This is a genomic window from Paenibacillus sp. FSL P4-0127, assembly GCF_038007325.1.
Taxonomy (GTDB): domain Bacteria; phylum Bacillota; class Bacilli; order Paenibacillales; family Paenibacillaceae; genus Fontibacillus; species Fontibacillus macerans.
Genome location: NZ_JBBOWY010000001.1, coordinates 576,716 through 634,386 on the forward strand (window position 1 = coordinate 576,716; position 57,671 = coordinate 634,386).

Annotated in this window: 47 protein-coding genes, 3 tRNA genes, 5 rRNA genes, 1 other RNA gene and 2 riboswitches (2 of these 58 running past the window's edge); of the genes, 14 read left to right on the forward strand and 42 right to left on the reverse strand. The window is 53.4% G+C overall.

Translation table 11 applies throughout. From position 1 onward, the window contains the following. The 11 genes from NYE74_RS02440 to ffs form a co-directional block, all read right to left on the reverse strand. Nucleotides 1–444: ribosomal RNA gene (locus tag NYE74_RS02440) — 23S ribosomal RNA — on the reverse strand; it reaches 2,615 nt to the left of the window's first position. 208 nt (nucleotides 445–652) lie between these two features. Then, nucleotides 653–728 (reverse strand) — tRNA-Ala (locus tag NYE74_RS02445). A 102-nt stretch (nucleotides 729–830) separates the two neighbouring features. Then, a tRNA-Ile gene (locus NYE74_RS02450) sits at nucleotides 831–907 on the reverse strand. Nucleotides 908–944: 37 nt separating this feature from the next. Then, a 5S ribosomal RNA gene (rrf, locus tag NYE74_RS02455) occupies nucleotides 945–1,061 on the reverse strand. A 105-nt stretch (nucleotides 1,062–1,166) separates the two neighbouring features. Then, a 16S ribosomal RNA gene (locus NYE74_RS02460) occupies nucleotides 1,167–2,720 on the reverse strand. The 16S, 23S and 5S rRNA genes sit together here with 2 tRNA genes alongside, the layout of an rRNA operon. A gap of 335 nt (nucleotides 2,721–3,055) precedes the next feature. Further along, nucleotides 3,056–3,319, reverse strand: a complete 264-nt coding sequence (locus NYE74_RS02465; RefSeq protein WP_036617990.1) for a pro-sigmaK processing inhibitor BofA family protein — start codon at nucleotides 3,317–3,319, stop codon at nucleotides 3,056–3,058. Nucleotides 3,320–3,355: 36 nt separating this feature from the next. After that, the gene (locus NYE74_RS02470; RefSeq protein ID WP_051985801.1) at nucleotides 3,356–3,589 is read right to left on the reverse strand and encodes a DUF2508 family protein; all 234 of its coding nucleotides are present in this window, start codon (nucleotides 3,587–3,589) and stop codon (nucleotides 3,356–3,358) included. A gap of 257 nt (nucleotides 3,590–3,846) precedes the next feature. Continuing rightward, nucleotides 3,847–4,446, reverse strand: coding sequence for a recombination mediator RecR (recR, locus tag NYE74_RS02475; RefSeq protein WP_036617992.1), 600 nt, complete (start codon nucleotides 4,444–4,446; stop codon nucleotides 3,847–3,849). Nucleotides 4,447–4,473: 27 nt separating this feature from the next. Then, nucleotides 4,474–4,785 (reverse strand): YbaB/EbfC family nucleoid-associated protein, encoded by a 312-nt coding sequence (locus NYE74_RS02480; protein ID WP_036617993.1) that lies wholly within the window; start codon nucleotides 4,783–4,785, stop codon nucleotides 4,474–4,476. An 88-nt stretch (nucleotides 4,786–4,873) separates the two neighbouring features. Beyond that, nucleotides 4,874–6,631, reverse strand: a complete 1,758-nt coding sequence (gene dnaX / locus NYE74_RS02485) for a DNA polymerase III subunit gamma/tau (protein WP_036617994.1) — start codon at nucleotides 6,629–6,631, stop codon at nucleotides 4,874–4,876. A gap of 170 nt (nucleotides 6,632–6,801) precedes the next feature. Next, nucleotides 6,802–7,069, reverse strand: an RNA gene (gene ffs / locus NYE74_RS02490) — signal recognition particle sRNA large type. 183 nt (nucleotides 7,070–7,252) lie between these two features. Between ffs and NYE74_RS02495 the strand changes: the two genes are divergently transcribed. Beyond that, nucleotides 7,253–8,509, forward strand: a complete 1,257-nt coding sequence (locus tag NYE74_RS02495) for a stalk domain-containing protein (RefSeq protein ID WP_036617996.1) — start codon at nucleotides 7,253–7,255, stop codon at nucleotides 8,507–8,509. Between the two features lie 687 nt (nucleotides 8,510–9,196). Here NYE74_RS02495 and NYE74_RS02500 read toward each other — a convergent pair. From NYE74_RS02500 to rpoE, 9 genes are all read right to left on the reverse strand, one after another. Beyond that, the gene (locus NYE74_RS02500) at nucleotides 9,197–9,763 is read right to left on the reverse strand and encodes a hypothetical protein (RefSeq protein ID WP_227872978.1); all 567 of its coding nucleotides are present in this window, start codon (nucleotides 9,761–9,763) and stop codon (nucleotides 9,197–9,199) included. Between the two features lie 354 nt (nucleotides 9,764–10,117). Continuing rightward, nucleotides 10,118–10,315, reverse strand: a complete 198-nt coding sequence (gene rpmE, locus NYE74_RS02505; protein ID WP_036617998.1) for a 50S ribosomal protein L31 — start codon at nucleotides 10,313–10,315, stop codon at nucleotides 10,118–10,120. Between the two features lie 103 nt (nucleotides 10,316–10,418). After that, on the reverse strand, nucleotides 10,419–11,693 hold the full coding sequence (locus NYE74_RS02510) for a radical SAM protein (protein ID WP_036617999.1): 1,275 nt from the start codon (nucleotides 11,691–11,693) through the stop codon (nucleotides 10,419–10,421). A 69-nt stretch (nucleotides 11,694–11,762) separates the two neighbouring features. Next, nucleotides 11,763–13,097, reverse strand: coding sequence for a transcription termination factor Rho (rho, locus tag NYE74_RS02515; protein ID WP_036618001.1), 1,335 nt, complete (start codon nucleotides 13,095–13,097; stop codon nucleotides 11,763–11,765). A 113-nt stretch (nucleotides 13,098–13,210) separates the two neighbouring features. Beyond that, on the reverse strand, nucleotides 13,211–14,464 hold the full coding sequence (locus tag NYE74_RS02520; protein WP_036618003.1) for a UDP-N-acetylglucosamine 1-carboxyvinyltransferase: 1,254 nt from the start codon (nucleotides 14,462–14,464) through the stop codon (nucleotides 13,211–13,213). Between the two features lie 200 nt (nucleotides 14,465–14,664). Beyond that, nucleotides 14,665–15,519 (reverse strand): class II fructose-bisphosphate aldolase, encoded by an 855-nt coding sequence (locus tag NYE74_RS02525; protein ID WP_036618005.1) that lies wholly within the window; start codon nucleotides 15,517–15,519, stop codon nucleotides 14,665–14,667. Nucleotides 15,520–16,075: 556 nt separating this feature from the next. Beyond that, nucleotides 16,076–16,453, reverse strand: coding sequence for a response regulator (locus NYE74_RS02530; RefSeq protein WP_036618007.1), 378 nt, complete (start codon nucleotides 16,451–16,453; stop codon nucleotides 16,076–16,078). 217 nt (nucleotides 16,454–16,670) lie between these two features. Continuing rightward, nucleotides 16,671–18,272, reverse strand: coding sequence for a CTP synthase (locus tag NYE74_RS02535; RefSeq protein WP_036618008.1), 1,602 nt, complete (start codon nucleotides 18,270–18,272; stop codon nucleotides 16,671–16,673). 321 nt (nucleotides 18,273–18,593) lie between these two features. Next, on the reverse strand, nucleotides 18,594–19,169 hold the full coding sequence (gene rpoE / locus NYE74_RS02540) for a DNA-directed RNA polymerase subunit delta (protein ID WP_036618010.1): 576 nt from the start codon (nucleotides 19,167–19,169) through the stop codon (nucleotides 18,594–18,596). A 465-nt stretch (nucleotides 19,170–19,634) separates the two neighbouring features. On the opposite strand from rpoE, the gene NYE74_RS02545 reads away from it, so the two are divergent. Continuing rightward, nucleotides 19,635–20,780, forward strand: coding sequence for a S8 family peptidase (locus tag NYE74_RS02545; RefSeq protein WP_124333526.1), 1,146 nt, complete (start codon nucleotides 19,635–19,637; stop codon nucleotides 20,778–20,780). A gap of 151 nt (nucleotides 20,781–20,931) precedes the next feature. Here the strand turns inward: NYE74_RS02545 and argS are convergent, their stop codons facing one another. The 4 genes from argS to speE form a co-directional block, all read right to left on the reverse strand. After that, a complete protein-coding gene (gene argS / locus NYE74_RS02550) occupies nucleotides 20,932–22,611 on the reverse strand; it encodes an arginine--tRNA ligase (protein ID WP_036618014.1) in 1,680 nt (559 codons plus the stop codon). A 1-nt stretch (nucleotide 22,612) separates the two neighbouring features. Next, on the reverse strand, nucleotides 22,613–23,032 hold the full coding sequence (locus NYE74_RS02555; protein ID WP_036618016.1) for a DUF1934 domain-containing protein: 420 nt from the start codon (nucleotides 23,030–23,032) through the stop codon (nucleotides 22,613–22,615). A 161-nt stretch (nucleotides 23,033–23,193) separates the two neighbouring features. Then, nucleotides 23,194–24,165 carry a hypothetical protein gene (locus NYE74_RS02560; protein WP_051985141.1) on the reverse strand — a complete coding sequence of 324 codons (972 nt, stop codon included), beginning with the start codon at nucleotides 24,163–24,165 and terminating at the stop codon, nucleotides 23,194–23,196. A 247-nt stretch (nucleotides 24,166–24,412) separates the two neighbouring features. Then, a complete protein-coding gene (gene speE / locus NYE74_RS02565) occupies nucleotides 24,413–25,240 on the reverse strand; it encodes a polyamine aminopropyltransferase (protein WP_036618018.1) in 828 nt (275 codons plus the stop codon). Between the two features lie 284 nt (nucleotides 25,241–25,524). On the opposite strand from speE, the gene NYE74_RS02570 reads away from it, so the two are divergent. The 3 genes from NYE74_RS02570 (at nucleotide 25,525) to NYE74_RS02580 (ending at nucleotide 30,166) form a co-directional block, all read left to right on the forward strand. After that, a complete protein-coding gene (locus NYE74_RS02570) occupies nucleotides 25,525–27,597 on the forward strand; it encodes a transglycosylase domain-containing protein (protein WP_124333515.1) in 2,073 nt (690 codons plus the stop codon). A gap of 133 nt (nucleotides 27,598–27,730) precedes the next feature. Further along, on the forward strand, nucleotides 27,731–28,396 hold the full coding sequence (locus NYE74_RS02575; protein ID WP_036618022.1) for a DNA-3-methyladenine glycosylase: 666 nt from the start codon (nucleotides 27,731–27,733) through the stop codon (nucleotides 28,394–28,396). An 867-nt stretch (nucleotides 28,397–29,263) separates the two neighbouring features. After that, the gene (locus NYE74_RS02580; protein WP_155621387.1) at nucleotides 29,264–30,166 is read left to right on the forward strand and encodes a transposase; all 903 of its coding nucleotides are present in this window, start codon (nucleotides 29,264–29,266) and stop codon (nucleotides 30,164–30,166) included. A gap of 537 nt (nucleotides 30,167–30,703) precedes the next feature. Here NYE74_RS02580 and NYE74_RS02585 read toward each other — a convergent pair. Then, a complete protein-coding gene (locus tag NYE74_RS02585; protein ID WP_036618025.1) occupies nucleotides 30,704–31,216 on the reverse strand; it encodes a YwhD family protein in 513 nt (170 codons plus the stop codon). A gap of 119 nt (nucleotides 31,217–31,335) precedes the next feature. Between NYE74_RS02585 and NYE74_RS02590 the strand changes: the two genes are divergently transcribed. The 6 genes from NYE74_RS02590 to NYE74_RS02615 all read left to right on the forward strand — a co-directional run bounded on the left by NYE74_RS02590 (nucleotide 31,336) and on the right by NYE74_RS02615 (nucleotide 37,230). Continuing rightward, a complete protein-coding gene (locus tag NYE74_RS02590) occupies nucleotides 31,336–33,336 on the forward strand; it encodes a M1 family metallopeptidase (protein ID WP_270620227.1) in 2,001 nt (666 codons plus the stop codon). A 93-nt stretch (nucleotides 33,337–33,429) separates the two neighbouring features. After that, nucleotides 33,430–34,260, forward strand: coding sequence for a hypothetical protein (locus NYE74_RS02595; RefSeq protein WP_036618029.1), 831 nt, complete (start codon nucleotides 33,430–33,432; stop codon nucleotides 34,258–34,260). Between the two features lie 221 nt (nucleotides 34,261–34,481). Further along, a riboswitch (cyclic di-AMP (ydaO/yuaA leader) is annotated at nucleotides 34,482–34,618 on the forward strand. Nucleotides 34,619–34,621: 3 nt separating this feature from the next. Continuing rightward, nucleotides 34,622–35,092, forward strand: a complete 471-nt coding sequence (locus tag NYE74_RS02600) for a C40 family peptidase (RefSeq protein ID WP_036618032.1) — start codon at nucleotides 34,622–34,624, stop codon at nucleotides 35,090–35,092. 246 nt (nucleotides 35,093–35,338) lie between these two features. Beyond that, nucleotides 35,339–35,480: riboswitch (cyclic di-AMP (ydaO/yuaA leader) on the forward strand. Nucleotides 35,481–35,484: 4 nt separating this feature from the next. Then, nucleotides 35,485–35,967: a C40 family peptidase gene (locus NYE74_RS02605; protein WP_036618034.1), complete on the forward strand. Its 483-nt coding sequence runs from the start codon at nucleotides 35,485–35,487 to the stop codon at nucleotides 35,965–35,967. A 240-nt stretch (nucleotides 35,968–36,207) separates the two neighbouring features. Further along, nucleotides 36,208–36,711, forward strand: a complete 504-nt coding sequence (locus NYE74_RS02610) for a GNAT family N-acetyltransferase (protein WP_036618036.1) — start codon at nucleotides 36,208–36,210, stop codon at nucleotides 36,709–36,711. A gap of 159 nt (nucleotides 36,712–36,870) precedes the next feature. Beyond that, nucleotides 36,871–37,230: a c-type cytochrome gene (locus NYE74_RS02615; RefSeq protein ID WP_036618037.1), complete on the forward strand. Its 360-nt coding sequence runs from the start codon at nucleotides 36,871–36,873 to the stop codon at nucleotides 37,228–37,230. Between the two features lie 75 nt (nucleotides 37,231–37,305). On the opposite strand, the gene NYE74_RS02620 is transcribed toward NYE74_RS02615, so the two are convergent. Both NYE74_RS02620 and NYE74_RS02625 read right to left on the reverse strand, forming a co-directional pair. After that, entirely contained in the window at nucleotides 37,306–37,605 is a 300-nt protein-coding gene (locus NYE74_RS02620) for a 4a-hydroxytetrahydrobiopterin dehydratase (protein WP_036618039.1), read from the reverse strand. A 176-nt stretch (nucleotides 37,606–37,781) separates the two neighbouring features. After that, a complete protein-coding gene (locus tag NYE74_RS02625; protein WP_036618040.1) occupies nucleotides 37,782–38,075 on the reverse strand; it encodes a hypothetical protein in 294 nt (97 codons plus the stop codon). 189 nt (nucleotides 38,076–38,264) lie between these two features. Here NYE74_RS02625 and motA point away from each other — a divergent pair, with 189 nt between their 5' ends. Both motA and motB read left to right on the forward strand, forming a co-directional pair. Beyond that, nucleotides 38,265–39,068, forward strand: coding sequence for a flagellar motor stator protein MotA (gene motA, locus NYE74_RS02630; RefSeq protein ID WP_036618041.1), 804 nt, complete (start codon nucleotides 38,265–38,267; stop codon nucleotides 39,066–39,068). After that, complete coding sequence (motB, locus tag NYE74_RS02635) at nucleotides 39,046–39,849, forward strand: flagellar motor protein MotB (protein WP_155621386.1); 804 nt, start codon at nucleotides 39,046–39,048, stop codon at nucleotides 39,847–39,849. Before motA ends, motB begins: the two co-directional genes overlap by 23 nt. Before the next feature lie 77 nt (nucleotides 39,850–39,926). Here motB and rluF read toward each other — a convergent pair whose 3' ends face one another. Then, nucleotides 39,927–40,631 (reverse strand): 23S rRNA pseudouridine(2604) synthase RluF, encoded by a 705-nt coding sequence (gene rluF / locus NYE74_RS02640; protein ID WP_124333513.1) that lies wholly within the window; start codon nucleotides 40,629–40,631, stop codon nucleotides 39,927–39,929. Nucleotides 40,632–40,682: 51 nt separating this feature from the next. Next, complete coding sequence (locus tag NYE74_RS02645) at nucleotides 40,683–42,587, reverse strand: ATP-binding protein (protein ID WP_036618044.1); 1,905 nt, start codon at nucleotides 42,585–42,587, stop codon at nucleotides 40,683–40,685. Between the two features lie 370 nt (nucleotides 42,588–42,957). Here NYE74_RS02645 and tadA point away from each other — a divergent pair, with 370 nt between their 5' ends. Beyond that, nucleotides 42,958–43,419, forward strand: coding sequence for a tRNA adenosine(34) deaminase TadA (tadA, locus tag NYE74_RS02650; protein ID WP_124333512.1), 462 nt, complete (start codon nucleotides 42,958–42,960; stop codon nucleotides 43,417–43,419). Between the two features lie 84 nt (nucleotides 43,420–43,503). Here tadA and NYE74_RS02655 read toward each other — a convergent pair whose 3' ends face one another. From NYE74_RS02655 to NYE74_RS02715, 13 genes are all read right to left on the reverse strand, one after another. After that, complete coding sequence (locus NYE74_RS02655; protein WP_124333511.1) at nucleotides 43,504–44,466, reverse strand: hypothetical protein; 963 nt, start codon at nucleotides 44,464–44,466, stop codon at nucleotides 43,504–43,506. Between the two features lie 82 nt (nucleotides 44,467–44,548). Then, complete coding sequence (locus NYE74_RS02660) at nucleotides 44,549–45,364, reverse strand: YitT family protein (protein WP_227872979.1); 816 nt, start codon at nucleotides 45,362–45,364, stop codon at nucleotides 44,549–44,551. Nucleotides 45,365–45,978: 614 nt separating this feature from the next. Next, nucleotides 45,979–46,131, reverse strand: a complete 153-nt coding sequence (locus NYE74_RS02665; RefSeq protein WP_082207596.1) for a small acid-soluble spore protein P — start codon at nucleotides 46,129–46,131, stop codon at nucleotides 45,979–45,981. A 108-nt stretch (nucleotides 46,132–46,239) separates the two neighbouring features. Continuing rightward, nucleotides 46,240–46,328, reverse strand: a tRNA-Ser gene (locus NYE74_RS02670). 66 nt (nucleotides 46,329–46,394) lie between these two features. After that, nucleotides 46,395–47,678 (reverse strand): serine--tRNA ligase, encoded by a 1,284-nt coding sequence (gene serS / locus NYE74_RS02675; RefSeq protein WP_036618047.1) that lies wholly within the window; start codon nucleotides 47,676–47,678, stop codon nucleotides 46,395–46,397. A gap of 158 nt (nucleotides 47,679–47,836) precedes the next feature. After that, a complete protein-coding gene (pdxT, locus tag NYE74_RS02680; RefSeq protein ID WP_036618048.1) occupies nucleotides 47,837–48,415 on the reverse strand; it encodes a pyridoxal 5'-phosphate synthase glutaminase subunit PdxT in 579 nt (192 codons plus the stop codon). 105 nt (nucleotides 48,416–48,520) lie between these two features. Further along, entirely contained in the window at nucleotides 48,521–49,402 is an 882-nt protein-coding gene (gene pdxS, locus NYE74_RS02685; protein ID WP_036618050.1) for a pyridoxal 5'-phosphate synthase lyase subunit PdxS, read from the reverse strand. Between the two features lie 83 nt (nucleotides 49,403–49,485). Further along, nucleotides 49,486–50,913: a D-alanyl-D-alanine carboxypeptidase family protein gene (locus tag NYE74_RS02690; RefSeq protein ID WP_036627191.1), complete on the reverse strand. Its 1,428-nt coding sequence runs from the start codon at nucleotides 50,911–50,913 to the stop codon at nucleotides 49,486–49,488. 119 nt (nucleotides 50,914–51,032) lie between these two features. Then, the gene (gene guaB, locus NYE74_RS02695; protein ID WP_036618052.1) at nucleotides 51,033–52,490 is read right to left on the reverse strand and encodes an IMP dehydrogenase; all 1,458 of its coding nucleotides are present in this window, start codon (nucleotides 52,488–52,490) and stop codon (nucleotides 51,033–51,035) included. Nucleotides 52,491–52,938: 448 nt separating this feature from the next. Beyond that, complete coding sequence (clpP, locus tag NYE74_RS02700) at nucleotides 52,939–53,535, reverse strand: ATP-dependent Clp endopeptidase proteolytic subunit ClpP (RefSeq protein ID WP_036618054.1); 597 nt, start codon at nucleotides 53,533–53,535, stop codon at nucleotides 52,939–52,941. Nucleotides 53,536–53,555: 20 nt separating this feature from the next. After that, nucleotides 53,556–54,383: an RNA polymerase sigma factor gene (locus NYE74_RS02705; protein ID WP_170180062.1), complete on the reverse strand. Its 828-nt coding sequence runs from the start codon at nucleotides 54,381–54,383 to the stop codon at nucleotides 53,556–53,558. A gap of 400 nt (nucleotides 54,384–54,783) precedes the next feature. Further along, a 5S ribosomal RNA gene (rrf, locus tag NYE74_RS02710) occupies nucleotides 54,784–54,900 on the reverse strand. A gap of 119 nt (nucleotides 54,901–55,019) precedes the next feature. Then, a 23S ribosomal RNA gene (locus tag NYE74_RS02715) occupies nucleotides 55,020–57,671 on the reverse strand (it continues 407 nt past the right edge of the window).

Sequence of the window (57,671 nt, forward strand, 5' to 3'; positions counted from 1 at the left end):
CGGGGTTTCACGTGCCCCGCACTACTCGGGATCCGTCTCGGAGGGCGGAGACTTTCGATTACAGGGCTTTTACCTTCTCTGGCCGGCCTTTCCAGACCTGTTCGTCTAACCTCCGCCTTTGTAACTCCATGTGAGACGTCCCACAACCCCGAAGAGCAAGCTCTTCGGTTTAGGCTAATCCGCGTTCGCTCGCCGCTACTGACGGAATCACTATTGTTTTCTCTTCCTCAGGGTACTTAGATGTTTCAGTTCCCCTGGTATGCCTCTTCACCACCTATGGATTCAGTGATGAGTGACTAGGTATTACCCCAGCCGGGTTTCCCCATTCGGACATCCCCGGATCGATGCTTGCTTACAGCTCCCCGAGGCAGTTTCGTTGTTCGCCACGTCCTTCTTCGGCTCCTAGCGCCTAGGCATCCTCCGTGTGCTCTTAGTAGCTTAACCATGATTTTTCCCGAAGGAAAATATCAAACCACTAATATCTTCACTTGTTTTGACACAAGTTCAGCTAAAAGGATTGTTCTAAAACGCAAATTTCGTTTCGTTATCCAGTTTTCAAGGATCAAGTTTCTTCGCCGTTTTACCGGCGGAAGAATATCTTATCATCTCCTGCCTTACCGTTCAACCGGTAAGTGTTGGAAATAATAAATTATGGTGGAGCCAAGGAGGATCGAACTCCTGACCTCCTGCTTGCAAGGCAGGCGCTCTCCCAGCTGAGCTATGGCCCCATATATTTATCCCAAAAATTAACACCTGCTGTGAAGGCGATTCCGAATGAATCATCGGTGACTTCCACCAAAAAAAACACGCAGCACATGTTATGGGATTTATGGTGGGCCCTAGTGGACTCGAACCACCGACCTCACCCTTATCAGGGGTGCGCTCTAACCAACTGAGCTAAGGGCCCATAACAATATTTATTTATGCACCCAAAAATGGGCTGCGCTTGGCGACGTCCTACTCTCCCAGGACCCTTCGGTCCAAGTACCATCGGCGCTGGAGGGCTTAACGGTCGTGTTCGGGATGGGTACGCGTGGAACCCCTCCGCCATCATCACCAAACGCATGAGAGTTTGAACTCTCAAAACTGACCAACGAGTGAGTAACAGGCCTAAGACCTGATTTTGTATTTGTACCGTTCCGTAACAGGAACGAGGTACTCCATAGAAAGGAGGTGATCCAGCCGCACCTTCCGATACGGCTACCTTGTTACGACTTCACCCCAATCATCTACCCCACCTTCGGCGGCTGGCCCCTTGCGGTTACCTCACCGACTTCGGGTGTTGTAAACTCTCGTGGTGTGACGGGCGGTGTGTACAAGACCCGGGAACGTATTCACCGCGGCATGCTGATCCGCGATTACTAGCAATTCCGACTTCATGCAGGCGAGTTGCAGCCTGCAATCCGAACTGAGACCGGCTTTTCTAGGATTCGCTCCATCTCACGACTTCGCTTCCCGTTGTACCGGCCATTGTAGTACGTGTGTAGCCCAGGTCATAAGGGGCATGATGATTTGACGTCATCCCCACCTTCCTCCGGTTTGTCACCGGCAGTCACTCTAGAGTGCCCAACTTCACTTGCTGGCAACTAAAGTCAAGGGTTGCGCTCGTTGCGGGACTTAACCCAACATCTCACGACACGAGCTGACGACAACCATGCACCACCTGTCTCCTCTGTCCCGAAGGAAAGCCATATCTCTACAGCGGTCAGAGGGATGTCAAGACCTGGTAAGGTTCTTCGCGTTGCTTCGAATTAAACCACATACTCCACTGCTTGTGCGGGTCCCCGTCAATTCCTTTGAGTTTCAGCCTTGCGGCCGTACTCCCCAGGCGGAGTGCTTAATGTGTTTACTTCGGCACCAAGGGTATCGAAACCCCTAACACCTAGCACTCATCGTTTACGGCGTGGACTACCAGGGTATCTAATCCTGTTTGCTCCCCACGCTTTCGCGCCTCAGCGTCAGTTACAGCCCAGAGAGTCGCCTTCGCCACTGGTGTTCCTCCACATCTCTACGCATTTCACCGCTACACGTGGAATTCCACTCTCCTCTTCTGCACTCAAGCCGTCCAGTTTCCAGTGCGACCCGGAGTTGAGCCCCAGGATTATACACCAGACTTAAACAGCCGCCTGCGCGCGCTTTACGCCCAATAATTCCGGACAACGCTTGCCCCCTACGTATTACCGCGGCTGCTGGCACGTAGTTAGCCGGGGCTTTCTTCTCAGGTACCGTCACTCCTGTAGCAGTTACTCTACAGGACGTTCTTCCCTGGCAACAGAGCTTTACGATCCGAAAACCTTCATCACTCACGCGGCGTTGCTCCGTCAGACTTTCGTCCATTGCGGAAGATTCCCTACTGCTGCCTCCCGTAGGAGTCTGGGCCGTGTCTCAGTCCCAGTGTGGCCGTTCACCCTCTCAGGTCGGCTACGCATCGTCGCCTTGGTGAGCCGTTACCCCACCAACTAGCTAATGCGCCGCAGGCCCATCCGTAAGTGACAGATTGCTCCGCCTTTCCCAAGCTTCTCATGCGAGAGGCTTGATTATCCGGTATTAGCTACCGTTTCCGGTAGTTATCCCGGTCTTACGGGCAGGTTGCCTACGTGTTACTCACCCGTCCGCCGCTAACCATCAGGAGTGCAAGCACTCCATCAGGTCCGCTCGACTTGCATGTATTAGGCACGCCGCCAGCGTTCGTCCTGAGCCAGGATCAAACTCTCCAATAAAGGTTGGATGAACGAATCATCCAAGTTTATTCGAAAGAGCGATTAGCTCAATCAGTTACTGACGAGAATTTTAATTCTCATTTAATACTCACTCGTTGTTCAGTTTTCAAAGATCAAACCATTCACGATGATATTCAATTCGGCATAACGCCATGCTCAATATCATCTTATTTTGTCGCTAATTTCATTTCAGCAGCGACCTTTTTAATATATCATACTCTTCATTCTTTAGTCAACACTTTTTTTAAAAGTTATTTGCTCAACAACCTTGTCCAGCCTGACCTCGTGAAGAAGCGATTAATAATGTACCATACAAAACAAAGCGGAGTCAACTGTTAGATCATGGTTAATTTCAATCCCACCAGCAATGCGACGCCCGGCAAACCTAGGACAAGTACAGTGCTTATGGTTACAGGGTTTAAGGGAATGTATACTTCCGTCAGCAAACCCGAAAAATTTATGACGTAAATGCCCAACGCCGCAAGAACCATGTGTAGCCCTAAACGCGTCAACCAGACAAAACCCGGTTTTCGCGAAAGCAAAACGTACAAAAGCAGCCCAGCCGAAGCTACAAGAACGCAGGTCAATACAAGCCTCATAACTCATCCCCCATTAGAATAAGAACCGATTATAGACTAATTCGTCCAAAACGATCCGTTCCGGAATACGTTCCAATCCACGTTTGCCTGTTTTGCCGTTCTTAGCTGAATTTGATATCTCCTCTCCGCCGCCTCAAGCGTGTAGATCGCCACGTCCACCTCATCCGTGCCGATCGCCTCCTGGAACGCGGTATAAGCCCGCTCCCATTCCTTATGCGCCTTGACCACTTCCATATAGATCTGCTGCTTGTTCTTCATCATCTCGTCCATCCGCAAAACAGCTTCGCGATCCGCATTCCAGATCCCCCACAGCTTCAAGTCCGATCGCCTCCTCAATCCGGTTTATTTCATGTCTATAGGCAAGCGGACAAACTTAGAACCTCGAACCGGCATAAAAAATGTCTGCCGGCACACTCTCCATGCAGCAGGAACGCGATTAGCGTTAGAGGAAATTCCGAAATAAAAAAAGAACTTTGCCCCCGAACGTAAATTCAGGGTACAAAGTCCTTTTGTTCATGATGCCGGCATCAATTTAATTCGCGTCTGCCTTCCAGCGCCTTGGACAACGTTACCTCATCCGCATATTCCAGGTCCCCGCCGACCGGCAAGCCGTGAGCGATTCGGGTTACACGGATATCAAACGGCTTAACGAGCCGCGAGATGTACATGGCGGTAGCCTCGCCCTCGATATTCGGGTTCGTCGCCAAAATCAGCTCTTTGACGCGCTCATCGCTTAAGCGGTTTAACAGCTCTTTTAGCCGGATATCGTCCGGACCCAGGCCTTCCATTGGCGAAATCGCTCCCTGCAGCACGTGGTAATAGCCATCGAACTCCTTTGTGCGTTCCATCGCCACCAGATCCTTCGATTCCTGCACCACGCAAATGACGGACGGATCGCGAGTCTTATCCTGGCAGATTCGGCAAGGATCGGTGTCCGTGATGTTGCAGCAAACAGAACAATAGTGAAGATTTCGCTTCACGCTCACCAAAGCTTTGGCGAAATCGATCACATCGTCTTCCTTCATGTGCAGAACATGGAAAGCAAGCCTTGCGGCCGTTTTGGGGCCGATTCCGGGCAAATGGGTAAAAGCGTCGATCAGCTTCGCGATCGGTTCGGGATAATACAATTTGGGCTTTCTCCTTCAGTTGAAAAATTAGAACAGGCCGGGAATCTTCATGCCGCCCGTAAACTTGCCCATATCCTGATTGGCAAGCTCCTCCGCTTTGTTCAGGGCATCGTTAACTGCGGTGAGCACGAGGTCTTGCAGCATTTCAACGTCATCCGGATCGACCGCTTCCGGTTTAATGGTCAGGGACAGCACTTTTTTATGTCCGTTCGCTTGGACCGTAACGACACCGCCGCCCGCGCTGCCTTCCACCGTTTTGCTGCCGAGTTCCTCTTGCGCCTTCAGCATTTGCTCCTGCATTTTTTTCACTTGTTTCATCATTTGATTCATATTGTTCACGCGATTCACATCTCCTTTAATTGGTCAGAATTTCGGGATTGCAACACTGTAAACATACCATAAAATACGATGCGCTTCTCCGGCAAAATCATTCCTTGATCACGACCAGATCATCGCCAAACAAATTCAGCGCTTCGTCTACCCACGGCTCCTTGCTGTTGCTGCTTCCGCCATCCTCGGGCGGGGGCTCCAGCTCGAACGCTTCCTTGGGCGGCTCCGCCGCTCCCTGAATCGCATCGTTCCAGTCCTTCAGCATCATCGTCACCAGGCGGCAAGAGCTGCCAAGCTGGCGCGCCATCACGTTTTCGATGAGCTGCTTATTAGCGGGTTTCTCCGTCGTTTCGCGGTGAATATCGTTCTTGAAAGCGACCAAAACAGAGTCTTCCAGCACGGAAACCGGTTCGCCGTTCATAAACCAGGCATGGATGGTGACTTTCTCCTCTTTAACGGCCTGCAGGATCTGATTCCATTTATTCTGAACCTCCATAAAAGCCGGACTATGCCGCTCGGCGATATACCGGTCCAAATTGGACGGGATCTTGGCTTTAGACGCGACCCGCGGAGCGGAACTTCGGGCAGCCGGACGGTTGCCCGCCGCCGCCCCGGATGCGCCGCCTCCTCCGGCTCCCGCCGGCAATCCTCCCTGCAGCGCTCGTTCCAGCTTGGCTTCAAGCTCGGAAAGCTGGCGTCTCAGCTGGCCGACCTCCGAAGCGTCCGCCGCGGAGCCGCGCGCGCCCGCCGAAGTCCCGCCGGCATCCTCCTTAGGAATCGTGCAGATTTTCAGGAGCGCCACCTCGAACAACGTTTGCGGTTGAACCGCATATTTCATTTCCGTTTGATAGTGATTTAACGTATCGATGATCTTAAACAGCTGCGATTTCGAAAAAGATTCCGCGATTTCCGCAAAATCCCGGGGATCCAGCACGCGCTCCGTCAACTTGTCCGCCTGCGGCACCATCTTCACCATCAGCAAATCGCGGAAATAGTAAAGGAGATTCTCCATGCATTTATCGGCGCTTTTGCCCTCCTGCATAAATCCGTCGATCATTTGCAGCATGCCGCCGACATCGCCGGCCAACAGCGTTTGAGCGAGTTCGGCAAACTGCCGGGAGGCGATTCCCCCGGTCATTTCCAGAACCTGCCGGTAGGAAACCTGTCCGCCGGAGAAGGACGCAATCTGGTCCAAAATGCTGAGCGCGTCGCGCATCCCCCCGTCGGACAATCGGGCGATATACTGGATAGCCTCATCTTCGGCGTTGATGCCTTCTTTTTCGCAGATCAGTTTCAAACGCTCGCTTTGCTCCTCTAAGGAAACCCTGCGAAAATCAAAGCGCTGGCAGCGGGAAATAACCGTAGCCGGCAGCCGATGGGGTTCGGTCGTCGCCAAAATGAACATGACGTGCGGCGGCGGCTCCTCCAACGTTTTGAGGAGCGCATTGAACGCTTCCGTGGTCAGCATGTGAACTTCATCGATAATATAAACCTTCTGCCGCACTTCCGTCGGGGCATATTTCACTTTCTCGCGCAGATCGCGAATTTCTTCGACCCCCCGGTTGGAAGCGGCGTCAATTTCAAGCACATCCATGACCGCTCCGGCGGTAATTCGCCGGCATGCATCGCATTCGTTGCACGGTTCTGCGGTCGGCCCTTTTTCGCAGTTCACGGCCTTGGCCAAAATTTTGGCGGCACTGGTTTTACCCGTCCCCCGCGGACCGCTGAACAGATAGGCGTGAGACAACCGCTGTTCGCGAATCGCATTTTGCAGCGTCCGGATAATATGCTGTTGCCCCACCATGTCTTGAAACGACTGCGGCCGCCAAGCGCGGTACAGCGCAACATGCTCCATATGCGGCACCTCTTTCCTTCCAGTAAGCGACGTTTGTCGTTTCCTTATTATACTATACTCCCGGGACGAGCAAAACTTCTAATCCGCAATCAACCGGGATCAACCATTTTTTACATAAAAAAACACCCCAACCCGCAGGCAAAAGGTGTCTTCGTTATGCGCTATGTAAACCGTGCACCTGTTATTGATCATTGCGATCCGAGCGGCACCTTTACGGCATAACTCGGGACAGGCAACCCTCCGGCACAAGAGTGGCGCTGCTTATGGCTGCTTCCTTCCGGACCTGACCAGGTTCACAGGTACTCTTTGCGGAGGACCCGTCCGTCAACGTCTGTCGTAAAGACCGGACCTCACATCGGCAAGACCTCTAACAGGACTTCAACCTCGCTACAGCGGATTGCGAGTTACAGGGCACCGCTACCTCCCCATCTAGCACGGTGAGAATAAGTATATCTCATGCCTGTATAAAATGCAACCAAGGGGAAGAACTTGGCGGCGCTGCCAAACCGCCCGCACGGACCGATACCGCCATCCGCCCATGCAACTTCTCTCCTATTCTGGTATAATTCTGATATATTAGTAGAATGGAAGAAAAGTTTTAGAAAACGAGAGGAGAAACGAATGAAACCGATCGGAAAACTTTTCCTTGCAGCTGCCATTTTGGCCGGAGGCATAACCGGGGCTGGACTTCCTCAGGCAAACGCAGCCGCAAAGGTGCAAATTATGCTGGACGGATACCCGCTGGCTTTTTCCGGCGAACCTATCATCGTTGATGGCACGACCATGGTTCCTTTTCGTTCAATATCCGAATCTCTAGGAATTCAAGTCACATGGAATCAGGCCGCCAAAACGATTACCGCCGTCAAAGGCACGGGTCCGGAAGGAATCCGCGTACAGCTGACGTTGGATAATAAAACAGCCAAGGTTAACGGTTCCTCCGTGACGCTGGCGGTAGCCCCCCGCTCCGTCGATGGCAATACGCTGATTCCGCTCAGCTTCTTTAGCCAGCAGTTTGGAGCGAATGTCGACTGGGATCAATCTACGCGAACGGTATCTATTACCTCGCCGCAGGAAAGGATGTACACGCTGGGTTTCTATGCGATATCGTCCTTTTCGGACGTTGCGGCGATTCCAAGCCTGGATGCCGTTGCGTTCGGCTGGAGCCGGATCGACGAGACCGGTAATTTCACCCTCTCCGGCAAGGACTTCAGAATGCCGGAAGCTGCCGGCGACACCACGCCGGACAGTTTGATCGCCGACGCTGCCGCCTCCCGCACTATACCGTACCTGATGGTTTACGCAGGCGATACCAAAGGGGAACTGACCAAAGTAGTCGAGGATCCGGAGATGCGCCGGCAGGCGATAACCGATATGGTCAGCACTGCGCAGGATAAAGCTTTTCAAGGCATCATACTCGACTTTGAGGGATTGGGGCTGACAACCGACAAAGCGGCCACCCGCAAAGCTTTTACCGCCTTCGTCAAACAGCTGTCAACGGAAACGAAGTCGGCCGGTTTAAAGCTCTCGCTGGCGCTTCATCCATTGAACTCGTCTTACCAAGGTTATGATTATAAAGAGCTAGGAAAAATCGCCGACGAACTCATTATTATGGCTTATGATTATCGCGCAGGGCAAACTACCGGCAACCCGGAACCGGCGGATAAAGTGGATGAAGCGATTCGGCTGGCACTGAAGGAAACGAGCAAGAGCAAGCTTCTCCTCGGGCTGAACCTCAACAGCGAAAATAAAAACTCCGTCAAAACCTTGACCGGTTTGGCCAAGCGCTATGACTTAAAAGGCATCGCCCTATGGCGGCTGGGGCTGATCAGCAGCGAGGAATGGACAAGCCTCAAACAAAGCGTTGAATTTAAGAAGTAAGCGGTGCAGCGTGTCTAACAAAACAAACGTCTTAAGTACAGGCTGTAGTGAAGGGGGGCCTCCCCCTGCTCTCCAGCCTGTTTTTGGTTTAGGACTGCGCTGCATGTCCGCAGCGGCAAGGCTATCGGCTGCAGTCGGCTGGGACCATGCCGTGCCAGGTTGAACACGTCGCGCTAAGTCGACCATGTTGTTCTGAGTTGTTAATATTGTCTAGAATTGTGTCAATGTTGTTTAGAGTTGCCAATGTTGTTTAGAGTTGCCCATCTTGTTCCGATGCCTACATGTTCCAATGTCCACACTGTTCCGGTGCACAACACCTTGTTCCGATATCCACACTGTTCCGAGCTATACACGCCGTGCCAAAATTCCGCTGTTACCATACATTATCTCCTTATTTCAAAATTGCGAGATGCAAAAGTGCAGGCCATTTCCGTCATTTTGATCAAATTTGTCTCCAGACCCCATTTCCAAATGCACTTTTGCACTTCATAGCTAAAAATAACTCGAATTCGGCCATTTCAACTGCACTTTTGCACTTGAGCCTGCAACCGAGGCCGAAGCTGGAGCTGGAGCAAATAAACCATCCCTTCGAATTATCCAGCCGCGTCACCGCTCATCACTCACTCATTCATTTATACTACTCTTCCCTCTACCACCTGCCTCGAACTAACGCCTACCATCTACCATCTACCACTCAAATGCATCCCAGTCTCTCCGTATGACCTCATACATCAATACCCGCCCTGACGACCCGCTTAGTTGCGGGATCAGCCAGCCCATTTGGCACAACTGCTGCAAATAGCGGACTGCCGTCCGATGACTAACACCCAGATGCTCCGCCACATCCTTTGGCCGTACCGACTTGCCTAACTGCGCGGCAAACAGCAGCGTAGATTTTAAGGCTATCTTTCCCAAACCAGCCAAACGAGTCGCCTCGTATCGGCTGAGCAGCATACGCAGCAGCGTGATGCACAATTCGGGATGCCGTTCTACGTCATCGTAAGCGAATGAGATCACTCGAAACCCTAACGCCTGCAGGAAAAGCTCCCGATTTAGTTCACGGCAATAACCGCCTCGGTCCATATCGCGAACATGCGGGCCGTAGCCTTTAATTTCGATGACCCACTTTACCGCTTCGGTCAGCCATGCAAAATCGGCAAAATAAGATCTGCCCCTCCAATCCATAATTTCATATTCCGGATGCAAGCCGTCCAGGTTCCTCCGCAGCGGCCACCACACATTACGCCAAAACATTCCTCACCATGCCCGTGCCCCCGTTCCAAGCGTGCTTTGCGTTCGCCGGAACGGAGTTTCATATGCGCTTTAAGCCACTCCTTATGTACAGCTTCAAACTCCACCACACAGCACCTCCACCTTATTAAGAATTATCAGCACCTCCTGGCGCATGTTGTAATCTTCCCGCCCTTCCCGCCGCCATAAACTAGCAAACCTCCGAAGTAATGCCGCACTAAGCTGCAGGTTTTCTTACTCCTCAAAAGCGGAAACTCCAACAAAAATACTTCACTAAATATAAAAAAACGCCCCCCGCCATCAGATGATGGAGAGAGACGTTCCTCGTCATAGTTTCTAAATTCCAGTTGTATGAACTTAGATGCCGTATTTCTTTTTGAATTTATCCACACGTCCGCCGGCATCCACGAATTTCTGCTTCCCTGTGAAGAATGGATGACAGTTGGAGCAAATTTCAACGCGCAGTTCTTGTTTAACGGAACCCGTTTCAAAGGTGTTGCCGCAAGCGCAAGTAACCGTAGTCACGTGATATTTGGGTTGAATAGCTTCTTTCATCACTTTCACCTCTTTCCGCCCTGAGCCTCAGATCGTGCCCAGAGTTATAATGACACATAAAAGCATTATAGCACGGCTAATACCGCCAGCGCAATTACCTGTTTTATCCATGCACCTTGGCTTTGACACGGGCCAGCTCGGCCGGAGGCACATGAGTATACGAGCCGATCACCACGTCAGGCAATTCTTCCTGAAAAATTTCAATCGCTTGTTTCATTCCAAGGATCTCGCTCTGCGCTTTCGGGATCAGCTCCAGATAGCTTTCCGGGTCGATGTTCAAGTTGCGGAGCTGAATCAGCTTCAGCTTGGTGCGGCGGGCGAATTCGATCATCGCCTCAACCTCTTCCTCCCGGTCGGTGACGCCGGGAAAAATCAAATAGTTGATCGAGGTGTATACTCCCTGCTCCGCCGCGTACTTTAGCGACTTCTCCACGTTGGCAAGCGTGTAGCCGCGCGGTTTGTAGTACGCGTTGTAATGGCCGTCCAGCGCGCTGATCGTGCTGACCCGCATCAAATCGAGCCCGGCGTCAACGATGCCGCGGATATGATCGGAGAGCCCCGCGTTCGTATTGATGTTGATGTAGCCCATATCGGTTTGCCGCCGCACCTCGCGGATCGCATCGATGATCAGCTTCGCTTGCGTGGAAGGCTCGCCTTCGCAGCCTTGGCCGAAACTGATAATCGATTCCGGCGTTTTCAAATGCTCCAGCATCACTTCGACCAGCTCTTCCACGCGCGGGCGAAAATTCATCCGCGTCTGCGGCGCCACAAATCCGCTGTCGTCCGGCTGCTCGGAAATACAGCCAAAACAGCCCGCATTGCAAGAGTAAGATACCGGAACGGCCCCTTCCCACCGGTTCAAAAACGTATTGGAAGCCGTCAGGCACTCATAGCCGAGCGCACAGTTCGACAAATGCTCGTACAGCCGATTCTCCGGATAACGCGTTTTAAAAGCCTTCACCTGATTTTTTAACTCAAGCGGATCGCAATTGAGCGGATTCCATTTCTCAGGATCGTCCGACTGCCGGGCCGTCACATAAAATTGCCCGTCCTTCCAGACCACCGCCGAGTAACCGAACAAGGGCAGCTTGTATTCTTTATCGGTTTTGATATAACCGGGAAGACATAGCCGCGTGTATCCTTGCGGCAGCAAAGCCCCCACGGCCTGCACATCGCCGGGGAGCGGTTTCATCTCGCCCGTGTCCGGATCCATCCCGATCGGCCGTGTGGAAGGCAGGCCCACCAGCGTAGCGCCCTCCGGCAGCGGGATCAACTCATCCTCCAAAATTTCCACGACCATATCCCCGCTCCGGGCAAGCCCGTACAGCGCCGGATGATCATAAACCTGTCCCTCAGCGTCGGCATAAACTAAATGCATGATGTTCTCCTCTTCACTAGGCAATATTAAACATTATACGCCCCAACCGTGCGCCGAACCGGCTTTCGCCTACGACGAACCCATCCGCGGCGAAGATGAAGCGGAACCGGTCCGTACCGGACGGCGTGCTCCCCCGTTTCCGCTTGCGGATGGCGAGCCGCCCGCCGTATCGAAGGAAGCCAGAAATTCCGCGTTTGTCTTCGAATCCCGCAGCTTCTTGAGGAATCCTTCCACAAAGTCGTAGGAATCGTTCATGTTTTTGCGGATCGACCAGATCGTATCGAGCTCTTCCTTGGTCAACAGTACTTCCTCGCGGCGCGTTCCCGAACGGCGGATGTCGATGGCCGGAAAAATACGGCGCTCCGCCAGCTTGCGGTCCAAATGCAGCTCCATGTTGCCGGTGCCTTTAAATTCCTCGTAAATGATATCGTCCATACGCGACCCCGTATCGACCAGCGCGGTCGCCAAAATCGTCAGACTGCCGCCCTCCTCCACATTCCGGGCCGAGCCGAAAAACCGCTTCGGACGATGGAAAGCCGCAGGATCAATCCCCCCGCTAAGCGTGCGGCCGGACGGCGGAACGACCAGATTGTACGCCCGGGCGAGCCGCGTGATGCTGTCCAGCAGAATCACGACGTCCTTCTTGTGCTCCACCAGCCGCAATGCGCGCTGCAGTACCAGCTCCGCCACCTTGATATGATTCTCCGGAAGCTCGTCGAACGTCGAAGCGATGACTTCGCCTTTTACCGAACGCTGCATATCCGTCACTTCTTCCGGACGTTCGTCGATCAGCAATACGAATAACTCGATATCGGGATTGTTGGTGGAAATGCTGTTGGCGATTTCTTTGAGCAGCAGCGTCTTCCCTGCTTTTGGCGGCGCCACGATCAAACCGCGTTGTCCGAGTCCGACCGGGGCAAGTAAATCCATGATGCGGGTGGATAAGTGGGTTGGGGAAGTTTCCAGCACGAGCTTCTTCTGCGGATAAAGCGGAGTAAGCGCCGGGAAATGCAGCCGTTCGGAGGCAGCGGCGGGATCCTCTCCGTTGACGGCGTTGACTTGAAGGAGTCCGAAATACCGTTCATTTTCTTTCGGAGCCCGGCACTTCCCGGAGACGAGGTCCCCCGTACGCAGATCGAACTTGCGGATTTGGGAAGCGGAAATATAAATGTCTTCCGTGCTGGGCAAATAATTGATCGGCCTTAGGAAACCGTACCCTTCCGGCAAAATCTCGAGCACGCCTTCCATAAACATCAGCCCGCTCTGTTCTGCCTGCGCCCTTAAAATTGCGAAAATCAATTCTTTCTTTTTCAACTGGCCGTAATAAGGAATCTGATACTGCTTCGCAAGCTTGTACAGCTCGGTCAGTTTCATCCCTTCCAAATCGGCGATTTGCAGATCCATAATAAAATAACCACCTATTCAATTTTTTTGGAATCTATGAAGTAAAAATAAAATAATAGACTTCTGACCCTATTATTCCCGTTCTTTGGGAACTTATGCAAGGGGCGAAAAAGTTATTCCGCCTCTCGCCAAACGTCCGCCCCCAAAGCCCGCAAATTAGGAACGAGATGGTCGTAGCCCCGGTCGATTAGTTCAACGCCGGATACTTCGGTAATCCCTTCCTCTACGGTTAAACCGGCCACTACGAGCGCCGCACCGGCGCGCAAATCGGCCGCTTTCACTTTAGCCGCATTCAGCTTGGAACCTTCGATAATCGCCGAACGGCCCTCCACCCGGATTTTCGCTCCCATACGCACCAGCTCCGGGACGTGCTTAAACCGGTTGCTGTAAACAAAGTCGCTCAGCACGCTTACGCCGTTGGCCTGAGTTAGCAGACTTGTCATCGGGGACTGAATATCGGTAGGAAAACCGGGGTAGACTAATGCCTTGACATCGACATGTCCGTAAGCGGATTGGCCGATAACGCGGATGCTCTCATCCAACTCTTCGACCTCAGCGCCCATTTCCAGCAGTTTGGCGGTCAACGCCTCAAGATGCTTGGGGATCACCCCGTCGATGAGGACGTCGCCGCGCGTGGCGGCCGCCGCGATCATATAGGTGCCCGCCTGGATTCGGTCGGGAATAATGGAATGACGGCAGCCTCTAAGCTCCGTGACGCCTTCGATCCGGATCGTTTCCGTTCCGGCGCCTTTAATAATCGCCCCCATGGAATTCAGCAGGGTGGCTACATCTATAATTTCAGGCTCTTTGGCCGCGTTTTCGATAATCGTTGCGCCTTTGGCTCGCGTAGCCGCCAGCATAATATTGATCGTTGCCCCGACGCTGCTGACATCCAAATAAATTTTGGCTCCGCGCAGCTCCTTGGCATGCAGATGAATCGATCCGTGCTCATTCGTCACGGTTGCGCCAAGCGCTTCAAATCCTTTGATATGTTGGTCGATCGGACGGGGCTCAAAATTGCAGCCGCCCGGCAAACCGATCGTCGCTTCTTTAAATCGTCCTAACAAGGCTCCCATCATATAGTAGGAAGCGCGCAGCTTCTTGACGGGTCCATTGGGCATCGGAATCGATCTGATGTCGGCGGGATCGATGCGCATCTGGTTGCCTTCCCACTGAACTCGGGCTCCGAGCTCTCCCAAAATTTCCGCGTACACGGCTACATCGCTCAGAACCGGCAGATTGTCGAGCACGACCTCCGATTCCGCCAAAATCGCAGCCGGAATCAACGCGATCGCACTGTTCTTGGCGCCGCTGATCGAGACGCTGCCGCGCAGCGGACGTCCGCCACGGATCATTAATTTCTCCATAAGTTCAAGGATCCCCCTACGTATTTGCATCGGCAAACGAACCTAAGCCACGTTATTTGCGGTGAAAATGGAAAGACACCGGCAAGCGGTGTACTTTCCAAGTCACCTTATTCAGCTGGACCAGCCAGTTCCCCGGGGCGGTCCGATGACACCGGACAACGCTCCCCGTACAGGAAGGTATGCAAGCCTACCAAAAGCCCTTAGGCTTTGTTGTTGGAACCAAACTCACGGATTTTTCCGATAACCGTAGCTTTGATGGCGTCGCGGCCCGGAACGATGTACTTACGCGGATCGTATACGTCCGGTTTTGCGGCAAGCACTTCGCGAACCGCCTTGGTGAACTCGATTTGATTTTCCGTATTTACGTTGATTTTGGAAGTGCCGAGCGAAATCGCTTTTTGGATGTCATGGGTAGGAATGCCTGTCCCGCCGTGCAATACGAGCGGCAGCTTGACCGCGTCGCGGATTTCTTCCATCTCTTTGAAGCCGAGGTTTGGTTCGCCATGGTAAGGGCCATGCACGGAGCCAAGTGCCGGAGCCAGCGTGTCGATTCCAGTTTCATTTACGATGCGGATGCATTCGTTGAGGTCGGCATATTGAATCCCGCCGGAAACATCGTCTTCCTGACCGCCGACGGTACCGACTTCCGCTTCTACGGAAACGCCTTTGGCATGAGCGTATTCAACGACTTTCTTCGTCATGGCGATGTTTTCGTCGATCGGATGGTGGGAGCCGTCGATCATAACGGAAGTAAATCCGGCGTCGATCGCTTCCTTACATTTATCAAAACTGGAACCATGATCAAGATGGATGGCTACAGGAACGGTAATTTTCATGTCATGCAGCAAGCCTTCCACCATTTTAACAACGGTGTAGAAGCCGCTCATATGGCGGGCTGCACCCTCGGATACGCCAAGGATTACCGGGGACTTCTCTTCTTCGGCGGCAGCGAGAATCGCTTGGGTCCATTCCAGGTTGTTGATGTTGTATTGACCCACTGCGTATTTGCCTTGAAGCGCTTTGTTCAACATGTCTGTCATCGATACTAATGGCATTGGTTTCAATCCTCCTAAGGATGTGGGATTTTATCTTATTTAGCCGACATTCACACACTTTTTTATTATACCACAACTTGTCAAAATTACTATTGGAGCTTTCCGGGTTGCGGGAGCAAGCACTTTCGCCGGGAGAAGCGGCAAGGCCCATGTATATAGGGGAACGGAAATCCGGCTATGAGAATCAGAATATACCAACTCTCACGAAATGCAAAAGTGCATTCGAAATGTGCCGAATTCGGATACTTAGAGCGATAAAATGCAAAAGTGTATTTGAAAATGGAGCCTGGGGGGAATTTTGATCAAATCGGCGAAAATGAAATGCATCTTTGCATTTGAACCGGCCATATTGAACTGTTTCGACAATAATCGCCTGCACTTTTGCATTTGGTCAGCCGTACCGCCACCAACCATATCCCGAGTCAACCGGTCCCTCGAGCGTTATCCGGCCTTGCACCACCCAAGCGGATGCCCTCCTGCATGAAAAAAAAAGAACCTCCCTTCGCGGACCCCAAGCGTAAATCGCCCAGAACTCCTCAAGGAGGTTCACTACCAACTAAATGACGGCGCCGCCTTTCAGCAGCATGTTCACCGCCACTCGCATTTCATCAATGTCAAAAGGCTTCGTAAAATGCATCAGGGCCCCGAGATCGGTCGCTTCCTTAATCATGTCCAGCTCGCCGTAAGCCGTCATCATAATGACTTTGATGTCCGGATTGACCTCTTTGATGTGCTTGAGGATTTCAATTCCATCCATTCCCGGGATTTTCATGTCGAGAAGCACCAAATCCGGCGAATCGCTGCGGACGATTTCCAAAGCCATTTTGCCGTTGGCCGCCTGAAACGTTTTATACCCTTCGCTGCTGAAGACTTCCATCAATAAAATGCGGATACCGTTCTGATCGTCGACAATTAACACTTTCTTCTCTTCCACGGAAAAACCCTCCCACCGAATCAACCCTGTAATCCTGGTAATACTAAATATTCGCCCTTAATTTGGAAATCCCTTCTCTACTGGAAAAAAGAGACTTAAAATTTCGCAGGCCGGATTTCAGACAGGTGCCTCGGGCCGGAGGGAAGAGCGGGACAACCCGGCCTATTTCCGCGCCGTGCCGCCTAACCGGCAAACGCGGAGCCACGCCCAACAGGGCTTAGGACAAATGGGTAATCGCCGCTTTGACAAACTCGCGGAACAACGGCTGCGGCCGGTTCGGACGGGACGTAAACTCCGGATGGAACTGTACCGCCAAAAACCAAGGATGATCCGGCAGTTCGATAATTTCGACCAGCCGCCCATCCGGGGAAGTGCCGGAAATGCGCAGCCCCACGCGTTCCAGCGTTTCGCGGTAGGCATTGTTGAACTCATACCGGTGACGGTGTCTTTCGTACACCAGCTCATCGTTATAGCACTGCATGGCCAGGGAACCCGGCGCAAGCTTGCAAGGATATAAACCGAGCCGCATCGTTCCGCCCAGATCCTCGATATCCTTCTGCTCCGGCAGCAAATCGATGACCGGATACTCGGTGGAAGGATTGATTTCCGAACTGTTGGCGCCTTGCAGGCCGGCCAAGGCACGGGCGTATTCGATCACCGCCACCTGCATGCCGAGGCAAATACCGAAGAACGGAATCTTGTTTTCCCGGGCGTAACGGATCGTCGTAATCTTGCCTTCGATCCCCCGGTCGCCAAAGCCGCCCGGCACCAGAATGCCGCCGACGCCTTGCAGCAGTTCGGCCACGTTGGCGTCCGTCACCTCTTCCGCGTTCACCCAGCGGATCTTCACGTCGCTATTTGCGTCAAATCCGGCGTGGGACAGCGATTCGACCACGCTCAAATAAGCGTCGTGCAGCGCGACGTATTTGCCGACGATAGCGATCTCCACCGTCTTCTCCAGCTTGTTGATCCGCTCGACAAGGCTTTCCCACTCGCGCATATCCGGCATCGGCGTCGTCAGCTTGAGATGGTTGACGACGATTTCGTCCAACCCTTCGTCGCGCAGATTCAGCGGTACTTCATACAGCGTATCCGCATCCCGGCATTCCACCACTGCGCTGGGGTCGACATCGCAAAATTGGGCGATCTTCCCCTTGATGTCGTCCGACAGGGCATGCTCCGTCCGGCAGACGATCACGTTCGGCTGAATGCCGATGCTCCGCAGCTCCTTGACGCTGTGCTGGGTCGGCTTTGTCTTCACTTCGCCGGCCGCTTTAATGTACGGGATCAGCGTCACGTGGATATACATGACGTTCTCGCGTCCGATATCGCTTTTGATCTGGCGGATCGCCTCGAGGAACGGCAAGCTTTCGATATCGCCGACGGTGCCGCCGATTTCCGTAATGACCACGTCGGAACCCGCTTCGCGCCCGGCGCGGAACACGCGCTCTTTGATTTCGTTCGTAATGTGCGGAATCACCTGCACCGTACCGCCGAGATACTCTCCGCGGCGCTCCTTGCCGATGACCGAAGAGTAAACTTTCCCCGTCGTTACGTTGCTGTTCTTCGATAAATTAATGTCGATGAACCGTTCGTAATGGCCAAGATCAAGGTCCGTTTCGGCCCCGTCGTCGGTGACGAACACTTCGCCGTGCTGATAGGGGCTCATCGTCCCCGGATCGACGTTGATATAAGGATCGAATTTCTGGATCGTTACCTTCAAGCCTCTGTTCTTAAGCAGCCTGCCCAGCGACGCAGCCGTAATTCCTTTCCCTAGCGAGGATACGACCCCGCCTGTCACGAAAATGTATTTTGCCACAGCTAAAAACCTCCTAAAGATAGTACATGTTTCAAAAAAATTGGACTCCAGAAATTCGGGAACTTTGGATCGTTAGCGATCATTAGCGTAACCCAACAAACGGCGGCATAGCCAAATGCGCATAAAAAAAACAAAAAAGTGACACCCGAGTTAATCGGGGCACTTTTTTGAAAATTCGTTATTTTATAAGTTTGAATCATAAGCCCATGCAATAGTTTACCCGTTACCCCTGTCCGTGTCAAGTGAGGCGCCGCGGGAACGCGTTGAACAATTCAAGGCGTTTTATCGCATGGAAAACGGGTAAAAAAACGTCCTAGCCCATTACAAGTCGTCGTCATCGCTGTCGTCGTACTCGTCTTCGCTTTCCACTTCGTCTTCTTCGTCGACGAGGGCGTCCTCGTCCTCCAATTCCTCATCATCCAGCAGGGTGTCGTCCTCGACGTCATCCACATCGTCTTCGTCGTCGTCCGGGAACAATTCGTCGTCCCCATCCTCGTCCAAGGCGTCGTAGTCTTCGTCCTCGTCGGAGATGTATCCGTCTTCTTCCTCCACGAAATCCTCGTCTTCCAGATCGTCGTCGTCATCGTTAATGATGCGCGGACGTTTGGAGCTGGCCACCGGATCCTCCGAGCGGTCGATCGGGTACCAGCGCTTAAGGCCCCACAGATTGGTGCCTACGCAAGCAAACCGTCCGTCGATATTAATTTCCGTATAGAGTTGAGCAATCGCTTCGTTGATTTGTTCCTCGGTCATACCGCGGAGCTTGGCAACCTCGTTCATCAGGTCGCGGTAGTAATACGGCGTGTTCGCCGCTTTCAGAATCATAAAGGCCAAGTCGACCATAGGGATTTCCTGAACCTTCTCCGGGTCGATGTTCAAATTGAGCGGGGTACTCACGTTACGGACACTTCCTCTCACGCAAATAGTTCACTATAAAGCAAAGGCGAAACCGTCCCTCGCGGATCGTTTTCCTTCACTAACATATCCATATCACACATTAGTAAAACCTATTTGCCACTAAATTGCAAGTTTTAAAAACAGGACCGGAAGCGCATCCGCCATGTTGCCCGCCCTCCGAGGCGTCTTGGCCGCAAAATGGAAGGAGGCGAAGAACCCGCGGTTCTCCGCCCCTTGACTGTACCCTCCCCTAAAGAAGGCTTGGCGGCCCTCCCAAGGTTGGTGAAAGCCGCCAAAACGGCCTTCCCTTCATCCTATGTCCAGATTCCCGCTTTGACACGCCATGTTGCAGCCTAACTTCCGTCAGAGGCCCATTTCCCGCAAAACAGGACTCTTCCCCACTCGCTGGAGAGAGGATTGTCATACTATACTGCAACACGCTTCGTCAGGAGGGGCTACTTGAATATGGACTATTCCGGATTTCTGCGTTATTTGAACGAACATGTCGACACCTCCGGAAAAAGCGGACGCTACATCATCCGCTTCCCGCATCCGGCCGAATACGCCGAATGCGTACGTCAGTTGTTTCAGCATAAGCGAAAGCATCCGGCGCTGCGGCAAATCCGAACCTCGCCGCTGCTGCAGGCCCTGATTTGTCCCCTTGGCTTGCGAGGGGAAGCGGCCCGCTCCCGATTCGGCCTTTCCGTCGAGGAGGATTCCCGAGTCAGCGTTCATAGTCCCGCTCCTTCCGGCAAAGGGCAAAATTCCGGGATTCCCTGGGGAGTAAAACGCATCGGCGCGCCGGAAACGTGGTCCGTCTCGACCGGATACCGGATTCGCATCGGCGTGATCGACACGGGGGCCGACTTCGCCCATCCCGACCTGCGCCACTCTTTGGCAAGGGGGATCAATTTGCTGAATCGGATTAGCCTTCCTTACGACGACAACGGCCACGGCACGCATATTGCCGGCACCATCGCCGCTTCGGGCGGATCGCAAGGCATGATGGGCGTGGCCCCTCGCTCGCTGATCTTTCCTGTTAAAGCGTTTGATCATAACGGATCCGCGTACGTTTCCGATATTATTTTGGGGATCGACTGGTGCGTCCGCAACCGGATGCATATTGTGAATATGAGTTTCGGAATGAAAAGCAACAGCGAAGCCCTGCAGAACATCATTCGCAAAGCCCATAACGCAGGGATCGTTGTCGTGGCCTCCTCCGGAAACGATAAAAAAGGCCGGAGCGCCGATTACCCGGCCCGGTATCCTCTGACCATTTCGGTCGGGGCTACCGGGCGGGACGGCCGCATCGCCTCCTTCAGCAATTACGGCCCGTACATCGACATTTACGCCCCCGGCGAAAAAATAACGTCCTCGTGGCTGGGCGGAGGGTACCGCGAGATGAGCGGCACTTCCATGGCCACCTCCCACGTCAGCGGAGCCGTGGCCCTGCTGTTGGCGCTGAAGCCCGACCTGAAGCCGGGCGAGATCAAGCGCCGCCTGCGCCGTACCGCGCGCCCGCTCCCTTCCGCCAGCAGCGCCAAGGCAAAGGGCGCCGGCGAGGTCAGCGCGGCCCGCCTGCTGCGCGCCAAGCCCCGGCGGCGGAGCTAGGCCCGGCGCCGGGAGGCCGGTGCAGCGGCACGGGCATGGCCGGCCCGGCAGAGCGGACAGGCGCGGCCGCGCACCAAAAAGCCGCCTCCCCCGTAGCACCGTGGAGAGGCGGCTTGCATTTCGCCCGGGAGCCAAGGCCGGGCCGCAACAATCACATCTTTTCCGGCGCGGACACGCCGATCAAGCCAAGCACGTTGGCGAGCGCCGTCCGCACGCCGCCGAGCAGCACGAGCCGCGCCGCGGTTTGCTCCGCGTCGTCGGTGATGACGCGCTCCGCCCGGTAGTAGCTGTGGAACAGCGAAGCCAGGTCATACACGTAGCGCACCAGCCGGTGCGGCGCGTAGTTGGCGGCCGCGACGCCGATTTCCTCCGGCAGCTCGCCGATTTTCCGCAGCAGATCGAATTCATGCTCCGCCGTCAGCTTGGTTAGGTCAGCGTTTTCCGGCGCCGGTACGCTGATGCCCTGTTCTTCGGCCTGGCGGAAAATGCTGCAGATCCGCGCATACGCATACTGCACGTAGTAGACCGGATTTTCGTTCGAAGTCGAAACGGCCAGATCCATATCGAAATCAAGATGCGAGTCCATGCTGCGCATCGTAAAGAAATAGCGAATCGGGTCGACGCCCACTTCGTCCATCAGGTCCACCATCGTAACCGCTTTGCCGGTCCGTTTGGACATTTTCACCTTCTCGCCGTCCTGGAACAGGCTGACCATCTGGGCGATCAGCACGATCAGCTTCTCCGGATCCTTGCCGATCGCCTGCATCGCCGCCTTGACGCGCGGAATATAGCCATGGTGGTCGGCGCCCCAAATGTTGATGATGCGGTCGAACCCGCGGTCGTATTTGTTCCGGTGATAAGCGATATCCGGGGTCAAATAAGTGTAGGTGCCGTCGTTTTTCACCAGCACGCGGTCTTTGTCGTCGCCGTAATCCGTCGTTTTGAGCCAGGTTGCCCCTTCTTGCTCGTAGGTTTGGCCTTTCTCGCGCAGTTCGGCGAGCGAAGCTTCCACCTGCCCGTCCTCGTAAAGGGAAGTTTCGCTGAACCATACGTCAAAGCGGACCCGGAAACGTTCAAGGTCGCGTTTGATTTTCGCCAGTTCCTTCTCCAGCCCATATTTGCGCAGAAAAGCCGCACGCGCCTCCGGCTCCATCGACAGCAGCTTATCGCCTTGTTCCGCCACCAGTTCCCGGGCGAAGCCTTTAATGTCTTCGCCGTGATACCCGTCTTCCGGCATTTCCGCGTCCTGTCCAAGCTCCTGCAGGTATCTGGCTTCGATCGATTTGCTCAGGTTGGCGATCTGGTTCCCGGCGTCGTTGATGTAATATTCCCGCGTTACCTCGTATCCGGCGAAATCCAGCAAGTTGCAAAGCGCGTCGCCGACCGCCGCGCCGCGCGCATGGCCCAAATGCAGGCTGCCCGTCGGATTGGCGCTGACGAATTCGACCTGGGCCTTTTGCCCATTGCCTTGCTGGATGCGGCCGTAGTTTTCCCCCGCGCGGTAAACCTCCAGCAGGATCGGGTACAGATACCCTTTGCCCAGCGTAAAATTGATGAACCCGGGACCGGCGATTTCCGCCTTTTCGATCCCGGCTTTCGAATAATCCAGCTTGGCCAAAATTTCTTCGGCGATTTGACGCGGGTTTTTCTTCGCGATGCGCGTCAGCTGCATAGCCGCATTGGTGGCGAAGTCGCCGTGCGCCTTGTCCTTCGGCACTTCCAGCACGATGGCCGGGATTTCCTCAGGCTGCGCCAGCCCGGCGGCGGCGATCGCCTCCAGAATCGCTTCCTTTAACGCCTGGTTCATTTGTTCCAACGGATTGTGTGGCATATCAAACTTCCTCCTGTATATGTAAACTGATTGCAAAATGTCCCGATAACTCCTCATATACGTACAAATCGTATTCCCAGGTGACCAGGCCGGCCACGCCATTCAGACGGGAATCCACTTTTACGGTATCGGTAGACAAGTTAAAACGGGTAAATGGGGAGCGGTAAAAACCCGGCAGCCGTTGTCCGGCGCGGAACGTTTGCTCCGCCTCCACGTCCCCGTGCCGCATGATCTTCAGTTCTTCCCCGGTAATTTTAACCATCGTTCGCGTTATCCCGCCGGCCGGCTCCGTCACCGGCTCATTATAACGGATGTAGACCGCTCCGTCCCGAATCATCGCATTTCCTGTCAGGGACTGCACCGTCTCGTCTTGTCCCTGCCGGCTCGTCAACACAAGCTTGACCGGGCGCATCTCCGGCATACGCATCAAACCCTCATTCCGTACTCTATATATTACATCGTTTCTTACTGTACTACTATATCCAGTTCGTCCCGGCAATTCAATATGCACAGTATGCCCGCGTTTGGCGCCCGTCCTTCTTAACAACTAAAAAAGCCGCTTCATCAGCGGCTCGTCCTGCCTTACAAAGGCTGGCTTAACACGACGTATTTTACTTTTCGGTCCTGGAAGTACACATGGAACCGATAATAATCCCCGACCTTGTAACTCCAGCGGCTTACCAGCTTAAGCGCCTGGGGCCCCAGCTTGTCCATCACGTCGTCCTCTCCGATGCCGGCTTTGACTCCGTCCGCGGTTTGATGGTCCGCCGCCGTGAAAACGATGATCCGGTTCAGCGCCAGCACGCCATCCTTATACAGTCTGGCCTGTTTTACCCGCCCCGCGCTGTCATCGTAAAACGGCTTTTCCCACAGGACATTCTCCGCCGGTTCCTCCGCAAGCCGCCGCTCCCAGCCATCGAAGTCCAGCCCGTCCACTTCGGCCCGGGTGGCTTCCAGCGCCTGAGGCTCCGCGGCGCCGGCCTGTTCCTGCTCTACTCGCGCCTGCTCCAGCAGCGCATCGAGCGAAGCCAGTTGCCCGTTTTCGCGGAAAAGCCCCTGCATCAGCAGCAGCACTTGATCATCGGCGTAATAGGCGTGTCCGTCATATTGAAAAGCATTCAGCGCCAGGTCATAGGTTAGCTCGTAGCTTGAATTTTTTAACGCAAATTGCAAGACTACCGGCTTCCGCTCGGCCTCCGGGCTCTCCTTCACCGCCGCCCCCTGCATATCGGTAAGCCGCAGCGATTGCAGCAGCGCCGCCTGCCGCTCCGCGGGAACCTGCACGCTGCCGCTGTCCGACTTGGCCGTAACCGCGGTGACATCCTCTTCCTTAAAAGGAAGATGATCCAGCAAATAAGGAGATTCGGCCGCGTCCGGCTGCTTCACCGCGGAATCCGCCGGGTCGGCCGGCATTTCCGCCGCCTGATCCCCCCTTTGTCCGTAGTCGGAGGAGTGCGATTTATTCCCAGGCAGTCCGTAAAATAACCATCCGGCAACGAGAACCACCAATATCATCATCGCGTATGCCATTGCGTTTCGTAGAGTTCTGTTCATTTGATTGCCATCCCGCCTTAATTCAACAAATAATGACATAATTCATACTATCATACTCAGGTTGCATTGCTCATGGTACGAATGGCATGTTTTCCCAACCCCTGACCTATTCAAAAAGTCCCACGCCAACAAAAAAAGCATCCGCCGCCCAAGGCAGGACGAACGGATGCTTTCCTTGTCTGCTTCACAAAAGCTGCAAATGAACACGTTGCCGAGATTGGCAAGAGATCGGTCTCATGCGGCGTCCCTATTTCACAAGGTCTTCCACGAATTTCGGCAGCACAAACGCGGCCTTGTGAATCCGCGGCGTGTAGTATTTGGTATCCAGCTCGGGGATTTTCGACTCTTTCGCTTCCAGAGGGTCATGCACCTTACTGCCCATTGTGAACGTCCATAATCCGCTCGGGTAGGTGGGAATGTTGGCTCCGTATACGCGGACGATCGGAAAAATCTCCTTGACGTCCTTGTTCACTCTTTGGATCAAATCCGCCTTAAACCAGGGGTTGTCCGTCTGGGCAACGAAGATGCCGTCGTCCTTCAACGCTTCGTAAATGCCTTGGTAGAATCCGCGCTCGAACAAAGGCGCCGCAGGTCCCACCGGTTCGGTAGAATCAACCATGATGACGTCGTACTTATTTTTGCTTTCTATAATATGCATGTAGCCGTCGGCCACCTGAACTTCAACCCGGGGGTTGTCCAGCGCGCCGGCGATTTCCGGCAAATATTTTTTCGAATATTCGATGACCTTGCCGTCGATCTCCACCAGCACCGCCTTTTCCACTTCCGGATGCTTGATCGTTTCGCGGATCACCCCGCCGTCGCCGCCGCCAACCACTAGCACATGCTTCGGGTTTGGATGGGTGCAGAGCGCCGGATGGGCCATCATTTCATGATAAACGAACTCGTCTTTGACCGTCGTCATCACCATGCCGTCCAGCACCAGCATCCGCCCGAATTCCTCGGTATCGATCATCGCCAGGTCCTGAAATTCCGTTTTTTCCGTGACCAGCGTTTCGCGTATTTTCGCCGTAATGCCAAAGACCGGCGTCTGCTTCTCCGTAAACCACAGTTCCATCGTACCAACCTTCTTTCCGCCAGAATAGTGTTCGGCCGGGGCCGTTTTCCAGTTCGCGCTGCAGCAAAGCTCACTTCCTATATTGTACCAAACAAAAAGATAATAACACACGATCCGCCTAAGCGCTTAAAGCAACTCGGATATTAGCCCGATTGGCAATGACTAGCGTATTGAAACGGCTCCGATGAATGATCTCCCCCAAACTTTCCCATACTAAAAAGAAACGGTTCGGGAACACCGCAGCAACGGTTCAGTATAGAGCTTTGAAAGGAGAGAGCCCTTCCGTGCAGAAACTCGCTCGCAGTGACAGATACCACCAGCGCAAGCCCCGCCGGGCTTGGCGGCTGCTGTTCAAGCTTACGCTCGGCGCCGGACTGCTGGGCTTATGCGCCGCTGGCATCCTGCTGCTATACCTGTATCAGGCCGATCTGCCCCTGGCGGATTCCGACCGGAACTCGCAGTTGATCGACAGCAAGGGGAACACGATCGCCGTTTTTTCGGACGGCGGCAAAAACCGCGAAAGCGTGGATCTCCCGGAGATTTCACCTTGGCTGATCAAGGCGACACTGGCAACCGAAGACCGGCATTTTTACGATCATTTCGGCTTTGACTTGAAAGGCATGGCCCGTGCGGCCCTTGTAAATTTAAAGGAGATGGGCAATGTTCAAGGGGCCAGCACGTTGACGCAGCAGCTCGCCCGCAATCTGTTTCTCAGCCATGAGCGGACCTGGTCGCGAAAAATTAAAGAGGCTTTATACACGGCCCAGTTGGAAATGAAATACGACAAGGACGACATCCTCCGCATGTATTTGAACGAAATTTACTACGGCCACGGCTCATACGGAATCGAGGCCGCCGCGCGAATGTACTTCGGCAAGCCCGCCAAAGACCTGAGCCTGGCCGAAAGCGCCATACTGGCCGGAGTGCCCAAGGGGCCCACGTATTATTCGCCTTTTAATCATATGAAAAACGCCAAAGACCGGCAGCGCACCGTACTCTCGGCCATGGTCGCTACCGGGGACATTTCCCGGGAGGAGGCGGATCGCGCCTATGACGAGATGCTGGCCTTTCAGTCGCCGAAGCAGCAAAATCCCGTGGACAAAGCTCCTTACTTCCGCGATTACATCCGCAGCGTCGTGGTGGATGAACTGGGGTTCGATGAAACGCTGCTGGAGCATGGCGGGCTGAACATTTACACGACGCTCGATCCGGACGCCCAGCAGGCGGCGGAGGCGGCCGTGGCCTCGGAGCTGGGGAACACGCCGGAGCTGGAAGCCGCCCTGATTTCCATCGATCCGCGCAACGGATACGTCAAGGCGCTCGTCGGCGGGGCCAATTACAAGCAGAGCCAATACAACCATGTCTTTGCCACGACCCGCCAGCCGGGTTCCAGCTTTAAGCCGATCATGTACTTGTCCGCGCTGGCCTCCGGCAAAATGACGAGCGCCAGCAAGTTCAGCAGCCAGCCCACGCTGTTTCATTATGACGACAACCGCAAAACCTACAGTCCGAAAAATTTTGGGGACAAATATTTGGGAGAAATCGACATGCGCCAGGCGATCGCCCACTCGGACAACATTTACGCCGTCAACACGATTTTGACCGTCGGCGCCGAACAGGTGATCGAGCTGGGCCGGAAAATGGGGATCACCAGCCCGCTGCAGCCGGTGCCGTCGCTGGCGCTGGGCACATCCCCGGTCAGCCCGTTCGAAATGGCCACCGCTTTTGCGGTGATCGGCAATCAGGGCCGGAGCGTTAAACCGGTGGCCGTGCTGAAAATCACCGACTCCAGCGGGCGCGTACTGTACGAGGCCAAAACGCCCAAGCCCGAGCAAATCGTCGATCCGGCGGCGGCTTACGTGCTAACCAGCCTAATGGAGAGCGTATTTGAAACCGGGGGCACCGGGAACCGGGTGGCGGGCGAAATCAAGCGCCCGGTGGCGGGCAAAACCGGCACGACCGGCACGGACGCCTGGCTTGTCGGCTTTACGCCGGAGCTGTCCACCGCCGTCTGGGTCGGGTACGACAAGGGCAAAACGCTCGGCACCGCGGAATCGCGAAAGGCTGCGCCGATTTTTGCCAAATATACGGAAAAAGCATTGGAGAAAGTGCCGCCGAAAATTTTTCCGATTCCCGACGGTGTCGTCAGCGTCTATATCGACCCGGAGACCGGCAAGCTGGCGACGACGGACTGCCCCGACAAGAAGCTGGAGGTGTTCATCCAGGGAACCGAACCGACGGAATACTGCGAAGCGCACGGGGAAGGAAAGCCGGAGCCGCTCCCGGAACCGGCTCAGACGGAGAAGCGGGAAACCCATTCCTGGTGGAACGATTTGAAACGCTGGTGGATGGACTGAAGCGGGTAGGCGGCACTCTCATGATGTGTGGACGAAACGCGCCCGGTTCTATACCATAAAAAGGAGTTTAGTTTGTAACTGCAAAGCTTAAAATGCAACTTCAAACACCTCTTTAAAGGAGACTCCCTTGGATATGAACCAAATCGCGAAAAAAATCATCCCCGGCCGCCCGCTGCCTCCGGAGTTTTATCGGCTCACCGCCCTGAAAGCCGGCCCTCTGCTTCTGGGGCACACGCTGGTCCGCCGGACGGAGGACGGCGACATCCGCTGCCGCATCGTGGAAACCGAGAGCTACGGAGGCGTGGAGGATAAAGGCAGCCACGCCTTCGGCGGGCGCCGCACCGCACGCACCGAGGTGATGTTCGGCGAGGGTGGCATCGCCTATATTTACCTGATTTACGGCATGTACAACTGCCTAAACGTGGTTACCGGCGTGCCGGACGATCCGCAGGCGGTGCTGATCCGCGCCGTGGAGCCGCTGTCCCCGGCCGATGAAGCGCTGATGCGCCAGCGCCGCGGCACGAACGCACGCCGTCCGGTCGACTTGTCGGGAGGACCGGGCAGGCTGTGCCGTGCCCTGGACATCGACAAGTCGCTGAACGGCGTGCCGCTCCGCGAGCCCGGGGCGGCGCTGTGGCTGGAAGCCGGAGACGGCGCGCCCGGCGGCGCCGTTATGCAGGCGCCGCGGATCAATATCGCTTACGCCGCGGAATATACCGAAAAGCCATGGCGATTTTATCTCCGCGATAACCCGTACGTTTCGGTCGTTGATAAGCAGGCCGTTGTTTGGACGAATTAGGAATAGGACTGGATTCCATTTTATCCCACAACTTTGGCGTGTTTCATCCGTTTAATTCTACGTATCTACTTGTTCAGTAGGAGGATCAACCGATGAAACACGCAAAATCATTCGCCAAGAGGACGACATCCAATGGATTCAAATCAACGGTCTCAACGCTGATGACGGGCTGGCCTACACCGGGCGGACCGGCTCCATTCTCCATTTCGATTGAGAGGGTTTCAATTTAAGCCCAGAAGGCGGCAAATCGTTTGATCTTACCAGTACTTTCTAAGAAAACCGATTAATAAAAGATTTTCGAAATCGAAATTGTGCCCACCGGAGATTTAACAGTTGTAGCTGCGGCTATTTTACAAAAAAAGACCTATTCCCCATTCTAATGGTTGTGAGGAGGCGTTATTTGTCTAAGCAAAATTGGCCGGGTTTAAGTGACGTTGAATCATTGGCGGACAGTGTCTTCACAGCTTTTTGGGCTACTTCGTTGAGGAAACGTCAACGATGTAGAGGCTTCACGATTCGGCGAGGTTAGTGTATCTACCTTTTGCACCGTGGCCGTCTCGAGGAGTGTCACAAATCGACGCCAGGTGAGGGGGCTGTCCAAAAGGACTGTCTAAAGCGTTCGTGTCTTGGTGTCCCTGCCTGCTGTCTGCCTTTGCACGATTATCCCCTTCGTTAAGGAACAGGGAGCAGGGGTGGGGCTAGAGCAAGTCAAGGGTTCCAAAAAAAGAGAAGAAAAAACACAAAAAAGCTGAGGAAAAAATGAGGCGGTTAAGGTGAAATTTTTAGCTTGATAAGGGAACGTGTGTTTGGTATAATGAAATAAACGGAACTTATGTTCGTGTATTCTTGATTCGGGGGCGAGCAAACATGGAGATCAATGCGGGAACGGAACTTCAGCCATTCAGCAACCGTTTTAACAGCGAACAGGACTGCATGGAGGCGCTAATCGCGATGAAGTGGCCAAGCGGCTTTGTCTGCCCGCGCTGTGATCACACCTGGTGCAGCCGTCTGACTTCCCGGCATATCCCCTTATTCGAGTGCGGAAAGTGCAAGCATCAAACGTCGCCTTTGGTCGGCACGATTTTTGAAGGAACGCATTTGCCCTTGCTCAAGTGGTTCGAGGCCCTGGATTTATTCCTGCTTGAGGGAGGCATCTCGGCGCTGCGGCTGAGTAAGGTGGTCCGGGTCACCTACAAGACCGCTTGGTCAATGCTGCACAAAATACGCCATGCCGTGGGGGAGTTCGATGCCCGGGAGCTGCTTTCCGGAGACGTGAAGGTGAACAGCGATCAGTATGGGCGTAATCCGTCCCGGTGTCAGCTTTCACATCCGTATGCCTCGGCGGTCGTAGCGGGATGCACAGTCACGGAGTCGGGCGAGCCGGAGCAGGTCAAAATCCGCCTGGTACCGCATAAGCGGGGAGGCGAAAAAAGGGCAAACCGTCACGATCTAATCGCGTTTATTGGCGGGCATGTGGATGTCCATACATCGGCGGTGCAGTCGTTCCCTCAGGCCTTTCGGCTGTATGTGCCCTTGCGGAAAGTGGTAAGAGAGGCGTGGGAATCGCTGAAGAGTACGTATGGAGCCTTGGGACTGAAGCATCTGCAGGCGTATCTGAACGAATACACCGGGCGCCGTCGGCTGCGCCTGCAAGGAGAGGAAGAAACAATGCGGCAGAAGCTGCTGCGCATGTGTGTGGCGATTCCGGCGATCCCTTACCGCCGGCTGATCGCACGCCAACCGAACCAGCCTCTTGGGGCAGCAGCCTGATCAGGACGCTGGAACGGTAGGGGTACTTGATGAAGATCAATTTAATGGGTAGGGGTTACCATGAACAGTGCGGGCGTTGCTGCAGATGGAAGGAGTTCAGGCTACAACAAAATCACGGTCTTTTCGTTTCCTTTGCGTCTTGTCCTTGATCCCCTGTCTTGATTTCCTCTCTTGATTTCCTGTCTTGATCTCTTGTCCGGTCTGCTTCACCCCTCTAAACCTGATTTCTTCTCCTAAGGCCGTCTAAATTATCTCGAACCTATCTGCTTCTCCACCAAATATATCTTCTCCCGAGCTTGTCTGTTTCTCTGCTACCTGATCAAACGGGATAATCGTGCAAAGTCTCCGGACAGGGAGTGTTGATCTACCGTCCACCCCCACTTCCCTATCCTCAAGCTTTCAACCCAGGGACTCAAGCTAATTTTTGCTCTGCGAAAGTTGAGGTATAGGTTCCATATATGCCGAAAAAAATAGTGAACCCTTGCCGCAGGCTGGACGGCAAGGGTTCACTGTTTTTTATCTGCATCTCACGGACTTTTAAGCTTTCAATGCGCTCTTCAGCTCTTCCGGCGTGCGCTCCCACCACTCGGCGTTGGTATCGATCAACAGGTTTTTAAGCGCCGCTTTTTGCGCCGCCGTCAATCCCTCCAGGATGACCCGCCGCTTCAGGGCGTAGTCCATTTTATTGACGTGGTCGGCAAGGATTTTCCAGCCGCGCCGCGCCTCTGTATCGATCCACATCTCGCAGGCGGTCATCCCGCCGTAAAATTGCCCTTCCGGTCCGCGGTCGACCGCGACCCAGACGATCCAAACCTGCCGTCCGTTCGGGACATCCTCCCGGTTCATCGAAAATTTGATGCCTTTTTCCACCTTACTTTTGGCGTGCATCGCCCCGACATCGATGTACGCTTCATCGCCGTCGATGATGACCGGTGACATGCTGTTCAAATCGATGGAGCCTGCGCCAAAACCTTTATGCTTACTTTTCTCATCGTTGCTGATGATATTCAGGGCGAAAATTTTTTTACCCGTTTTTGGTGATTGATCCATAATGTCCTCCATTATTCGTGAATCTGGGGCCTTATTGATTAATTCAATTTTAGCTAATAATCTGCCAAAAGCAAACATATACATGCTGTAGATGCTTGTCAACGGGAGGTATCCATTGTATGACCCGACGTACTAAGATCTATGGCATTTCCATCCTTGCTTTGTGTTTAATTCTCGGAACGGCTGGGTATGCCCTCCACGCGGGCCCGGAAAATGCGGCTTCGTTCGCCCCGGAAAAGGGCAAGCCCAAGGTCGTCCAAAAAACCGGACAAACCCCGGCCGCACCGCAGGCCGAAAGCATTCAACAGCCGAAGGCGGAGGTGCTCAGCAACCGGGTCGCCGAATACCACATCGACGTTGCGCTTAATGAACGGGACGGAACGCTTATCGGCACGGAGACGTTGACATGGACCCATCCCGGAAAAAAAACGGTCAACGAAATTTATCTGCACTTGTACCCTAACGCCTTCTCCTCACCGGACACCACGTTTATGAAAGAATCGGGCGGCAAGCTGCGCGGAGATATCATGCCTAAGGACGGCTGGGGCTCCATGGAAATCACCGAACTGCGGACGACGGACGGCATTTCCCTGCTCCACCGGCTGCAGTATGTGCAGCCGGATGACGGCAACGCGAAGGACAAAACTTTGGCCAAAGTCCGTCTGCCCGTAGCGGTTCAAGGCGGGGAAAGCCTTACGTTGAAGATGAAGTTCACCGTCAAGCTGCCGAAGGTTTTTGCGCGGATGGGGACGGCGGGGAATTTCGTGATGGCCGGGCAGTGGTTTCCGAAAATCAGCGTGTATGAGCCTGCGGGCACCCGGGGGCGCGCGGCGGAAGGCTGGAATCTCCATCAATACCACGGAAATTCCGAATTCTATGCCGACTTTGGCATATACAGCGTGAGAATTAATGTGCCTGAAGCCTATACCGTTGCCGCTACCGGATTTCAGACGAAAAAAGCCGCCGTCAAAGGCGGACGGAAAACGGTGCAGTTTTACGCCGACGATGTTCATGACTTCGCCTGGGCAGCTTCCCCCGATTTCATTTACGCGGAAGAGCCGTTTTCCTCCTCCGAGGTGCCGGGCGTGCGGATCAAGCTTTACCTGGACCCCGCCCATCAGGATTTGAAAGAGCGCTACTTCTATGCGGCCAAATCGGCTTTGTCCAATTTCAGCAGGTGGTACGGACGGTATCCTTATTCCACCCTGTCCATCGTGGTGCCCCCCGCGGACGGAAACGGAGCCGGCGGGATGGAATACCCGACGCTTGTGACCGCTTTTGGCGCTAGCGGCGATTCTCCCGGTTACGATGAGCTGGAGCGGACGGTCATTCATGAAATCGCGCACCAGTTTTTTTACGGCATGATCGCTAGCAATGAATTTGAAGAGGCTTGGCTGGATGAAGGCTTCGCTTCCTATGCGGAGGACAAATTAATGGAGCAGGAGTTCGGCATCACCCCGGCGCTCCCGATCCAGGCCGCCCTGATTTCCTCACCGGCTCCGCTGACCCAGAACGCCTGGAAGTACGGATCCAGCGACGGCTATACCAAAAATGTCTATTACCGCGGCAAGCTTATTTTGCTCGATATTGAACGCCAGGTGGGAAGCAAAACGATGAAGCGCATTTTAACGGTATACGCCCACAAGTACCGCTTTAAACATCCAACGACGGCCGATTTCCAGCGGGTGGTCGAACAGGTCACCGGGCGCAGCTGGAAAAACTATTTTTCGCAGTATGTATACGATGGCAAAATGGCCGACTTCTCCGTCGACAAAATCACGGTGAATCCGCTCCTCCAGGACGGGACCGCCGTTTACGAATCCACCGTCGTCATCTCCCGCAGAGGGGCGACCTATCCGAAGGTACCCTTGCAGTTCACGTTCAAGGACGGCCATACGGTGCGAAAACAATGGAGAGGCGAGGACAGCCGCGTCGAGCTTAAACTGCAATACAAGGAACCGCTTGCTTGGGTGCAAATCGATCCCGACTATTCGCTGGTGGTCGAAAACAAACACATCAACAATTATTTGAAGACGGAAGTACCCGAGCCCCTTCTTTCGCGCTCCAATATGAGCGTGACCAAGCTGCTGGAAGCCCTGCTCGGAACACTTATATGGTAAACGCCGGCAGAACTCAGCTTATGCTTCTGAAGTAGTTTTGCTCGAAGCATATCGAGTAAAGCAACGCTCGCAAAACTTTTAAGAGGTGAAAATATGACTTATGTGCGTCAGGGGTGGAGCCTGCTGAAAAGCCAGTTTCCCTCCGTCATCATTTTGTTCCTGTATCAACTGCTGTGGGGATTGTTTTTGTACCGCCTGGTCGATACCGCCGTTACCGCGCTACTGCAAAGGCATCCGGATCCGCCGCCCACGCAACTCAGCCGAATTCTGTTCCTGCTGGAAGGGCGTATCCATTTGGGGAGCAATCCGGACGTCCGCCTCTATTTAGGATTGCTGATCGGCATGGCGGTCCTACGCCTCCTGCTCACGCCTCTTATTCAAGCGGGAATTCTATACGGGCTTGTCCCCTCCGAGAGCCGTGGACACGGACTGCCGTTGTTCCGCGGAATGAAAGAATTCTGGAAGCCGGTTGTCCTGTTTTATGCCATTGAACTTATTTTAATCATTATCCCGGCCTTCTGGGTTATTCCCAAGCTCCTTGTTTTATGGCCGCATCTGCTGGGGGCCGGAGGACAGATGGCCCCGCTGCTGAAGGGTCTCATCTACATCCTGGGCTGGTTCGTATACGGCTGGCTGGTGAGACAATGCATTCTCTACGTACAATTTGGGTACTTGTTCAAATCAAGCGTCTGGGGTTCCCTCCTCGTCTGCTTCCGGCACCTTCTTCAGGGCATCGGGATCTCCTGCATACTGGGCGCATTCGGGCTGGGCGTGTTCCTGCTGTTCGGAACGGTCTCCTGGATCTGGACCGGAATGCTGGCGCTGATCCTCCAGCAAACCTATCCTCTCTGTCGCAGCGCTTTTAAAATTTGGCAGGTCACCTCGCAATATCGCCTCTGGCAGACAAAAACCGAGAAAAGTTAAAATTTTTTCATCTCTCTGAAACCTTTACGGCACAAGGCCTCCGCGACTTTGCGAAGGCCTTGTGTCAGGTTTTCCCCTCTTAGTCTCGCGAATTAACCATTGCCAAATGATCCCTGTCTTTGTTAAAATAACAGCAACACAATTTCAGTAACAGTTTTGTAATTATTTTTGTCATCTTTGGCAGGAAAATAGCAAGTTACGTCGAATAAGTCTTATCAGGTGAGAAATCAAAGCCGAATTCCCTGCGCCGGGGAAACGGGGGAACCACTTTGGGTGAATTGATCTCGTAAGCGAGGGATCATAGGGAACCTTCAACCGAATCCTTAAGCTAACCTCGTAGGCATTGGAAGGAGCATAATTCTTGAAAAAGCGTTTGACCGTAACAGCAGTAAGTTTTGCATTGCTTTTCACGATCGGAACCGGCAGCGTTTTCGCGGATTCCAAACTGGACAGCGCCATTGAAGAAGGCCTCGGATCTCCTTACTCCGCAGGCGGAACAACAACGTCCGGTTTTGATTGCTCCGGATTTACGATGTATGTATTTAACAAGCTCGGCATCGATCTTCCTCATCAATCGGGCTCCCAATTTGAGATGGGAACAAGCGTTTCCAAGGATGAATTAATCGCAGGCGATCTGGTGTTCTTCAACACTTCCGGCGATGGCATATCTCATGTTGGTATTTATGTCGGCGACGGCAAATTTGCGCATGCCTCTTCTTCCAAAGGAGTTGTCATCAGCAAACTGAGCGAAAGTTACTACGAGAAGCGGTATGTTGGAGCTAAGCGCATTATGAGCTCCGAGAAATTTGAAGCTGTGACAGCCGAACAGTAGTCGCAATCCATAACGAATTCGACAAACCCGCAGGGATGATTGGGATACCACGTCTCCTGCGGGTTTTTCCTGTCTACGGATGATCCCCCTTAGGAATCAATACCCAGATCACTCCGCTCCTCACACAGGCCAAAAGCATCCTTTTTGCCGGGAAACTTGCCAATGTTGGCCCACTTTGGTAAAATGACCAACAGAAATAGTAACAACTTTGTAATTTTTGTTGTGACGTCGTTTTTGGGTGCATACTACATGAAACTGCCGAATTCCCCGCACCCGGGAAACGGGGGAACCACATCAGTCAGGGTGAATTGATCCCGCTTCAAAGGGATCATAGGGAGCCTTCAACCGAATCCTTAAGCTAACCTCGCAGGCCTTGGAAGGAGTTAGACATCTTGAGAAAGACTTTAGCAGCAGCGGTAACGAGTTTGGCTCTATGTTTCAGTCTGGGAACGGGAAGCGCCTTTGCGGACGAGCAGGAAACGTCGCTCTCCAACATCGTCAATTCCGTGTACGGCACGCCTTACAAATACGGCGGCACCAGTACGGCCGGATTTGATTGCTCCGGGTTTACGCGGTATGTGTTCGAACAAATGGGCGTTACGCTTCCTCGCGTATCCACGGCCCAATACAAGGTAGGAACTCCGGTATCAAAAAGCAAGCTGCAAGCCGGCGATCTTGTCTTCTTTAACACCCTGGGTGGCGGAAAAGTATCGCATGTGGGCGTCTACGTTGGCGACGGAGAATTTGCCCATGCCTCTTCATCCAAAGGAATCCGGATCGACAAATTGAGCAGCAGTTATTACCAGAACCGCTTCGTTGGCGCGAAGCGGGTGCTCAGCAAATACGGTTATTCCGTATACGCCGCGGAATCCTGAACCTCCGCCGGCGCTTAATTTCGCTCCGCATGACCTGTCAGCCGTAAGCTTATCTTCGGAATTGGCTTGCGGTTTTTTTCATCCCTATCTATATAACGAAGCGACACGCCAAAAGGTTACCGATTTTTTGTTGATTTCCATAAATCCACAGGTGTCCGAGAGACGGCAGAACCTTTACAAGTCAAGTAAATCCCGTTAGAGTGAGGGTAATAGGAATGCCGTTTTTAAAGGAGGATCCCAATGGATAAACCGATTGTTCAGTTTCGCATCGTTCCCATGGAAGAGAGCCACGGCGCAGAAATCTGCACCTGGCGGTACGATTCTCCCTATGATGTTTACAGCTGGCTTCCTTGGGAACAAATGAAAGCGCTCGATGTCGAATTCGGCAACCCGGCGATCAGAGCGGAGCAATACGTGTCCGTGCTGGACGAGAACGGAGAACTCGCCGGATTTGCCCAATATTTCCCGTTGGAAAGGGTTACGCGGCTCGGTATCGGTATGAAGCCGGAATTGTGCGGACAAGGGCTCGGCAAACGGTTTGTAACGGCGATCGTCGAGGAGGCGCTGCGGCGGAAACCGGGCCATGAGATCGATTTGGAAGTGCTGACGTGGAACACCCGGGCGATTCGCGCTTATCAAAAGGCCGGCTTCACCATCACGGACCTTTACGACAAAATGACCCCTGGCGGCATCTCCAAGCCTTTTTATTGCATGGTGTATCGAGGGTCTCACCCCTCATCCTAAAAATGCTCCCGATCCATTAGATCGGACTTGCTATGAAGTTTATTACAAACTTTACCGCAATCACGACGGAATTGTTCCTATTTTTGACACAAAGACTATGATCGAGCGGCATGTTCCGTTATAATGGAAAAGGTAGCTTACATAGGAGGGGCGATTGGAATGCAAAAGTGGATCATGAGCGGATTGTTCTTCGTGGCTTGCGCTATGGCCATCGTATTGATGTTCACCCTGCCGAGCCGGGAGCAGGCCGCCAAGGAAGCCAAACCGCAATTGCCTGAAATTACGATGAATGCGGCACAAGCCGAAGCCACCGTAAAAGCAAACTGCATCACCTGCCACGGCGATCAGTTGCAAGGGGGCGCGGGACCGAATCTGCAAAAGATCGGCGCAGAACTGACGGCAGACCAGCTTTACGGCATTATCACCAAAGGCAAAGGCGGAATGATGCCTTCCTTCAAGGATCGGCTCAAGGATGAAGAAATTGCCAACGTCGCGATGTGGCTCGCGGAGAAAAAATAACGGCAAAAATAACGGCACATGAAAAGCACGCCCGCCGGAAACTTGAGCGTTTCCGGCGGGCGTTTTTTGCCTAGCCTAATCCGCGGCGCGCATTTTCTCGAACGCCTCGTTATATTGCTGCGCTTCTTTAATATCCACTGCCGTAATTCCGCCTTCTTCCCATGAAGTCAGCCGAAGAGTCACGGTTTTATAGTCGATCGTAATAAACGGATGATGATTAAACGCTTCCGAAATCGCAGCCACCTCATCCACGAAAGCAATGCCTTTCATAAAATTGGAGAACGTATATTTGCGGAAGATCCATCGTCCTTCCTCAAGTTCCCAGCCTTCCAGCTTTTCCAAATGCGCTTGTACTTCTTGCGGTGTAAACGGCATCATTTATCCTCCCCGTTCTCTTCAAGAACTCCTAGTTATGTAAGCATCCCCTGGCGCATCGGGACCTAAGCTTCCGGCCCCGTCCTCAACTATTTTATTCCACATACAACCTGAACATGCGTAATGCTTCCTGACTAACTATTTTACCACGGAATCCCGTGCCAAACCAAATCTCTCTAGATCAAAGCCACGGAAGTAAGCTCTTCGTCCCCGATCAGAAAATTGATGCGGTGCCCCTCAGGATCATAAATAACGATCGCGCTCCCCACCTCAAGAACGGGTTCCGCTCCTAACGCAAAAAACAGGTCTTCAGCCAGCGCTTCCTGCACTTCGGCCCGCTCCTCGTCCGCCAATCCCGCCCACTCCGACGATTCCATATCAAAGAAAAGGTAGCTATCGGAAATCCGGCCCACCGCTTTTGTCAGGTCGGCCAAAATATATTCATAATCTCTTCCGTGCTTTACTCCCACCGTGATATCCTCCCTTGATAGCCCTGGTATTCAGGCTATGATCTTATTATACCTGAAAAAACCACTTAAAAAAAAAGGGAAAACTGTCGATAAAATAGATAAATCTTTTTTTAGGCAGCAGTAACGTCTTTTCCGCAAGGATGCGGAAAGAAAGAAAGGATTCAATTTAACTCAAGGACGAGGTGTACAATGGAAATTTCATCGATTATCGGACTTATTCTTGGATTCGTTGCGCTCATTGTAGGGATGTTTCTAAAAGGTGCGCCTATTGGAAGCTTGGTCTCCAACCCAGCGGCCTTCGTCATCATATTCGTCGGAACCGCGGCGTCGCTGTTCATGGCCTTCCCTATGGCGGATATGAAAAAGTTTCCCAAGCTGCTTAAATTGATCGTCTCTCAACCGAAGATGATCACCAAAGCTGAATTGATTACGTTGTTTACGGAGTGGGCCACGATTACCCGGCGCGAAGGACTCCTGGCCTTGGAAGCGAAAGTCGAAGAAATCGATGACGACTTCCTGCGCGGAGGCATGCGCATGATCATCGACGGCAACGACCAGGAATTCGTTCAGGACGTGCTTACGGAAGACATTGCGGCTACCGAAGAACGGCATAAAGTCGGGGCGCAGATCTTTGCCCAGGCTGGGATGTATGCGCCGACCCTAGGCGTTCTCGGCGCCGTCGTCGGTCTGATTGCGGCCCTTTCGGATATGAGTGATATCGAAAAATTGTCCCACGCGATTTCCGGCGCTTTTATCGCCACCGTATTTGGTATTTTTACCGGTTATGTGCTGTGGCATCCGATCGCCAATAAATTGAAACGTCTCTCCAAAAAAGAGATGGAAGTGAAATTAATGATGGTGGAGGGACTGCTGTCGATTCAATCCGGCGTATCCACCATCGCCATTCAACAGAAGCTGGCCGTGTTCTTAACCCCTGCCGAACGTGCGGAAATTTTAGAAAAGGGGGTAAATGAAGGTGAGCAAAAAGAATAAACACCAGGATCACGAGGAGCATGCCGACGAAAGCTGGCTGCTTCCTTATTCCGACTTAATGACGCTGCTGCTGGCGCTGTTCATCGTCTTGTTCGGCATGAGTACGATCGACGCCAAGAAATTTGAAGAAATGAGCCAGGCGTTCAATAGTATCCTTACCGGAAGCGTCAGCATTTTGGACCAAACGTCCATGACCGAAAAACAGGATTCGTCCAACGGACTGGACAAGCAGCCGGAATCCTCTTCCATGATCAAGAACAACAGCGAGCTGATGCGCAAGGAACAGGAAAGCCTGGAGGCCCTAAAGCGGCAGCTGGACAATTATATTAAACAAAACGGGCTGACCGACGATCTCGATACAAAGCTCAACCAATCGCAATTAATGATCACCATTAGCGACAAAGCGTTGTTCGCTTCGGGTAAAGCCGAGGTCAAGCCGGAATCCCGTCAGCTCGCCAAAGCGATCTCGACGATGCTGCAGGAGTTTCCGGACTATGAGGTGATCGTTTCCGGGCATACGGACAACGTCCCGATCTCCACCTATGAATTCCCGTCCAACTGGGATTTGAGCGCGGAGCGCGCCTTGAACTTCATGAAGATCCTGCTGTTGAACTCCAACCTGGATCCGAAGAAATTCAGCGCGATCGGCTACGGCGAATATCACCCCGTCGCCGGCAACGATACGGCAGCAGGAAGAGCCCAAAACCGCCGGGTTGAAGTCTCGATCATCCGCAAATATGTGGACAGGAATCAACAGCTTGGCGTTACTGCGGCGCATTAAGCGGCGGCATACGCGCAAACCACGAAGGCAGACCCTCACGTCAGAGGGTCTGCCTTCGTTCGCTCTTGATTCGTTTTTTAGGTCAGCGTATAGTTCAGCGCTTCGCCGAGCTCCCGCTTCTCCCGCTCGGTCAGGTCCCGCCAAGTGCCGGTCTTTTGCCCGCCCAGGTGGATATTCATAATCCGGATCCGCTGCAGCTTGCGCACCTCATAACCTAGCGCGCTGCACATCCTGCGGATTTGCCGGTTTTTCCCCTCCGTTAAAATAATCCGAAACACCCGGTCCGAAACCCGGGTCACTTTACAGGGCAAGGTCATCTGGCCTAAAATCTTCACGCCTTCGCTCATCGCCTTCAAGAAGCCGGGCGTCATCGGACGGTCCACCGTCACAATATATTCCTTCTCATGTTTGCCTTCGGCCCGCAAAATTTTGTTGACGATATCCCCGTCGTTCGTCAGCAAAATCAGCCCTTCAGAGTCTTTATCAAGGCGGCCGATCGGGAAGATCCGCTCCGGATGTCCGACGAAATCGACGATATTGCCTTTAACATGACTCTCCGTCGTACTCGTGATCCCTACCGGCTTATTCAGCGCGATATAGACGTGTTTGGTCGGCTTAGGCGCAATCGGCCTTCCCTCGACTCGCACATCGTCTCCCGCTTCGGCCTGGCTGCCCAGCACGGCGGTGACGCCGTTAATCGTCACTTTCCCCGACTCCACCAGCTTGTCCGCTTCGCGCCGGGAGCAATATCCTGTCTCACTGATAAATTTGTTGATTCTCATGTTGTTATCTTATCCACCCGCCTCTGTAAATTCAAGCCGCCTTGCCTGCGGCTAATCGGCCAAATCCGTCATTTCTCCGGAGTCCGCAGCTTCCTCCGCGGAAGCCAGCGGCAGCGTAATCGTGACGACCGTCCCCTTGCCCAACTCACTTTCGATCAGCATTGTTCCGCGATGGCTCTCGATAATCCGCTGGCTTACCATCAGACCGAGACCGGTTCCTTTCTCCTTGTTCGTGTAGAAGGGTTCACCCAGCTTGTGCAGCCGCTCCTTGGCGATGCCTTCACCCTCGTCAATCACCCGCAGCACCGCTTGGCCGCCTTGGCCCGCCTCCAGCTGAAGGGCGATTTTCCCGCCTTTCGGCATGGCTTCCATGGCATTTTTCAGCACATTGATAAATACTTGTTTAAGCTGATTTTCCTCACAATGGACAAAAACGGGCTGCTGCGAGAAAAGAACCTCAAATTCGATATTATGTAAATGCGCCTCACTGTCCAATAAAGAGACGACGTCCCCCACTGTAAAACGGACATCCTTCGTTTGAAATTGCACGGCTTGCGGCTTCGCCAGGATCAAAAATTCGCTGACGATCAGATTAATCCGGTCCAGCTCGGCCAGCATGACATCCGTATGCATCGTATTGATCGTTTTGGTCTGCTGCTGCATTTGCAGAAACCCCCGCAGCGTCGTCAGCGGGTTCCGGATTTCATGGGCGACCCCCGCCGCCAACTGGCCGACCGTGGTCAGCTTTTCCGATCGGCGCAGCAGTTCATCCATCTTATTGTGTTCCGTCATGTCCCGGGAAATGCTGATAAACGCCGTGATTTTTCCTTCCTGATCATAAATCGGCGATACGCTGATGCCGACCTCGACGCAGCTGCCATCCTTCCGCAGTCGTACCGTTTCCGTTACGACGGAGACCGTTTTGCCGTAGGCCTCTTCTTCCTGGCGCCAGGCCAACCTGTTGTCCTCTTCCTCAAAGGGAGGAATAAAATCAAGGTGCGAACCGATGATCTCTTCGCTCTTCCACCCATACAAGCTCTCAAAAGCGGGGTTTACCAGCAGCACCCGCCCCTCGATATCCGTAATATGAATCGCGTCGGCGGTCTGGCTGATGATCGATTCCAAATATTCTTTCATGGAGCGGTTTTCTTCGTTTTTCTGCGTTAATTCCCTGGTGTAGTTGCCCAAGCTGTCGGCCATCGCGTTGATTTTGTTAGCCAACAGGCCCAGCTCATCCTTCCGGTCGACCTGCAGCCGGGCTTCAAACTGCCCGACGGACAGCTCATTGACCTGGTCGAGAATATTCCGCAACGGCTGGATCAATCGCCCCGCCATCCAATAGCTTGCCAAAATCATCAAAAGGAGCAAGCTAAAGGAAACTGTGAACTGGCCGATCACCTGCCTCGAAATAGCGTTCGCGATCGGTTCATAGCTGGAGATGATCCGAATCACGTAAGGCGCCTGTTTGTTCGGGAGAATCGGAACGTAGCTCACTAGGACATGCTTGTTATTGATCACCGTGTCGTACAACAGGCTTTTCTTTTGGCTGATCGTTTCCCGGACGGCCCTTTCCACCATGTCGTCATTTTTGTATTCATAGGTTCCGAATAACAGATGATCCTGATTGATTTGCTCTGGATTAAAGCCGCTGATTTCCAGCAGGCTTTGATTGGTGCCAAGAGATTCCCGCACGATCCTTTCCGGGCTGGTCATATAAAGAATCCCGTCCACCATTCCGCTGCTCATTTTGTTCCCGAGGGACATCTTTACATAGTTATACATCGAGCGACTTTGTTCGACAGCTAGGGCGATATGCTTAGCCGTCAGCATCATGTTCGCTTCCCGGTCTCTGCGCAGATTGTCCCGGGTCGAGAAGTAGCTTAGCACGATATTCAAGGACAAGATAATCATGGCAAAACATGAGATGATCAAAGCAAGTTTCGTTTTTATAGTCAAAGTTTCACCCCACTTCTGGAGCCATAGTATGGGTTTTTATGGTAATCGTTAATTACTACTTTCATCATACCTTTTACGACAAGTTTTGCAAAGACGTTGAAATTCCCAGATCGTTTCCCTACAATAAGTAAAAATGCCTAAACAGTTGGTTCTTTGGTTGTATCGAGCTATTAACAGTGGACAAAACAACAACTTATCCACATCCTATTAACATATCAACAGGACCAAAGTATAATATGTGTATAATAATGGGGACAATACCCTGCTTATGCACAGTGTTATGCACAATATGTTAACAACGAATGCTTGTTCGTTGGACAAACCTTGGACAACCTGGGGATGAACACCTTAGAAGGAGTTGAATGGATTATTGATATCTTATCCGCATGAACACTGGATGAAGGAGGCGATTCGCGAAGCGAAAAAAGCGGAAGCGATCGGAGAGGTCCCTATCGGAGCGGTAATCGTGCTGGGTGACGAAATTGTCGGCCGCGGCCACAACTTGCGGGAAAGTTCACGGGACGGGACAGCCCATGCCGAAATTATTGCGATCCGGGAGGCCAGCGTACATTTGGACGCTTGGAGGCTGCTCGATTGCCGGCTCTACGTCACGCTAGAGCCTTGCCCGATGTGCGCGGGCGCGATCGTGCAGTGCCGGGTTCCCCACGTTGTTTACGGGGCCCCCGATCCAAAGGCCGGCTGCGCGGGAACGCTGATGAACCTGCTGCAGGAACCCCGCTTCAATCACCGGACCGAAGTTACCGCCGGAGTGCTGCAAGAGGAGTGCGCTTCTTTGCTGACTTCATTTTTTCGCCGGTTGCGCCAAAAATAATAAAGGTCCCTAAAGTAAAACCTCCAGCCCTGTGAATAAATAAGGGGTTCTGGAGGTTTCTTCGTTTATATGATTCCATCAATATCAATAGCCGAAGCTTCGCATCTCTTCCTTAAACTTAGCCAGCGTCATCGTCCCGGCCGGGATGCCGATTTCAAACTCCGGCTTTTCGTTGATATGGCTATAGGTACTGGTCGACTGCAGCGCCATTTTTACGTTGTCATTCGTTTGCGCATCGTTGAACTCCACGTCGGCAATAAGCGTCTGATAAACGGGAAAGTTATTCCCATCGATCGCCGTATTCACGGTAAACCGGTGAATTTGCAGATGATCGAAGACTTTCGGCAGCACATTGTGGATAACTTTTGCGGCCGCCTCCGCATCCGTATCGTTCGTTGCTTCAAACCGGACGACCTGTTTTGCTTTGATGCCTTCCGGCAGCTCCGCTTCCTCGGGCTTCATCGTTTTAAAATATTTGTCCGGCTCAAACTGCCCAAGTACCGCCGTCATCAAATCCGCGCCAAGCTTCTGCGACTTCTCCGGATCGAGCAGATCCGGGCCGAACCCATAGCCGCTCTGCTTCGCCAGCTCTTTCCAATCCAGCTCGACGAATTGCCCCGTAACGGACTTCGGCATCGGCAAAAACGGAACGTTTGGAACTTGCAAATACAGCTTCTCCTTCGTCATCACGAACGGAACGGTAATGGTTGCGGCCGCTTTACCGGCCAGTTTGATTTCCAGTTGTCCTTCGGTTTGCAGTGGGTCTTTGCGGTAAATCTGTCGTATGTTGATTTCAGCGTCGGAAAGCGCCGAGAGGACCGCAACGAGATTCGGATTCAAAGATGCCGCGTTAACGGACAGACCCGAAATTTTGATGCGGTTCTCCAGGACGAAAGAATCCATGCCGAGCGCCTGCAGAGCCGCCCTGCTTAACGCTTCCTTCGGTTCCTTCTCGGCGGTGGCGGTGCATCCGGACAATATGGCAACTACCGACAATATGACCAGCAGTACAGACAGTATAGACACGTAAAACCGTTTTTGAAACATACAATCTCCCCGTCCAACCTTATTCTCGATTCCTCACACATCATATCCCATTTGGACCCGAATCGGAAGTTTTTTTACCAAATTAATGGATGGCCTTTTTCTTGAAACGTCCGCCCTTCACGTCATGGATATTCCCGACCGCCAAAAAGGCGTTTTCGTCGTAATGATTTACGATTTCCTTCAACTTGGCTTCCTCCAAGCGGGTAATCACGCAAAAGATGACCTTTTTCGGATCTCCGGAAAATCCGCCTTCGCCCGATAAATACGTCACGCCCCGGCCCAAGCGGCTCAAAATGGCGTCCCCGATTTCGTCAATCTGGTCGCTGATGATCCAAACCGATTTCGATTCGTTTAAGCCGTCCACGACGATATCGATCGTTTTATAGGCAATATAATAGGCCAGCAATGAGAATAAAGCCCGTTCCCAGCCGAATACAAATCCGGCGCTTAGCAAAATGAAGAAGTTGAAAAACATGATGACTTCGCCTACGGAAAAAGGAGTTTTGCGGGAGATTAATATAGCGACGATTTCGGTTCCGTCCAAGGATCCGCCAAAACGGATCACGATCCCGGTTCCGAGGCCGAGCAAAATGCCGCCGAACACGAATGCCAGCAGAGTATCGCTCACAAATGCTTGAACGGGATGCAGCAGCGCCGTTCCGGCCGACATGACGGAGATCCCGATCAGCGTGGATATGGCGAACGTTTTGCCGATCTGCTTATAGCCGACAATGAGAAAGGGGAGGTTAAAGAGGAATAGAAAAATACCCAGCGGGAAACCCGATAAATATGAAGACATGACGGAGATGCCCGTAATTCCGCCGTCCGTGATCTTGTTGGGCACCAGGAACAGCTCAAGCGCTACGGAAACGATAATCGCTCCGATCACAATGAACATGGTCCGAAACAGTATACTTTTGACCGTTCTCTGTTTATGCTGCCGAATTTGCTGCGGCAAGCCCGAGGAAGTCATATTGCTTGGGTTTATGGCGTTCAATCGCATCACGATCCTTTCGGTAAAATATCTTTTCTTTCATCTCCACTCCTAATTGATCCATTTCTTGAAACCGGACGGACACCCTATCTTTATTATTGCATGTTTTTATGCTTCATGTCTTGCTTTTCATGCAATTTTAAATTTGAAAAACCTCACCGCTGGCGACCTTATCCGTCCAGTTGCTGCCGGGTATTTTCCCAGCCTAAATGGGGCCCAACTGACGTTATTTTGCTCTAAACCAGTTCACCCGAGCCGATTCTTGGTAAATAAAATCAACTCAGTCCGTTAGATTTTGCCACCTCTGTTTTCCGCAGATAACGTCTAAGTTCAGGAAGCCAAGTCACCTGGTCAAACGGGATAATCGTGCAAAGCCTCCGGATAGCGAGCCTCGTTCCAGGCCACGGTCTGTTGTAGGCTTGACTGTCAAGCACTGATGATTAGGTTGAACCAATAATGTTTAAAAAACCTCAGCCTTGGGCTGAGGTCGTGATGTTTCCGGGTCAGACTTATCCTACTTATCCTTCAGGATTGTTATGGCTGACGTGGTTCTGTGTCTTTACTTTCTTGGACCCGGACAGCGGCTCCGGTCCCCCCTGTTTCCGCTCGCGGCGCGGGTTGTCTTCCGGTCCGTTGCCGGCCGAAGTTTGATACGTTTGCGGTTTCGTCATCGCAAGTCCTTCCCTTCATTATCGATGTAGGGTTAATTTGTGATGAAACCCTCTGCATTATGCAAAAAAGAGAGCATCGCTGCTCTCTTGCAAACTGCATGGTATGTATGGCGGAGAGGATGGGATTCGAACCCATGTGAGCTTGCACTCTAACGGTTTTCAAGACCGCCCCGTTATGACCGCTTCGGTACCTCTCCGTAAAGGTGAATCCGATTTGGGTAACAAATCAGATTCTACCACATTGCCTGCCGATTCGCAAGCCGTTAACGCTTGGTAATCTTCTCAATGTTACCCATGTAAGGCCGCAGCACTTCCGGGATTTCCACGCTGCCGTCCGCTTGCTGGTAGTTTTCCAGAATCGCGGCAACGGTGCGTCCAACCGCCAGCCCCGAGCCGTTCAGGGTATGCACGAATTCGGGTTTGGCCTTCGGCTCCGGGCGGAACCGGATATTGGCGCGGCGAGCCTGAAAATCCTCGACATTGGAGCAGGAGGAAATTTCGCGGTACATGCCGCTCTCCGGCAGCCACACTTCGAGATCGTACGTTTTGGCGGCCGTAAAGCCAAGATCGCCCGTACACAACGCCAGCACGCGATAAGGTAATTTAAGCAGCTGCAGCACGCGCTCCGCGTTGGCGGTCATCTTCTCCAACTCATCGTAGGACGTATCCGGATGCACGATTTTGATCATTTCCACTTTGTTGAACTGGTGCTGGCGAATCAATCCGCGCGTATCCCGGCCCGCAGCGCCTGCCTCCGAACGGAAACAGGAACTGTAGGCCACATAGTTGCGCGGAAGGTCTTCCGCATTCAGAATCTCATCGCGATGATAGTTTGTCACTGGCACTTCCGCCGTAGGGATAAGATAGTAATCGCTGGTCCCCTGCAGCTTGAACAGGTCCTCTTCGAACTTCGGAAGCTGCCCCGTTCCGTACAAACTGTCGCGGTTTACAATGTACGGCGGCAGCATTTCCTCATAGCCATGTTCATTGCTGTGCAAATCCATCATGAAGCTGATCAGCGCCCGCTCCAGGCGCGCCCCGAGGCCCTTGTAAAAAGCAAACCGCGATCCGGTGACCTTGGCCGCCGCTTCAAAATCGAGAATGCCGAGCCCGGCCGCCACGTCCCAATGGGCTTTCGGAGCAAAATCAAATGCCCGCGGCTCGCTCCAACGGCGAACCTCGACGTTTTCCTCCTCCGAAGCGCCCACCGGCACGCTCGCGTGCGGAATGTTCGGAATCGCCAACATCAATTCATCGATCTGCGCCTCGAGCGTCCGAATCTCCTCGTCCAGCTCCTTGATCCGGTCCCCGACCTCGCGCATTTCCGCGATCAACTCGTCGGCATTCTCCTTGTTCTTCTTCCGCTGCGCCACTTCGGCGGACACCGTATTGCGGCGGTTCTTCAGCGATTCGCTCTCCTGAAGCAGCTCCCGGCGTTTCTCGTCCAGCGGCTGAAAACCGGAGATGAGCTCCAGCGATTTCCCCCGGTTTTTCAAGGCTTCTTCAACCCGTGCATAATCGTTTCGCATTATTTTTACATCCAACATGAGTAGTCCCTCCTAGATTCATCCCTTTGCAGGCCTGCCTACCTCAAGAATCATCCGTCGAAGGGAGGCTGCTATGGATAGATGGAAACGCCGGCCGGCGGTTTTTGTGATCCCAAACAGATAAAACCTCGACCCATCAAAGGAGTCAAGGTCCCTGTCTACGGCCGCTTCGTCTGCTTGATCATTTCAACAAAATAAGCATGGAGCGAGAAGTCGTCGGTCAGCTCCGGGTGAAAGGACGAAACGAGCAAATGCCCCTGACGGGCCGTGACGATCTCGTCCTTGTACGTCGACAATACTTCAACGCCCGGTCCTGCCGCGGTGATCAGCGGTGCGCGAATAAATACGGCCCGCAGCGGAGCATCAAGACCCTTGACCTCCAAATCCGTCTCAAAGCTCTCCCGCTGGCGTCCGAAAGCGTTCCGCGATACCTTGATATCCATTAAACCGAGGTGGGATTCTTCCCCGCCTTCGATTTCCTTGGCCATCACGATTAGACCGGCGCAGGTGCCAAACAGAGGTTTGCCTTCCCGGGAAAAGTCTTGGATCGCTTCTATAAATCCGTATTTCCGCATCAGTTTGCCGATCGTCGTGCTTTCGCCCCCCGGAATGATGAGTCCGTCCAGTTCGCTCAGCTGCTCGGTCCGCTTCACGGCCGTCCCGCTGGCCCCGGCGCTTTCCAAGCTCCGAATATGCTCCCCTACGGCGCCCTGCAGCGCCAACACTCCTACCTTCATGGCAATCCTTCTTTCTTTCCGCAGCCAAAACTATGTACACCCCGGCCATCAAACGGATTTGCCGGGGTAGGTGAGGACCGCTTCCTTCGCTATTTCCGGACCCTATTACCAGCCGCGTTCCGACATCCGTTCCGCAGCGGACAATTTGGAAATCTCAATCCCCTTCATCGGCGTGCCCAAGTTTTTGGATACTTCGGCAATCAACTTATAATCCGTGTAATGCGTCGTCGCCTCGACGATCGCGCGGGCAAACTTCTCCGGATTGTCCGATTTGAAAATACCCGAACCGACGAACACCCCGTCCGCGCCCAGATGCATCATCAGCGCGGCGTCGGCCGGGGTCGCCACGCCGCCGGCGGCGAAGTTCACGACCGGCAGCCTGCCGTTTTCATGAACCTCCAGGAGCAAGTCGTACGATACGCCCAGGTTTTTGGCCTCCGCGTACAGTTCGTCTTTGGACATGTTTTGGACTTTACGGATTTGGCTGTTGATCAGACGCATATGACGAACGGCTTCCACGATATTCCCGGTACCGGGTTCACCCTTCGTACGGATCATAGACGCGCCTTCACTGATTCGGCGCAGCGCTTCGCCAAGGTCTTTCGCGCCGCAAACGAACGGTACGGTGAAATCCCGTTTATCGATATGAAACACTTCGTCCGCCGGGGTCAACACTTCGCTCTCGTCCAGGTAGTCTACCCCCAGCGATTCAAGAACTTTCGCTTCTACGTAGTGACCGATCCGGGCTTTCGCCATGACCGGAATGGAAACGACCTTTATTACTTCTTCGATAATCGTCGGGTCCGCCATCCGGGCGACGCCGCCGGCTGCCCGTATATCCGAAGGAACCCGCTCCAGCGCCATGACGGCGGTAGCCCCGGCCGCTTCGGCGATCTTGGCTTGCTCGGCGTTCATAACGTCCATGATGACGCCGCCTTTTTGCATCTCGGCCATGCCTCTCTTGACACGCGATGTTCCTGTTTCCATGTCCAACCCCCCGATAATAATCTAACTTGATATTTTACAATATTCCCTTTAAATATACAACTCACTTACTCGGAATTTCGGGTCTAGAACAGATTCTTGATCCCATTGAACAGATCGCTGAAAAAATCGCCGATTGCCCGCATCATCAAGGTGAACCAGCCGGCCTTCTCCGTGTCCTGGGCCGTAATCAGGTTGACGGTTTTCTCCAACGTTTGCTCCATCCCTGGAGCCTTAAAGGAATAAGTAACCGTCCCCACCTTTGTCCCCTGCTTCAGCGGAGCGGTCAGGCTGGCGGCATCGTCCAGCGTCACTTTCGCTTGAACGGCGTTTGTATCCGCCCCTTTCGGCACTACAAAGCTGACGGCTTGATCGGTAACCACAGGTACTTTCGTGTTTTTCGCTTTGTTTACGATTACCGTCTCCGTACCAGTCACAGTCGCTTTCGGAGGAACGATCTGTTTGGTCTCGAAGTTATTAAAGCCGTAATCCAACACTTTGCGGGTTTCGACGAAACGCGCGGACTCCGATTTGGCGTCTGCGCCCATGACGACGCTGATTAACCGCATGCCGTTCCGCACAGCCGTTCCCGTAAAGCAGTTGCCGGCTTTGGAGGTATGGCCGGTTTTCAGGCCGTCCAGGCCTTCATAAGCATATTGCTTGAAGTTTGTAATGTTCTTGTTCGCTTCCAGCATCCAGTTCAGGTTCACCATCGGTGCGGTGTCGCGGGCCCGGAACTTTTTGCTTTGAATGGTGGTAAAACGGTTGAAATCCGGATGGTCGGTTACGATATACTTGGCCAGGATCGCCGCATCCATGGCGGACATGGCGGTTTCCTTCCCGTCGGTCGGCTGAAATTCCTTGGGCATGTCCTTAATGTCAAGACCGGTGGAGTTGGCGAAATGGGTATGGGTCATGCCCATCCGTTTGGCTTCGTCGTTCATCATTTTAACAAATGCCTGCTCGGAACCGGCAACATGCTCGGCAAGCGCCACCGTAGCGTCATTCGCCGATGCGATGGCCATGGCGGTATACAGCTCTTCTATCGTATGCTGATCCCCCTCAGCCAGGAAAATCCGCGAGCCGATCGTGTTTGCGGCATTTTTCCTTACCGTTACCACTTCGTCCCATTTGAATTTACCCTGCTTCACGAGGTCAGCAACAATGTATTCGGTCATCATTTTGGTCATGCTGGCCGGCGGCAACGCCTCATCGCCGTTGACACTCAGCAGCACTTGCCCGGATACGGGCTCCAATAAAACGGCGGATCTTACTTTAAGGTCTAAGGATTCCACGGAAGGAATTGAGGTGGTCGCAGATGGCACTGCCGCAGGTTTGGTAGAAGTTGCTTCCGTTTGTTCTCCTTCCGCCAGCGCCATGGCCGGCACCAAAGAGAAGCACAGTGCGTTCAGCAGCAATACAGACGCTACGCTTTTGCGCAGGAAACGCCGTTTGGATGATGTTGTCTTACGTTTTGATTGTTTGTGTTTCAATGCCCTTAAAGCTCCCCTCATATTCTCTTTCATTTACTTTTTCTATTCTATCACAGGGGATATCGCAAAAAAAGACAAGCCCCGGCGAAATTGCCTGGCTTGCCTTGGTAGATTGTGGAATGGAGATAGAGCCGATAGATTTATAGCGAGTAGTTCGGCGCTTCCTTCGTGATTTGCACATCGTGCGGGTGGCTTTCGCGGAGGCCGGCTCCCGTAATTCGGATAAATTGCGTATCGTTCCGCAGCTCGTCCAGATTTTTAGTGCCGCAGTAGCCCATGCCGGAACGCAGCCCGCCGATCAGCTGATGGATCGTGTCGGACAGCGGACCTTTGTAGGCAACCCGTCCCTCGATGCCTTCCGGAACAAGCTTCTTGTCGTCATCCTGGAAGTAGCGGTCTTTGCTGCCCTGCTTCATCGCGCCCATCGAACCCATGCCTCTGTACACCTTATAGCGGCGCCCTTGATAAATTTCCGAATCGCCGGGGCTCTCTTCCGTTCCCGCAAACAAGCTGCCCAGCATCACGGCATGCGCGCCCGCGGCGATCGCCTTCGTGATTTCTCCGGAATATTTGATGCCGCCGTCAGCGATGATCGGCACACCGTACTCGCGGGCTACCGTTGCGCAATCGTATACGGCCGTGATCTGCGGCACGCCGATGCCGGCGATGACCCGGGTCGTACAGATGGACCCCGGACCGATCCCGACTTTCACCACCGATGCCCCCGCTTCAATCAGGGCTCTGGTGGCATCTCCGGTCGCGACGTTCCCGGCGATGATCGTCAGGTCCGGATAACGTTTGCGGAGCTCTTTGACCGCATCGATGATGTTGATATGGTGGCCGTGCGCCGAATCGACCGTAATGACGTCAACGCCGGCATTGACCAACGCATCGGTCCGCTCGAACGTATCTTTGGAAATGCCCACCGCCGCGCCGACAAGCAGGCGCCCCTGAGCGTCTTTGGCCGCGTTCGGGAACTGGATCGCTTTTTCGATATCCTTAATGGTAATGAGGCCTTTCAGTACATTGTTCTCATCGACCAAAGGCAGCTTCTCAATCTTATGCTTCTGCAGGATCACTTCAGCCTCCTGCAGCGTTGTTCCGACCGGAGCGGTAACCAGATTTTCGCGGGTCATAACCTCGCTGATTTTGATATTGTAATCATGCACAAACCGCAAGTCCCGGTTCGTCAAAATCCCGATCAGTTTATGCTCATCATCGACGATCGGCACCCCGGAAATCCGGAATTTCCCCATAACCGCTTCTGCATCGGATACAAGATGGTTTGCCGTAAGCGAAAAAGGATTGGTGATTACGCCGCTTTCGGAGCGTTTAACCCGATCCACTTCCTCTGCCTGCTGCTCGATCGGCATATTTTTGTGAATGATCCCGATGCCGCCTTCCCGCGCGATCGCAATCGCCAGCGCGCTTTCCGTCACCGTGTCCATCCCTGCGCTGATCAGCGGAATGTTCAGCTTCACCTTGTCGCTCAGCTTAGTGGATACGTCGACCTCTTTAGGCAGTACCTCCGATTTGCGCGGAACCAAAAGCACATCGTCGAACGTTAAGCCTTCCTTATCAAATTTACTTTCCCACACCTTAAAGATCCTCCTTTAATGATTTTGTTTGATGATGGCCGATTTCCTAAGTAAGCCCGGTTAAAGACGTCTGCGTGTACCCTTACCTAAAACAAGAACCGCCTGAAGCGGTATCTCGTGCTTGGGATCACCCTTATATATCAAGACCGGAAAGCCCCTTACGAAAATATATTATTGCAATCTTAGCAAAGGCCCTATAGGCTGTCAAGGAAAAGCAAAGCCAAATCTCCAAAGGGCTCCCGTGGGGAAACAATTGTCTTTGGGACACGAACACGGCCAAAAAACGCAGCTTCCGTCCACTGTATTTCTGCCCTAAACCGGGGATTCCGATTCTTCCGGCTTCAAAACAAAAGAACGGGGCCGTTATCGGCTCCCGTCCTTTTGTTCTTTATTCGGCCTAAGTTCGGCCCGGTCCGCACATGGTCAGGTACAGCACATGTCCGGCCGCTTACGGTTTGCGGTTCTCGCTGTAAATCACCTGGTCGATAATCCCGTAGGCCTTGGCCTCTTCCGCGGTCATAAAATAATCCCGGTCCATATCCTTCTCGATCTTCTCCAGAGGCTGGCCTGTGCAATCGGCGGCAATGGTATTCAATCTCTCGCGGATACGCAAAATCCGCCGCGCGCTGATCTCAATGTCGCTCGCCTGCCCCTTTACGCCGCCATGCGGCTGGTGGATCATGATTTCGCTATTCGGCAAGGCGAAGCGTTTTCCTTTGGCTCCGGCCAATAGCAGAATAGCCGCGAAGGAAGCGGCAAAACCGGCGCAAATGGTCTGGACGTCCGGCTTCACGTACTGCATCGCATCGTAAATCGCAAAACCCGCTGAAGTCGAACCGCCCGGGCTATTGATATAAAAATGGATGTCCTTCTCCGGATCCTCAGCCGCCAAAAACAACATCTGCGCCGTAATGCTGTTGGCCACTTGATCGTCAATCTCCGAACCGAGGAAAATAATCCGGTCCTTTAGGAGACGCGAATAAATGTCGTAAGAACGCTCTCCGCGATCCGTCTGTTCAATGACATATGGAATTACCGAGCTCATAAGGTACCTCCTTAATTGGGTCAAGCCGCAACTGTCTTCATCCATTGGCTCTTAACCGGCTTCGCCGTCCGCGTGCCCGGTTGGGCTGCCGCGTTACGGCGATATGACTGCAACGTTAAGGTTGGAACAAGGTTTTCAGGACGAGGCTCGTTGAACAACATGGCCAATGCAGAGGCATCCTGACGGCGAAATGCGTCCAAATAGGCATACACCACCGCTTCATGCGCTCCTGCATCGTTTTGCCGTTCCGAAAAAGCGCGCGCTTTTCCTTGCTCTTCGCCTTCCCGCGATTGAAGCAGACCGTTGCGCAGTTTCGTACGGGCCCGATGCAGCGCCGCCTTGACGGCCCCTTCCGTTGACTGAATCAATTGGGCCGCTTCCGCTGCCGTATACTGCAAAACATCCACCAACAGCAACGCGGTCCGTTGATTCGGCGGCAGCTGGCTGACCAAAGTCTCCATCGCCGCCCAAACGCTGGTCTCATCCAACTGCCGCTGTGGCAGTTCCTCCACGAGCATCGGCTGTGCCGGGAGCATTTTTTTGCGACCGCGGTCAATCCAGGTATTTCTGGCCGCTTTGTATAAATAAGCGCGTGTGAGCCGAATGCGATCCCCTTGATTCCGCAAGGAGGACCAAATCTTCAGCCACGTATCCTGTGCCAGATCATCGCCTTCCCACGCCGACCCTGCTAAAGCGCGGCAATAGCTGCGCAACGCCTTTTGATGAGCGTCGATCCACTCTGGAAAATCGGGCCCTTCTCCGGCTTTCTCGGCTTTCCCGTTTCCTTCAGAAACCCCGGCAGCCCTGGCCGTTTTGCGCTCCTCCCGCTCTGCAGCATCTTTACGCATGTTAGAACACCTCCTGCCCATACATCGCCCTAAAACCTTCCGACAGTTGACCAATCTATATTTATTGATTTTGCTGTTCACCGTTATAAACGAAATATGAGCGGTAATCGATACGGTCTCATGCAAAATATTTTAACTGATTTTTCATATCCGTTCTAATTTAGTGGCGGTACTTCCGTAGTATAGATATGGTATGCACGAAAATCGTAAGCAGCGGCCAGTAAATATAAAAGCACAGCCGACGGATTCAGCCGTGCTCTCTTCCGGGGCTGTGCGGTATTCTTATCGCAAATGTCCTTTTTCGCGCATGTTATAAAATCTAACGGACTGAATCATCCCGCAGCGGCATTCCGACAATGCAAAAAACACCGCCGAGTGATCGGCGGTGCTCTTCTTCATCGCTTGGCGGCGTCCTACTCTCCCAGGACCCTTCGGTCCAAGTACCATCGGCGCTGGAGGGCTTAACGGTCGTGTTCGGGATGGGTACGCGTGGAACCCCTCCGCCATCGCCACCAAACGATTCAAGGTTAATCCTTGAAAACTGGATACGAAACAAATTTGCGTTTGCCTTTCCGGGCCCCGCCAAAGTACTCGGACTCAGCTTCGAAGCTTCACGTCACTTTGGTGGGTAGAGTTTTGGATAAGCCCTCGACCGATTAGTACCTGTCAGCTCCATGCATTGCTGCACTTCCACCTCAGGCCTATCAACCTCGTCGTCTTCAAGGGGTCTTACTAATTGGGAAATCTCATCTTGAGGGGGGCTTCACGCTTAGATGCTTTCAGCGCTTATCCCGTCCGCACTTAGCTACCCAGCTGTGCTCCTGGCGGAACAACTGGTACACCAGCGGTGCGTCCATCCCGGTCCTCTCGTACTAAGGACAGCTCCTCTCAAATTTCCTGCGCCCACGACAGATAGGGACCGAACTGTCTCACGACGTTCTGAACCCAGCTCGCGTACCGCTTTAATGGGCGAACAGCCCAACCCTTGGGACCTACTTCAGCCCCAGGATGCGATGAGCCGACATCGAGGTGCCAAACCTCCCCGTCGATGTGGACTCTTGGGGGAGATAAGCCTGTTATCCCCAGGGTAGCTTTTATCCGTTGAGCGATGGCCCTTCCATGCGGTACCACCGGATCACTAAGCCCGACTTTCGTCCCTGCTCGACTTGTCAGTCTCGCAGTCAAGCTCCCTTTTGCCTTTGCACTCTGCGAATGATTTCCAACCATTCTGAGGGAACCTTGGGGCGCCTCCGTTACTCTTTAGGAGGCGACCGCCCCAGTCAAACTGCCCGCCTGACACGGTCCCCGTACCGGCTTACGGTACCGGGTTAGAACTCCGATACGATCAGGGTGGTATCCCAACGGCGCCTCCATGGAAGCTTGCGCTCCCACTTCTTAGGCTCCCACCTATCCTGTACAAATCGTATCAAAGTCCAATATCAAGCTGCAGTAAAGCTCCATGGGGTCTTTCCGTCTTGTCGCGGGTAACCTGCATCTTCACAGGTATTAAAATTTCACCGGATCTCTCGTTGAGACAGCGCCCAAGTCGTTACGCCATTCGTGCGGGTCAGAATTTACCTGACAAGGAATTTCGCTACCTTAGGACCGTTATAGTTACGGCCGCCGTTTACTGGGGCTTCGGTTCACAGCTTCGGATTACTCCTAACCGCTCCCCTTAACCTTCCAGCACCGGGCAGGCGTCAGCCCGTATACTTCGCCTTGCGGCTTCGCACAGACCTGTGTTTTTGCTAAACAGTCGCTTGGGCCTTTTCACTGCGGCCCCCTCGGGCTATAAACCCTACCGGGGCACCCCTTCTCCCGAAGTTACGGGGTCATTTTGCCGAGTTCCTTAACGAGAGTTCTTCCGCGCGCCTTAGAATTCTCTTCTCGCCTACCTGTGTCGGTTTGCGGTACGGGCACCTTCTCCTGGCTAGAGGCTTTTCTCGGCAGTGTGAGATCATGACCTTCGGTACTGTAAATTTTCCCTCCCCATCACAGCCCAGCCTTATAGTGTGCGGATTTGCCTGCACACCAGCCTCACTGCTTGGACGGGGCATTCCATCGCCCCGCGTCACTACCCTCCTGCGTCACCCCATCGCTCATAGCGGATTACGGTGGTACAGGAATTTCAACCTGTTGTCCTTCGACTACGCCTTTCGGCCTCGCCTTAGGTCCCGACTTACCCTGAGCGGACGAACCTTCCTCAGGAACCCTTAGGCTTTCGGCGGATCAGATTCTCACTGATCTTTTCGTTACTCATACCGGCATTCTCACTTGTATGAAGTCCAGCGCTCCTTCCGGTACACCTTCAACCCTCATACAACGCTCCCCTACCCCTGAATCGACTTCACTCCTGCTTCGAAGTCCTGTGTTTAACCCCGAGGTGCATTTGGCCGAAACCTTTGAACAATATTCATCGGTTGCTTTCGGCAAAAATGTACCTGGTTATCACCGCCTCAAAGAAGCAGTGAAGTCGATTCAAGCCATAGCTTCGGTGGTGTGTTTAGCCCCGTTACATTTTCGGCGCAGAGTCACTCGACCAGTGAGCTATTACGCACTCTTTAAATGGTGGCTGCTTCTAAGCCAACATCCTGGTTGTCTGTGCAACTCCACATCCTTTCCCACTTAACACACACTTGGGGACCTTAGCTGATGGTCTGGGCTGTTTCCCTTTTGACAATGGATCTTAGCACTCACTGTCTGACTCCCGGTGAATCAGTCTATGGCATTCGGAGTTTGACTGAGCTTGGTAACCCTTGCGGGCCCCGCACCCAATCAGTGCTCTACCTCCACGACTGTCACACCGAGGCTAGCCCTAAAGCTATTTCGGGGAGAACCAGCTATCTCCGAGTTCGATTGGAATTTCTCCGCTACCCCCACCTCATCCCCGCACTTTTCAACGTACGTGGGTTCGGGCCTCCAGTGCGTGTTACCGCACCTTCACCCTGGACAGGGGTAGATCACACGGTTTCGGGTCTACGCCTGCAAACTAAATTCGCCCTATTCAGACTCGCTTTCGCTGCGGCTCCGCTTTCTCAGCTTAACCTTGCTTGCAAACGTAACTCGCCGGTTCATTCTACAAAAGGCACGCCATCACCCATATAGAGGGCTCTGACTTCTTGTAAGCACACGGTTTCAGGTTCTCTTTCACTCCCCTTCCGGGGTGCTTTTCACCTTTCCCTCACGGTACTGCTTCACTATCGGTCGCTAGGGAGTATTTAGCCTTACCAGATGGTCCTGGCGGATTCATACGGGGTTTCACGTGCCCCGCACTACTCGGGATCCGTC

Excerpts from the sequence above, each read along its gene's own strand:
- NYE74_RS02465 (WP_036617990.1), bottom strand. The coding sequence starts at position 3,319 with ATGAGGCTTGTATTGACCTGCGTTCTTGTAGCTTCGGCTGGGCTGCTT.
- NYE74_RS02470 (WP_051985801.1), bottom strand. The coding sequence starts at position 3,589 with ATGGACGAGATGATGAAGAACAAGCAGCAGATCTATATGGAAGTGGTC.
- dnaX (WP_036617994.1), bottom strand. The coding sequence starts at position 6,631 with ATGGAGCATGTTGCGCTGTACCGCGCTTGGCGGCCGCAGTCGTTTCAA.
- NYE74_RS02495 (WP_036617996.1), top strand. The coding sequence starts at position 7,253 with ATGAAACCGATCGGAAAACTTTTCCTTGCAGCTGCCATTTTGGCCGGA.
- NYE74_RS02500 (WP_227872978.1), bottom strand. The coding sequence starts at position 9,763 with ATGTTTTGGCGTAATGTGTGGTGGCCGCTGCGGAGGAACCTGGACGGC.
- rpmE (WP_036617998.1), bottom strand. The coding sequence starts at position 10,315 with ATGAAAGAAGCTATTCAACCCAAATATCACGTGACTACGGTTACTTGC.
- NYE74_RS02510 (WP_036617999.1), bottom strand. The coding sequence starts at position 11,693 with ATGCATTTAGTTTATGCCGACGCTGAGGGACAGGTTTATGATCATCCG.
- rho (WP_036618001.1), bottom strand. The coding sequence starts at position 13,097 with ATGGATCTGCAAATCGCCGATTTGGAAGGGATGAAACTGACCGAGCTG.
- NYE74_RS02520 (WP_036618003.1), bottom strand. The coding sequence starts at position 14,464 with ATGGAGAAATTAATGATCCGTGGCGGACGTCCGCTGCGCGGCAGCGTC.
- NYE74_RS02525 (WP_036618005.1), bottom strand. The coding sequence starts at position 15,519 with ATGCCATTAGTATCGATGACAGACATGTTGAACAAAGCGCTTCAAGGC.
- NYE74_RS02545 (WP_124333526.1), top strand. The coding sequence starts at position 19,635 with ATGGACTATTCCGGATTTCTGCGTTATTTGAACGAACATGTCGACACC.
- argS (WP_036618014.1), bottom strand. The coding sequence starts at position 22,611 with ATGCCACACAATCCGTTGGAACAAATGAACCAGGCGTTAAAGGAAGCG.
- NYE74_RS02555 (WP_036618016.1), bottom strand. The coding sequence starts at position 23,032 with ATGCCGGAGATGCGCCCGGTCAAGCTTGTGTTGACGAGCCGGCAGGGA.
- NYE74_RS02560 (WP_051985141.1), bottom strand. The coding sequence starts at position 24,165 with ATGAACAGAACTCTACGAAACGCAATGGCATACGCGATGATGATATTG.
- speE (WP_036618018.1), bottom strand. The coding sequence starts at position 25,240 with ATGGAACTGTGGTTTACGGAGAAGCAGACGCCGGTCTTTGGCATTACG.
- NYE74_RS02575 (WP_036618022.1), top strand. The coding sequence starts at position 27,731 with ATGAACCAAATCGCGAAAAAAATCATCCCCGGCCGCCCGCTGCCTCCG.
- NYE74_RS02580 (WP_155621387.1), top strand. The coding sequence starts at position 29,264 with ATGGAGATCAATGCGGGAACGGAACTTCAGCCATTCAGCAACCGTTTT.
- NYE74_RS02585 (WP_036618025.1), bottom strand. The coding sequence starts at position 31,216 with ATGGATCAATCACCAAAAACGGGTAAAAAAATTTTCGCCCTGAATATC.
- NYE74_RS02590 (WP_270620227.1), top strand. The coding sequence starts at position 31,336 with ATGACCCGACGTACTAAGATCTATGGCATTTCCATCCTTGCTTTGTGT.
- NYE74_RS02595 (WP_036618029.1), top strand. The coding sequence starts at position 33,430 with ATGACTTATGTGCGTCAGGGGTGGAGCCTGCTGAAAAGCCAGTTTCCC.
- NYE74_RS02610 (WP_036618036.1), top strand. The coding sequence starts at position 36,208 with ATGGATAAACCGATTGTTCAGTTTCGCATCGTTCCCATGGAAGAGAGC.
- NYE74_RS02615 (WP_036618037.1), top strand. The coding sequence starts at position 36,871 with ATGCAAAAGTGGATCATGAGCGGATTGTTCTTCGTGGCTTGCGCTATG.
- NYE74_RS02620 (WP_036618039.1), bottom strand. The coding sequence starts at position 37,605 with ATGCCGTTTACACCGCAAGAAGTACAAGCGCATTTGGAAAAGCTGGAA.
- motA (WP_036618041.1), top strand. The coding sequence starts at position 38,265 with ATGGAAATTTCATCGATTATCGGACTTATTCTTGGATTCGTTGCGCTC.
- motB (WP_155621386.1), top strand. The coding sequence starts at position 39,046 with ATGAAGGTGAGCAAAAAGAATAAACACCAGGATCACGAGGAGCATGCC.
- rluF (WP_124333513.1), bottom strand. The coding sequence starts at position 40,631 with ATGAGAATCAACAAATTTATCAGTGAGACAGGATATTGCTCCCGGCGC.
- NYE74_RS02655 (WP_124333511.1), bottom strand. The coding sequence starts at position 44,466 with ATGTTTCAAAAACGGTTTTACGTGTCTATACTGTCTGTACTGCTGGTC.
- NYE74_RS02660 (WP_227872979.1), bottom strand. The coding sequence starts at position 45,364 with ATGTTCATTGTGATCGGAGCGATTATCGTTTCCGTAGCGCTTGAGCTG.
- NYE74_RS02665 (WP_082207596.1), bottom strand. The coding sequence starts at position 46,131 with ATGACGAAACCGCAAACGTATCAAACTTCGGCCGGCAACGGACCGGAA.
- serS (WP_036618047.1), bottom strand. The coding sequence starts at position 47,678 with ATGTTGGATGTAAAAATAATGCGAAACGATTATGCACGGGTTGAAGAA.
- pdxT (WP_036618048.1), bottom strand. The coding sequence starts at position 48,415 with ATGAAGGTAGGAGTGTTGGCGCTGCAGGGCGCCGTAGGGGAGCATATT.
- pdxS (WP_036618050.1), bottom strand. The coding sequence starts at position 49,402 with ATGGAAACAGGAACATCGCGTGTCAAGAGAGGCATGGCCGAGATGCAA.
- NYE74_RS02690 (WP_036627191.1), bottom strand. The coding sequence starts at position 50,913 with ATGAGGGGAGCTTTAAGGGCATTGAAACACAAACAATCAAAACGTAAG.
- clpP (WP_036618054.1), bottom strand. The coding sequence starts at position 53,535 with ATGAGCTCGGTAATTCCATATGTCATTGAACAGACGGATCGCGGAGAG.
- NYE74_RS02705 (WP_170180062.1), bottom strand. The coding sequence starts at position 54,383 with ATGCGTAAAGATGCTGCAGAGCGGGAGGAGCGCAAAACGGCCAGGGCT.